Source organism: Azospirillum endophyticum (genome assembly GCF_016595245.1).
Taxonomy (GTDB): Bacteria; Pseudomonadota; Alphaproteobacteria; order Azospirillales; family Azospirillaceae; genus Azospirillum; species Azospirillum endophyticum.
In genome coordinates, this window is the sequence record NZ_JAENHM010000059.1 from 56,076 (window position 1) to 111,374 (window position 55,299).

A 55,299-nucleotide genomic window follows, 5' to 3' on the forward strand; every position below is an offset into this window, starting at 1 on the left:
AGAACGGCGGTCGCGGTCAAGAACCCCGTGGGCATCAAGGATGGTTAAGAATTTCAGGCACCTCGCCAAGCGCGACCGCCACCGCGTCGGCGATGGCGAGGCAGGAGGTCAGGCCCGGCGATTCGATCCCGAACAGGTTGACCAGACCATCCACTCCGTGGATTTCCCGCCCCTGGATCAGGAAGTCGGCCTGCGGCTGCCCCGCCTCGCTCAGCTTCGGCCGCACGCCGGAATAGGCCGGCACCAGCGCGCCGTCCGGCAGTCCCGGCCAATAGGCGCGCACCGCGCCATAGAAGGATTCGGCACGGGCGGGATCGACGGCGTAGTCGATGGGATCGTCCCTATCGCCCAGCCATTCCACGTCGGGACCGAAGCGGGCCTGGCCGGCGAGGTCCAGCGTCAGGTGGACACCCAGCCCGCCTTCGACCGGCACCGGGTAGACCAGCCGCGAGAAGGGGGAGCGGCCCGCGGCCAGCGCATAGTAATTGCCCTTCGCCAGCACGCGCGGCGGCACATGCGCGGCATCCAGCCCCTCCAGGCCGCGGGCGACGGCCCAGGCACCCAGCCCGGCGGCGTTGACCAGGGTGGAGCAGGCGATCCGCATCGGTTCCTTCCCGCCGACCTCCAGTTCGAATCCCTCCGTGCCGCGGTGGGAGCGGAGCAGCGGGCTCAGCAGCGCCAGCATCGCGCCGGCATCCTCGGCATCGCCCAGCAGGGCCAGCATCAGCCCATGGCTGTCGACGATGCCGGTGGACGGCGACAGCAGGGCGCCGACGCTGCGCAGGTTGGGTTCCCAGGCCCGCGCGGTGGCGGCGTCGATCTCCGTCAGGTCGGTGACGCCGTTGGCGGCGGCCTGGGCGCGGATCGCCGCCAGCTTCGGCAGCTGGGCCTCCGCGGTTGCGACGATCAGCTTGCCGATGCGGCGATGTTCGACGCCATGGGAGGCGCAATACTCATAGAGTGCGTCGCGGCCGGGCACGCACAGCCGGGCGCGCAGGCTGCCGGCGGGGTAGTAGATGCCGGCATGGATGACTTCCGAGTTGCGCGAGCTGGTGCCGGTGCCGATGGCGTCCGCCGCCTCCAGCACGATCACCTCGCGCCCGGCCCGCGCCAGACGGCGCGCCACCGCCAGGCCGACCACGCCTGCCCCGACGACCACGCATTCCACCCGTTCCATCGCCTTCGCCCTGCCTTGCCGCCGCGGTGCCCGGGAAGGGGAGCGCAAAAGGGCCGGTCGGCGCAAGGGGTTCCGATCATGCCGGAGAGTCCGAAGCGTCGTGCTTGACTCGGGCGCGCCAATGGGTATTGTGCGCGCCTTCACCTCCTGGGAAAGCGGGCGCGCGCAATCTTTGACGCCCCGTCCGTCGCCTGAACAGGGCGGACGGAACTACCGGGACAACATCAACTCGTGTCCAACGAGGCGTGAGAGTCATGAGCAAGCGTCAAGAGTCCAAGTACAAGATCGACCGCCGCCTTGGCGTCAACCTGTGGGGCCGTGCCAAGAGCCCGCTGAACAAGCGCGAATACGGCCCGGGCCAGCATGGTCAGCGCCGCAAGAAGCCGTCGGACTACGGTCTGCAGCTGATGGCCAAGCAGAAGCTGAAGGGCTACTACGGCAACATCGGCGAGAAGCAGTTCCGCCGCATCTATGCCGAGGCCGTCCGTCGCAAGGGCGACACCGGCGAGAACCTGATCGGCCTGCTGGAGCGCCGTCTGGACGCCGTGGTCTACCGCATGAAGTTCGCGCCGACCCCGTTCGCCGCCCGCCAGCTGGTCAACCATGGCCACATCCTGGTCAACGGCCGCCGCCTGAACGTCTCTTCGGCCCGCATCAAGGACAACGACACCGTCGAGGTGCGTTCCAGGTCCAAGCAGATGGCGCTGATCCTGGAAGCCTCCGCTTCCGGCGAGCGTGACATCCCCGACTATCTGGAAGTCGACAGCGGCGCGCTGAAGGGCCGTTTCGTCCGTGCCCCGCTGCTGGCCGACGTTCCGTACCCGGTCCAGATGGAACCGAACCTGGTCATCGAGTTCTACTCGCGCTGATCGGTCGGCTCCTGCCGAATGCGAAAGGCCGCTCCCCCCGGGAGCGGCCTTTTTGCTATCCGCGGCCTCACCTCAGCCGTGTCAGCAGCAGCGCCGTCAGGTCGTCGTCGATGGGGCCCGTCGCCGCCAGATCGCCGAGCAGGCCGGACAGCAGGGCTGCATCGTCCGGGTCTTGCAGGCGGCGGGCGAAGAGGGTGGCGAGACCGTATTCATCCAAAACTTCGTGGCCGTTCCCATCGCCGGTCGGGATTTCGATGGCGGCGTCGGAATAGAGGAACAGCCGGGCACCGGGCGGCATCGGCAGCAGGCGGCTGTCGTAAACCGCTGACGGCAGCAGACCGAGCGGCAGACCGCTGCCGTCGCCCAGCCGCGGCGCCTCGTCGCCGGGATGCCACATCATCGGCGCCGTCGATCCGGCGGAGGCATAGTGGAACACCCCCGCCACCGGGTCGATCAGTCCGGTCAGCATCGTGGCGAACTGGCCGGTGGGCAGCAGCCCGCACAGCCGGCGGTTCACGGCAGCCAGGAAGTCCGCCGGGGTCAGGGCCGCGCTGCCGATCTGGCGGCAGATGGCGTCGAGCCGGAAGGTGTTCAGCGCGGCACCGACGCCATGGCCGGAGAAGTCGACCAGATAGACGGTCACCCGGCCGTCCGGCAGCCGCTCGATCCCCCAGAAATCGCCGCCCAGCTCGGACGAGGGCGCGAAATGGGCGTGGACGGCGATGCCGGTCGCCGCCTCCAGCTCGGCCAGCCGGGCCGGGCCGGGCAGCATCCGCGCCTGCATCGCGCGCGCCATTTCCAGCTCGGTCTCCGCACGGCCGTGAAACCGTTCCAAGTCGCGCAGCATGGCGTGCTTGCGGAGATGGATGCGCACGCGGGCCAGCAGTTCCTCCGCGTTGATCGGCTTGGCGATATAGTCGGTCGCCCCGGCGGCGAAGGCACGGGCACGGTCCTCCGCCCGGTCCAGGCTGGACTGCACCAGCACCGGCAGCGATCGCCAGCGCGGGTCGGCGCGCAGGTGCCGGCACAGTTCGAATCCGTCCATCTGCGGCATCATCAGGTCGAGCAGCACGAGATCGGGCTTGAAGCGCTCCATCCGGGCCAGCGCGTCCTGCCCATCCTCCGCCTGCTCGACCAGGGTGATGCCGCCGCGCTCCAGCAGGGCCAGCAGCAGGTGGCGGTTGAACCGGTTGTCGTCGACGATCAGGATGCGGGCACCGGTCAGCCAGTCGGCGAACCGGTCGGGGGCGTCTTGCGTCCCGGTGGCGGCCGAGCCCGGGGAAAGCGGGTCCCGGCCTGGCGGCGGGACGGTCGTCATGCCGCCTCCCGCTCGATCCACAGCAGGGTGTGGTCTTCGCCGCCGACCCGGCCCAGCGCCGAACCCAACGAGCGGACCACGGCGTCGAAGCCATCGCCCTCGTCCACCGCCCGGGCGATCATCCAGCAGAGCCCGATTCCGGTCCCACCGGCGTCCGGCGCCTTCGGCACCGCGACGGAATGAAGCGCCAGCACGCCGCCGCGCGGCAGTTCCATCACGTCGCAGCGATAGCGGGTGCCGGAGGCGATGCCGATTGCCATGCCGGTGGCTGTGCCGAGCGTCGGTCCGCCCCCATTTCCGCCGTCGCCGCTCAATATCATCGGCGGCGCTCCGTCGGCCGACGCATGGATGAAGCGTCCGGTTTCGCCGTCCAGCACGCCGTAGGTCATGGTCGCCCTTTCTCCCGACGCCAGCAGGTCTGCGGCACGGTCGTTCAGCGCGGTCAGCAGGGCGGCGGCATCCTCGCCATGGACGGGACCAAGCTCCTGCAGAAGGGCGTGCAGACGGACGGCGTTCAGGGCCGCCGAAACGCCATGGCCGGCGACGTTCAGCAGATAGATGCCGAAGCGAAGCCCGCCGAGCGGCAGCAGCCCCCACAGGTCGCCGCCGAGATGGCGGGAGATCACGCTGTGGGCGCGCAAGCGGCAGCCGGCCGCCTTCATCACCGTGGCGTACTGCTCCGGGGTCGGCAGCAGGTGCTCCTGCATCGACCGGGCGACGGACAGCTCCGCCTCCACCCGCGCGCGATAGGCCTGGAGACGGCGGATCAGCACCCGGTCTTCCAGATGGATGCGCACACGGGCCAGCAGTTCCATGCGTTCCAGCGGTTTCGTCACGAGGTCGGTGGTGCCGGCGGCGAAGGCCCGATTGCGGTCCTCGCCCGACGACAGCGCGGTCTGGACCAGGATGGGCAGATCCGCGGTCTCCGGTTTGGCACGCAAGCGGCGGCAAACCTCGAATCCGTCCATTCCCGGCATCATGATGTCCAGGATCAGCAGGTCGGGGACGGCGGCGTCGATCATCGCAAGCGCCTCCCCTCCGTCGGCGGCGAAGGAGATCCTGCGGAAGCCGGCCTCGGTCAGGAGGGCGCCGATCAGGCTGCGGTTCCAGGCGGTGTCGTCGACGACCAGGATCCGGCAGTCCAGGATTGCGGGATCGGGATCGCGGCGGCCGCCGATCCCGCCCTCCGGGTCATGTCGATTCGCCATGGTCACAGCCGGAACCCCAGGCGGATGCGGCGGCCGCCATCCTCGATCTCCAGCCCGTCGGCGATTTCGCCGATCAGGCCGAGCCCACGGCCCGACGCTCCGGAGCTGCTGCGCGGACCTGGGCTGAAGCCGGTTCCCTCGTCGGTGATCTCCACCGTCACCAGTGGCCGCCCATTCTCCGCCGGGTCGATCCTCAGCGCGATGACGACGCGCCGGGCCGCCAGGACCGGGTCGGCCAAACGATCGTTCAGATCTCTGGAAAAACGGTCCAATTCCCGCGCGTTCAACTCCTTCATGGCAGTGACGCCCAGATTGCCGTGGACCAGCGCATTGCTGACCGCCTCGTGCAGGGCCAGTTCGACATCGTCACGACGATCCCCTTCCAGCGCCCACCCCGGCGCAAGACGGGCGCTCAAAGCGGCCAGCAGCCGCCTACCGGGCTGGAGGCCATGTGCGGTCGCGGTGGTCAGGTTGAGGTAGAGGTCGTTGCCGGCCGCATCGGCCAGCAGACGGGCCAGCCCCGACGCATCGGTGCGGGAGGGCGGTTCGATCCAGGCGGCGACGGGCGGCAGCCACAGCGCGTCGGCATCCATGAGGCCGGCGCCGTTCCGCTCGCTGCCGGTCACAAGGGCGGCCAGCGGCTCGCTGCCGGCCGGATCGGTGGCCGGAGCCAGCCCCAATTCCCATGCCAGGCGATCCAGCCGGTCGGCGGGCAGTCCCGGTGCCAGAAGACGGGTGAAACGGGCGCGGTATGCGGTGGCCTGGCTGGTTTCCTGGGTCGTCCCGCCGATCACCGGGATCAGTCCTCGATCGGAACGATCTTGGCGATCTGCGCCACCGTCAACACCCGCTTCACCTGCCCGGCGGCGCCGCGCAGGACGAATTGCTTGCTTGCCCGCTCCATTTCCTCTCGCGCGATCAGCAGCATGCCGATGCCGGCGGAGTCGACGAATTCGAGCGACGAAAGGTCGAGCACCTGACGCCTGAGCTTGTTCTGCCCCATTTCGCCGATCAGGGCCCGCAACTTTGCATGGTCGTTGAATGTCAGGCGGCCGCGCAGACGGATAACCGCCTCCTGATCGCGCACTTCTATGCCGTAATCCATAGGACCGTCTTTCCGGAAAGATAGCTTACTGTACAGATGGCGGGCACACTGCGCTAGAAGAGTTCAATATCACCCCCGGCGCCGCTTCCTCCTGCGACATCGAGGTCGAGCACGCCGTTTTCGTCCAGTGCGGTGCCTTCCAGCAGCAGCCTGCGGACGAAGCGTTCGCGCATCTCGCTCAGCGTGAAACGGCCCATCAGTTGGTTCAGCCATTCCTGCGGCTCCCGCGCGCCGATGGCGGGAGGGACCTGGGAGCGGATCCTGGATTCAAGGTCTCCCAGCCCGGCGCTCATGATGGCGAGGCTGTCGTTGATCGCCTCGATCCGCTGCTTGGTCAGATCCTGGAACTGCATGCCGGTGATGACATGGGCGATGGTGGCGGACATGTCGGACGATACCGAGGCGGCGGTTTCCAGCACCGATTGGAAATGGCTGGTCTGCGCCACCAGGTTGTCCATCGTCTTGTCGACGCGCTCCTTGGCCAGCATCTGCGGCGACATGTCGGTGTTGGCGATCTGGCGCAGGATGTCGTGGCCGTTGCGCACGCCCTTCACCACGGCGGTGACCGTGCCGCGCATCCGGTCCGCCAGTTCGCCGGTGGAGCGGGAGAGGTGCCGCACCTCCTGCGCGACCACGGCGAAGGTGCGCCCGGCCTCGCCGGCACGGCTGGCCTCGATGGTGGCGTTCAGGGCCAGGAAGTTGGTCTGCCGGTTGATGCCGTCGATGTCGCCGATCGATTTTTCCAGCTCGGCCACGTCCTTCTGCACATCGTCGAGCAGATAGACCATGGTCATGGCGTGGCGCGACAGGGTGACGATGTTGGTCACCATGTCGGTGATGATGTCCTGCATGCCGACGACCAGCGTGTCGAGCGGCACCCGTTCGCCGTCGACGTCGACCGAACCGGCCATGGCGACGATCTGGGCCACCCGCTCCGATTGTTCCAGCGCCTTCTGGGCCAGTTCGCGGAAGCGTTCCGACAGGTCGAGGGTGGAGGTCTCCACATGGTCCGACGTGCGGGTCAGTTCGCTCTGCACGATGTCGAGCGTACGGCGCTGCACGTCGGCGAAGCCGAGCCAGGTCGACAGAAGCTCCGCGGTGACCGCGACCTTGGCGCCGCCATCCAGGACGCTGTCCGGGAGCGTGGCCGCGGCATCGGAAGCACCATTCCTGTGGGCATCGTGGGCGGCGGGGATAGACATGCTGGTGCTCCTTGGAAACTCGGCCCGGATGCCCGGTCAGATCAGAGGGGGCGGTTGCGCTCGCCGGCGGCGTCGAAGGCGCGCAGCATTTCGGCGGGAATCTGGGAAAGCGGCAGTTCGGCCGAAACCGCGCCGGCCTCCTTGGCGGCGCGCGGCATTCCGTAGACGACGCAGCTCGATTCCTGCTCGCCGATGGTGAAGGCGCTGGCGTCATGCATCGCCTTCATGCCGATGGCGCCGTCCCGGCCCATGCCGGACAGGATGACGCCGACGGCATTGCCGCCGGCCGCCTTGGCGACGGAGGCGAACAGCACGTCGACCGATGGGCGGTGGCCGCTGACCGCGGGGGTGTCCTGGATGTGGCAGACGAAGCCGGCGGTGTCGCGGACGATGGCGAGATGGCGGTCGCCGGGGGCGATCAGCACCAGCCCCTGCGCCGGCCGGTCGCCATGGGCAGCCACCCGCACCGCCGGCGCCGACAGACGGTCGAGCCGGCCGGCGAAGCTGGGCACGTAGCTGGGCCCCATATGCTGGGTGATGACGATGGGCGGGCAATCGACCGGCATGGCGGCCAGCACGTCGCGGATGCGCTCCACCCCGCCGGTCGAGGCGCCGATGGCGATCAGCCGCTTGCCCGAGCCGGCACGCCGCGGCGCCGGCAGGACGCCGTGGGCGGCGGCCGGACGGCGCATGGTCGGACGCGCGGTGGCGGCGACGCGGATCTTGGAGGCCAGTTCCGTCGCCATCGCCTCGAACCCGAGTCCGTCGGACCCGACGGGCTTGGCGATGCAATCGACCGCGCCCAGTTCCAACGCGCGGATGGCGGCGTCGGATCCTTCACGGGTCAGGGAGGAGACCATGATGACCGGTGTAGGCCGCAGCGTCATGATCTTCTCGAGGAAGGACAGGCCGTCCATCTTCGGCATCTCGACGTCCAGGGTGATGACGTCGGGGTTGGTGGCCTTGATGACCTCGCGGGCCTCGAAGGCGTCGCGGGCGATGCCGGCGACCTCCATCCCCGGCTCGCGGGTCAGGATATCCTTCAGCATCTCGCGCATCAGGGCGCTGTCGTCGACGATGACGACACGGATCGGTCTGGGCATCGGTCAGCTCCCTCCCGGATCGGCGGGTGCGAACAATTCGACGTCACCCTCGTCCGGGGGGCGGCCCGGATGGGTGATGAACCGCCGTTCGCGGGTGACGGTGTCGACCGCCGCCTCCGGCCGCAACAGGCGGCGCAGTGCGCGGCCGCTGTGCGGGAAATAATGCAGGCGCCGGGCGGAGCCGCCGCCAAGATCGTGGCCGGCCAAAACCAGCCCCTCCGCCCGCACATACTCGAGCGCGAAGCGGCTGTTCAGCCCGCCGATGTCGTAGCTCGACTCGATGACCCGGCCGCCGCCGAACAGCTTGACCTGCAAGTGCCGGCGCTCCGCCCCCGCCGCCAGCAGCGCGTTGATCAGCCGCTCCATCGCGACCGAGCCGTAGCGCGCGGCCAGCCCTGCCCCCTCCAGTTCGCTCGCCGGCAGGTCGGGCAGCATGAAATGGTTCATGCCGCCGATGCCCCGCACCGGGTCGTGGATGCAGGCGGCCACGCAGGATCCCAGCGTCGTGGCGATCATCAGGTCGGGGCGGTCGCTGACCGCCTGCTGGCCGAGCGCGATCTTGACGGTGTCGACCTTGAATTCCTGGTTGAAGTAGCGCCCGCTTCCCATGCGGCGGGACGTCGCGACCGGGCCGGGGACATGGGGGCCGGAGTCCTGAATCTCGGATTCTCGGCCGGGGACGGGGGAGGCGATCATCGCTCAGCCCCTCCGGTAGATCGTTGGACCGGCTTGGCGGAACAGGTTCGACACGCCGTACAGGCTCTCCGAATGACCGAGGAACAGATGGCCGCCGGGGCGGAGCATCCGGGCAAAATTCTCGATCACCTGCATCCGGCCGGGCCGGTCGAAATAGATCAGGACATTGCGGCAGAAGATCGCGTCGAACGGGCCGGACATCGGCCAATGTTCCAGCAGGTTCAAGGGCTTGACGGTCACGAGCCGTTTCAGCTCGTCGCCCATCGCCACCGCCGGCTCGCCATCCAGCCGGATATCGGCGGTGAAGCGCTGGCGGATGGCGGGCGGGATGCCGGTGGTGCCGGACAGCGGGTAGATGCCGCGCCGGGCGGTGTCCACCATATGGGTGTCGATGTCGGTGGCGAGGATGCGGGCGTCCCAGCGGCGGAGATCCGCTCCCATCGTCGCGACCAGCACCATCGCCATGCTGTAGGGCTCCGGTCCGGAGGAGCAGCCGGCCGACCACAGCCGCAGCCGCGGCTTCGGCCGCCCGGCATTCAGCGCCCGCACCTCCGGCAGGACGGTGGAGGCCAGGAAGTCGAAATGGTGCGATTCGCGATAGAAGCTGGTCAGGTTGGTGGTCAACGCATTGACCAGGAAGCCGATCTCGTCCGGATTGTCCTCTCCCTGCAGCAGGGCGCAATAGGCGTCGAAATCGGGCAGCCGCAGTTCGCGCAGGCGGCGCGCCAGCCGGGCATAGACCATTTCCGCCTTGTGCGGGGCCAGCGCGATGCCGGCCAGCTGGTAGAGCAGTCCGGCGATCAGCTCGAAATGATGCCGTTCGAAATGGAATTCGCGCGCGCACCCATACGCCTCGGCCGCGCTGTGCCGCGGCACCGCCGAATCGGTCGACAGGGCTGATGGGCGCTCGGTCATCGCGGCACCGGGGACATCGTCAGGCACTCTGGGCGGCGCATCGAACCTTGCGGTCCGGCATCTTGCGATCGAGGGTGAAGGCGGTCGTCCGACGGCGCAGCCGTTCGGCGACCCGCATGGCGCTCGGGACGCTGCCCGCTTGGGCGGTCGTGCCGTCGGTGGACATCGGTGACGCTCCCTCCGCTTCCTGCTTCTTGCCGGGGCTCGCCCGCCCGGGCACCCGGACCGGCCGAGGTCAGGTCGGTTCCAGCATTGCGCGGGGGACGGCGTCCTGGTCGACATGCTCGCCCGCGAACAGCTTGCCGACGTTCAGCAGGGTCACCATGCGGTTTTCGGCGGTGTAGAGACCGCTGAGATACTCGGCGTCGACCAGACCGCTGTCGATGTCGGGCGGCGGCTTGATCGCCTCATGCCCGATGGCGAGGATGTCGGAAATGGCGTCGACCAGGATGCCGCGCGTGCGCTCGCCCACCTGCATCACCACCACGACATGGCGCTTCGTCACCTGGGTCGGTCCACCGCCGAAGCGGGCGCGCAGGTCGAAGATCGGGATGATGATGCCGCGCAGGTTGACGACGCCGCGGACATAGTCGGGCAGGTTCGGCAGGCGGCTTTCCGGCGTCCAGCCGCGGATTTCACGCACGGCCAGGATGTTGACGCCGTATTCCTCGCTGCCGACCGTGAAGGTGACGTACTGCTCCTCCGACCCGTTGGCGATGCCGCCGGCGGGCTGGAGGTCGGTGCGCGAGGTGACGGGGGCGATTGCGGTGGAACTGCTCATCGCTGGGCCTCAAACCGTTTGGCGTTGACGCTGGCCGCCCCGGTCCGCCGGGGCGGCCAGGGACGGGATGGTGGGGGCGGACGCGCCGCCGCTGTTTGCGGAGCCGTGGCGGCTCATTTCGCGCAAGCCCGCCACGTCGAGGATCAGGGCGACCCGGCCGTCGCCGAGGATGGTCGCGGCGGCGACGCCGTCCAGCCGGCGGAAGTTGGCTTCCAGGCTCTTGATGACGACCTGCTGCTGGCCCAGCACCTCGTCGACGACAAGGCCGAGGCGGGAGCCGTCCTCCGTCTCCACCAGGACGACCAACCCCTTGGTGGCATCGTCGATGGCCTTGGGGATGCCGAACAGCCGGTGCAGATGCACCAGCCGCACATATTCGCCGCGCGCCATGATGACGTCGCACTTGTTGACCAGCCCGTGCAGGTCGGCGGGCTTCGGCCGCAGGCTCTCCACGATGTTGGTCAGCGGCAGGACGAAGCGCTCGTCGCCCACCGAGATCACCATGCCGTCCAGCACCGCCAGCGTCAGCGGCAGCGACAGGACGAAGCGCGAGCCTTCGCCCGGCGCCGAATAGACGCCGATGCGGCCGCCCAGGCTGGAGATGTTGCGCCGCACCACGTCCATGCCGACGCCGCGGCCGGACAGGTTCGACACCTGGTCGACGGTGGAGAAGCCGGGCAGGAAGATCAGGTTGTCGATCTCCTCGTCCGACAGGGCGGATCCCGGCTGGACAAGCCCCTTCTCGATCGCCTTGGACAGGACCTTGGCGCGGTTGATGCCGCGGCCGTCGTCGGTCACCTCGATGACGATGCGGCCGGACCGGTGGGCGGCCGACAGATGCACGGTGCCGGCGCGCGGCTTGCCGACGCGCTCGCGCTCCTCCGGGCCTTCCAGCCCGTGGTCGATGGAGTTGCGGATCATGTGGGTCAGCGGGTCGACGAGGTTCTCCACCACCGTCTTGTCGACCTCCGTCGTTTCGCCCGACGTGACCAGCATCACCTCCTTGCCGGTCATGGCGGCGCATTCGCGCACCAGCCGCGGCATGCGCGAGAAGACGCTGGAGACCGGCTGCGCGCGGATCGACATCACGTTCTCGCGCAGCTCGCGGGTGTGCTGGGCGAGACCTTCCAGCCCCTCCAGAAGTTCCTGGAACTGGCCCGGCGGCAGGTCGCGCAGATGTTCCGCGATCATCGCCTGGGTGATGACCATCTCGCCGACCATGTTCACCAGACGGTCGATCTTGTCGAGGTCGACACGGATGGTGTGGGTGGTCGGCCCGGCATGGTCGCCCCCCGTGCCGCCGCCATTCGCACGCTTGGCGCCGTCGCCGGGCTTCGCCGAGCCGGAGGTGGCGACCGGCGCCGGCGGGGCGACCGGCGGGGGAGGGGGAACGACCGGTTCCGGCAGATTGGCGGCCGGCTGGACGGAAGGCGGCCGGACGGGAGCCGGCTGCGCAGCAGGCGCGGGCTCGGCCGGCGGAATGATCGCGGGCGGCAGGGCTTCGGCGCTGATGCGGATGTCGCAGTCGTCGGCGACGAATTCGAACACGTCGTCGATCTGGGCGCGGCCGACCCGCGGATCCGCCAGCAGGGTCACCGTCCAGGACAAATACAGCAATTCGGCATCGAGGTCGCGCAGGGAGGGCAGCCGGTCCAGATGGCAGACCACCTCGGCATCGCCCAGCCGGCGCAGGGCGCGCAGCATGTAGGTCGGCTCGTTGCCGGACAGCAGCAGTTCGGCTTTCGGACGGAAGACGATGGTCCAGCGGACCTTGTCCCCGGGACTCTTGCCGCCGGGAACCGGGCCGGCGACGGGCGGCGGCTGGTCGTCGCGGGCGGCCTGGATGGCGGCCAGCGCATCGCCGAAGATGCCGGCCTCGTCATCCTCGTCGTCGGCATGGACCGTGGCGGGCGGCGGGGCCGGGGTCTCTTCCGCCGCCCCGGTCTTGCCCAGGAAACGGCGCAACGCCGCGATGGTGTCATCCGTCGTCCCGGCCGGGGGTTCCGTCCCGTCGTCGGCATGGGCCAGCAGGCGGGAGAGCACGTCGTTGGCACGGATCAGCGTGTCGACCAATTCGGTGCTGACCGGAATTTCGGCGTTGCGCACGCCGTCCATCACCGTTTCGAATTCATGGGCGAAGGCGACGAGGTCGCTGAAGCCGAAGGCGCCGCCGCCGCCCTTGATCGAATGGACGGCGCGGAAGATCGCATTCACCTCGTCCATGTCGATCTCGCCGGGGGCGAGGCGCAGCAATCCGGCCTCGGCAACCGCCAGGAGTTCGGCGCTTTCGTCGAAGTAGGTCTGCTTGAAGCGGCTGAGATCGTCCACGGCTGTCCCCCTCCCTTGCGCTGACGGCTTGCGGTCAGCCGCAGACCTTCTGCACCACCGACACCAGCTTGTCGGGGTTGAAGGGCTTCACGATCCAGCCGGTGGCTCCGGCGGCGCGGCCTTCGGCCTTCTTGCCGTCATCCGCTTCGGTGGTCAGCATCAGGATCGGCAGGGTGCGGTGGGCCGGGATGGCGCGCAGCCTGCGGATCAGGGTCAGCCCGTCCATCACCGGCATGTTCAGGTCGGTGATGACCAGATCGACCTTGGTCGTGGCGATGGCGCTCATCGCCTGCTGGCCGTCGGCGGCCTCGACCACCTCGTAGCCGGCACCCCGCAGGGTGAAGGACACCATGTCGCGCATGGTGCGCGAGTCATCCACCGTCATCACTGTCTTCTTCACGCTTGGCTCCATTGCTTCAGCCAGGCGGCGAGCCCCAGATCCTCGCAGGCTTCGGCGAGGATCTCGGACGGGGTGGCGACGGCGAAGGCGGCACCGCGTCCGGCCGCATCTCGGGCGGCGACGACCAGTGCCTGGATGCAGGCGGCGCTGATGCGTTCCACCCCCTCCGCCTGGACGGTGACGTCCGCCGACGCCCTGACGGCAGCGCGCAGACTGTCGAGCAGGGGTTGCGCCATCGGCAAATCGAGGTCGCTCGGCAGGCCCAGGCGAATGCCCCCGTCATCCTCCTCCGTCCACTTGATCAGCGACACGCTACCCCTCCGTCCAAAGCCGGCCCGCTCCTGCGCATTCCGGTTGCAGGAGCGACGTTGCCAGAAGGCGTCTCAAGGATTCGTTAAGCCCAAAGGCTTGGAGGACAAGGGAAGCGTTGGTAAGCCGGGGATAACCGCAGCCAAAATTGGGACATGGGTGCCGAGATGCTCCAGGGGGCGCTCCAGGAGGCGCTCCGGGAACGGCGCCGGAGCATGCGCCTCAGCCCGTCAGCCGGGCGATCAGCGGCCGGAACTCCGCCAGGACCGACTCGTAGACCGGCCGCTTGAAGGCGACGATCAGGCCTGGCAGCTCTTCCGCGTCGATCCATTTCCAGGCGTCGAATTCCGGATGGTCGGTGTCGAGCCGGATGTCGGTCTCGTCGCCGGTGAAGCGGGCCAGCATCCACATCTGTTCCTGCCCGCGCCAGCGGCCCTTCCAGACCTTGCCCAGCAGATCGTCGGGCAGGTCGTAGCGATGGGGGGCGGCGGTCATGGCGATGAACTCCGCCTTCGCGGTGCCGATCTCCTCCTCCAGTTCCCGGAAGGCGGCGCCGCGGGCGTCCTCGCCGTCGTCGACGCCGCCCTGCGGCATCTGCCAGTCGGCTTCCGACCCGCAGCGCTTGGCGACGAACACCTTGCCGCGGTCGTTCAGCAGCATGATGCCGACGCAGGGGCGGTAGGGCAGGGCGTTGCGGTCGATGGTGGGGGGCATGCCGGAGGGCTCCGTTCGGATCAGGCTTTGGTGACGAAGAAATAGACGGTCATCGCCCCGCCCACCAGGATCACCAGCTTGCGCAGGACCGGCGGCGGGATGCGGCGGGCGACCGAGGCGCCGGCATAGCCGCCGGCCATGGCGGCGACCAGCATGATCAGCGCTTCCGTCCAGTAGACGGCACCCCCGGCGACGAAGGCAGCCACCGCCACCGCGTTCAGGCAGCCGGAGACCAGCGACTTCAGCCCGTTCATCGCATGCAGGTCGGTCAGGCCGAAGACGCCGAGCGTCGCCAGGATCAGGATGCCGATGCCGCCGCCGAAATAGCCGCCATAGACGGCGATCAGGAACTGCACCGCCAGCACCGTGCCGTGGCCGATGGTGAAATTTCGGCGAACCCAGGCCGACGCCGTCGGGCCGATGGCGAACAGCAGCGTGGCGAACAGCAGGAGCCAGGGCACGATGGTCTCGAAGATCCGCTGCGGCGTCCACAGCAGAAGCAGGGCGCCCAACAGCCCGCCGACCAGACTGATGCCGAGGAAGGAGGGCAGGTGGATGTCGCGGATGCGGCCCAACTCCCGCCGATAGCCGAAGGCGCTGGCCAGCGCGCCCGGCGACACCGCGACGGTGCTGGTGGCGTTGGCGTTCAGCGGCGGCACGCCGGCCAGGATCAGCGCCGGGAAGGTCAGGAAGCTGCCGCCTCCGGCCACGGCGTTCAGCACGCCGGCGAAAAAGGCGGAGACGATCAGCAGCAGCGTCAGCATGTCACCTTACCTGAAACCATGTCCCGGACCTGAAGCCATGCCCCGGCGATGCGGGCCCGCCTTGCGTTTTGCACGCGTCCGCCCGTACCGCAACGCCGAAGTCCCACACCCACGCGGCTTTCGCAATCCCGAACAATTCGTTAAGGTCGTCGTCCCTTCAACGGATAGAGTGTCCGGAGACCTCCATGTCCGCCCTGCTCGACACCACAGACGCCCTGCACGACCAGATGATCGCCCTTGGCCGCGCCGCCCGCGCCGCCGCGGCCGCGCTGGCGACCGTGCCAGGACCGTCGAAGGACCGGGCGTTGCGGGCGGCGGCGGCGGCCATCCGCGCCCGCGCCGCCGAGATCAAGGCGGCCAACGCCGAGGACATGGCGAGTGCCCGCGACCTGTCCGGCCCCATGCGCGAACGGCTGATGCTGGACGACAAGCGCATCGAGGCGATGGCCAAGGGCCTTGAGGACATCGCCGACTTCCCCGACCCCATCGGCGGCGTGCTGGCGGAGTGGACGCGGCCCAACGGCCTGCACATCCAGCGCGTCCGCGTGCCGCTGGGCGTCGTCGGCATCATCTATGAAAGCCGGCCCAACGTGACGGCGGACGCCGGCGGCATCTGCCTGAAGTCGGGCAACGCCGCCATCCTGCGCGGCGGGTCGGAGAGCATCCGCTCGTCCCGTGCCATCGCCGCCTGTCTGGCCCAGGGCCTGCGCGAGGCCGGGCTGCCGGAGGCGGCGATCCAGCTGGTGCCGACCACCGACCGCGCCGCCGTCGGCCATATGCTGACGATGCGCGATTACATCGACGTCATCATCCCGCGCGGCGGCAAGTCGCTGATCCAGCGCATCGCCGACGAGAGCCGGGTCCCGGTCATCAAGCATCTCGACGGCAACTGCCACGTCTATGTCGATGCCGCCGCCGACCTGGAGAAGGCGCGCAAGGTGGTGCTGAACGCCAAGATGCGGCGGACTTCGATCTGCGGCGCTGCCGAGACCCTGCTGGTCGACCGCGCCATCGCCGACACGGCCCTGCCGGCTCTGGTGAAGGACCTGCTGGACGCCGGCTGCGCGGTGCGCGGCGATTCGGCGGCCCAGGCGGTCGATCCGCGCGTGACGGCGGTGGCGCCGGAGGATTGGGACACCGAGTATCTCGACGCCATCATCGCCTGCGGCGTGGTGGATGGGGTGGATGGCGCCATCGACCACATCGACGCCCACAGCTCCCACCACACCGAATCGATCCTGACCGAGGATCCGGCGGTGGCCGAGCGCTTCCTGTCCCGCGTGGACAGCGGCATCGTGCTGTGGAACGCCTCGACCCAGTTCGCCGATGGCGGCGAGTTCGGCATGGGGGCCGAGATCGGCATCTCCACCGACAAGTTCCACGCCCGCGGCCCGGTGGGTGCGGAGCAACTGACCAGCTACAAGTATGTCGTGCGCGGCGATGGCCAGACGCGGCCTTAAGGTGAGTGCCCTCTCCCGTCCCGGGAGAGGGAGGGGACCCGCCGAAGGCGGGGAGGGTGAGGGGCGATCCGAACATGGATCCCCTGATCCTCGCATCACCCCTCACCCTTCCCATGCTTCGCATGGGCCCCTTCCCTCTCCCGGGACGGGAGAGGGAGCCCGTTCGGGGCTGACGGATCGCGCGCCCCACCTCTATTCCGGTCCGCTCTACGCCGGTCTCACCGTCGGCATCCTCGGCGGGTCGTTCAACCCGGCCCATGCCGGGCACCGGCACATCAGCCTGTTCGCATTGAAGGCGCTCGGGCTCGACCGCGTCTGGTGGATGGTCAGTCCGCAGAACCCGCTGAAGTCCGCCGCCGGCATGGCCTCGCTGCCCGAGCGGCTGGCGGAGGCGCGGGCGGTTGCCGCCCATCCGCGGATCGAGGTGACGGCGATCGAAACCGCGCTCGGCACCCGCTTCACCGCCGACACGCTGGCCAAGCTTCAGCGCCGCTTCCCGAAAACCCGCTTCGTCTGGCTGATGGGGGCGGACAATTTGCGGCAAATTCCGCGCTGGAAGCACTGGATTCGAATCTTCGACTCGGTGGCCGTTGCGGTTTTCGCCCGTCCAACCTATTCTCTTGGTGCGTTGAGCGGCAAGGCCGCCCAGCGCTACACCCGTCGGCGGGTGTCGGTGTCGGGGGTTAAGGGGCTGGCGCGCCGCAGGCGGCCGGCCTGGGCGTTCTTACGCAACCCCTTGCACCCGGCCTCGGCGACGGCGATCCGGCAGGCACGGGCCGCCGGGTCGTGAAACCGTTGCAAGAGGTTGGAGCCATCACCACGCACACCGAAACGGCCGCGACCGCTCCGCGGCCAGCCGCCGTTCCCCAGATCCTGGAGCCTCAGGAGCTGAAGGCGCTCATCCAGGCGTCGCTCGACGCCGACCAGGCGGATGACGTGACCGTCATCGATCTCGCCGGGAAAACCACCTTCGCCGATTACATGGTCGTGGCGTCGGGCCGCAACACGCGGCACATCGCCGCCATGGCCGTGAAGCTGGCCGAAAAGCTGAAGCAGGCCGGCGTCCGCGGCGTCGAGATGGAAGGCATGGCCCAGTGCGACTGGGTGCTGGTCGATGCCGGCGACGTGATCGTCCACCTGTTCAAGCCGGAAGTCCGGACCTTCTACAACATCGAAAAGATGTGGGGTCTGGAACTGCCGACGCCGTCGGGCACGGCGCGGCTGAGCGCCTGACGGGCCAAGGGCGGAAACGAGAGCGAAACGAGGGCGGAGGGCCGCACCATGCGTCTGTGGCTCGCCGCCGTCGGGCGGTCGCGGGGTGGACCGACCCGCGACCTGTTCGACGAGTATGTCGGACGGCTCGGCTGGCCCCTTACCCTGAAGGAGGTCGAGGTGAAGAAACGCCTCTCCTCCGACGAATTGAAACGGCAGGAGGCCGAGCTGCTGCTCGCCGCCGTGCCGTCCGGCGCCATCGTCGTGGCGCTGGATGAACGCGGCAAGGCGCTGCCCAGCGAGACCTTCGCCGCCAAGATCGGCGACTGGCGCGACCGTGGCGCCGGCGATCTCGCCTTCCTGATCGGCGGTGCCGACGGGCATGGCGACGCGGTGCGCGCACGGGCCGACTTCCTGCTCGCCTTCGGGCCGATGACCTGGCCCCACATGCTGGTGCGCGGCATGCTTGCGGAGCAACTCTATCGCGCTCAACAAATTCTTGCCGGTCACCCCTATCACAGGTCCTGATTCCAAGCGTCGCATCCGGCGCGCGGAAAAGCGCCGGAGCTGAAAAACACGAAACTCCGAGACCACAACCTTTCGAGAAAGGTAAGCGCGATGACCGAGACCAACCGACCCCGCCCTGTCGTCCTCTGCATTCTGGACGGCTGGGGCTATCGCGAGGAGCGGTCGGACAACGCGATCGCGCTGGGCGACACCCCGAATTGGGATCGCCTGTGGTCGGCCGGACCGACGGCCTTCCTCGACGCCAGCGAGGAGGAGGTCGGCTTGCCCAAGGGCCAGATGGGCAACTCCGAGGTCGGCCACATGAATCTCGGCGCCGGCCGGGTCGTCATGCAGGATCTCGTGATGATCGACCATGCCATCGTCGAGGGCGATCTGGAGCGCAACGCCGCGCTGAACGATCTGGTCAAGACGATGCACAAGACCGGCGGGCGCGTCCATCTGATGGGCCTGATGTCGCCGGGCGGCGTCCACTCGCATCAGGACCACATCGCGGCCCTGGCCGGCGTGCTGTCGCGCGAGGGCGTGCCGGTGGCCGTCCATGCCTTCACCGATGGCCGCGACGTTCCGCCGCAGAGCGCCAAGGACCAGGTCGCCGAGTTCATGGCCGACGTCTTCGAACTGCCGGGCGTCGAGGTGGCGACCGTCATCGGCCGCTACTACGCGATGGACCGCGACAAGCGCTGGGACCGCGTCGCCAAGGCCTATGCCGCGATGACCAGGGCGGAGGGCGAGCGCGCCGCCGACCCGATCCAGGCGATCGAACAGAGCTATGCCGCCGACAAGCATGACGAGTTCATCCTGCCGACGGTGATCGGCGACTATGCCGGCATGAAGGACGGCGACGCCATCCTGATGGCGAATTACCGCGCCGACCGCGCCCGCGAGATCCTCGCCGCCTATGTCGAGACGGAGTTCGACGGCTTCCCGGTCGACGGGGCGCCGAAGCTGGCCGCCGTGGTCGGGATGGTCGAATACTCCTCGGCGCTGGCGAAGCTGATGACCACCATCTTTCCGCCGAAAATCCTGACCAAGGTGCTTGGCGAGGTGGTTTCCGAGGCCGGAATGAAGCAGCTGCGCATCGCCGAGACCGAAAAGTACCCGCACGTCACCTTCTTCTTCAACGGCGGCGAGGAGCGGGTCTATGAGGGCGAGGACCGCATCCTGGTGCCGTCGCCGAAGGTCGCCACCTACGACCTCCAGCCGGAGATGTCGGCGTCGGACGTGACCGACAAGCTGGTCGGCGCCATCGAGTCGGGCAAGTACGACCTGATCGTCGTCAACTTCGCCAATCCCGACATGGTCGGCCACAGCGGCATGCTCGACGCCGCCATCAAGGCGGTGCAGGCGGTCGACGTCAGCGTCGGCAAGGTCGAGGCCGCGGTGCGCCGTGCCGGCGGCACCATGCTGGTCACCGCCGACCATGGCAACTGCGAGCTGATGAAGGATCCGGAGACCGGCGGACCGCACACCGCCCACACGCTGGACAAGGTGCCGCTGATCCTGATCAACGGCCCGGCCGGCGCGCGGATCGACAGCGGCCGTCTGGCCGACATCGCCCCTACGCTGCTCGACCTGCTGGGCCTGCCCAAGCCGGCCGAGATGACCGGCCGCAACCTGCTGGTCCGCACCGCCGCCCGCGCGGCGGCGGAATAACGGATGGCGCCCGTCCCCCTCACCCTAAATGCCCCCTCTCCCCCCCGGGGAGAGGGTCGGGGTGAGGGGGGCGCGTGGCGTGGAGTCGTGGGAAGCCCGACGCTTCAATTTACATCCCGTGATGGATCCCCCTCACCCAGCCCTCTCCCCGCTATCAGCGGACCTTCGGTCCGCCTGTCGCGTCAGCGCAAACTTCGTTTGCGCGTGAGCGGGGGGGAGAGGGTATCCGTGGGGGGAAGGGTGTCCGGGGCGGGAGAGGGTATTCTCGCCGGCTTCGTCGTCATCGCCGGCCTGATCCTCGCCCAGCCGGCGAATGCTCAAAATGGTGTTCCGGCCGAAGCGCCTAAGGACACGCTGAAGCGGGTCGAGCAGCAGCTCCAGACCGGCAAGCAGCGCCAGCAGCAGCTTGAACGCCAGTCCCAGGCGCTTCAGACCGAACTCGACGACCTGCGCGGCCGGCTGATCGCGCTGGCCGATCAGGCGCGCGGGCAGGAGCAGTCGCTCGACCAGTTGGAAGACTCGCTCACTGCGCTGGAGGCGGAGGAGCGCGATCGCTCCGCCGGGCTCGACGCCGAGCGCCAGCAGATCGCCACTCTGCTGGCCGCCCTCCAGCGGCTGGCGCGCATCCCGCCGGAGGCGGCGCTGGCCCGGCCGGAAAGCCCGGTCGATACCCTGCGCTCCGCCCTGCTGCTGCGCGACGCCGTGCCGGCCCTGCGGGCGCGGGCCGATGCGCTGGCCAAGGCGTTGACCGCGCTGGCCGACACCCGCGGCAAGCTGGTGGACCAGCGGTCGAAGGCGCTGGCGGCGCGGGTGGCGCTGAGCGAGAAGCAGGACGAGATGAACCGCCTGATCGCCCGGCGCGAGGAGTTGTCGCGCCAGACCGAGGAGGAGCGCGTCCAGGTCGGCCAGCGCATGGCGGATCTGTCGGGTCAGGCCACCGACCTGCGCCAGCTGATGGAGCGGATCGAGGCCGAGCGCCGTGCCGCCATCGAGGCCGCCGCCCGCCGCGAAGCCGAACGGCGCGAGGCGGAGCGCAGGGAAGCCGCCAAGCGCGAAGCGGAAAAGCGCGAGGCCGAACGCCGCCTCGCCGCCCAGAAGGAAGCCGAGCGCAAGGACGCCGAACGCAAGCTGGCCGACTTGCGCGCCGCTGAGCAGAGGATCGCCGAACAGAAGGCCGCCGAAGAAAAGCGGGCGAAGGACGAGGCTGCCAGGGAGGCGGCGCGCGAGCGCGAGCTGGCCGCGAAGTCTCCCGATGGCCCTCCGGCGGTCGCCGGCATGGTGCTGCCGGCCGCCGGCAAGCTGACCACCCGCTTCGGCGAGGCCGACCGCTATGGCGCCACCAGCCGCGGCGTGACCGTCCAGACCCGCGCCGGGGCCGCCGTGGTGGCGCCGCGCGGCGGCACGATCGTGTTCGCCGGCCCGTTCAAGGGCTATGGCCTCATCTTGATCGTGGAACACGGCAACGGATATCATAGTTTGATTGCGGGTTTGGGCCGGATCGAAACGGCCGTCGGGCGTAAGGTGGCCAGCGGGGAACCGCTGGCGGTCATGCCGCCGGACGGCAATCCGGATCTCTATTTCGAGCTGCGACGAAACGGCCAGCCGATCAATCCGCAACGCGGGTTCGGCGCCCCGGAGGGGAAAGGACAAGGGTAGATGAGGATGTTCAAGCGCGCCGCAACGGCGGCAGCTCTGGTGTTTCTGGGCGCCGGCGTCGCCACCGTCACTGCTCAGTCCAGCAATTCGTCGGACACCTACCGGCAGCTGAACCTGTTCGGCGACGTCTTCGAGCGCGTCCGCGCCGAGTATGTCGAGCCGGTGACCGACGAACAGCTGATCGAATCGGCGATCAACGGGATGCTGACCTCCCTCGACCCGCATTCCAGCTATCTGAACAAGAAAAGCTTCCAGGACATGCAGGTCCAGACCCGCGGTGAGTTCGGCGGGCTGGGCATCGAGGTGACGATGGAGAACGGCCTGGTGAAGGTCGTGTCGCCCATCGACGACACCCCGGCCTTCCGCGCCGGCCTGCAGCCGGGCGACCTGATCGTCCAGCTGAACGGCGAGGCGGTGATGGGCCTCAGCCTGAACGAGGCGGTGGAGAAGATGCGCGGCCCGGTGGGCAGCGAGCTGAAGGTCACCGTCCGCCGCGGCGAGGCGGGGGAACCCTTCACCGTGTCGCTGACCCGCGCCGTCATCAAGGTGCAGTCGGTCCGCTTCCGCACGGAAGGCGACATCGGCTACGTCCGCGTCACCAGCTTCAACGAGCAGACGCAGAGCGGGCTGGAGAAGGCGATCTCCTCCATCCAACAGCAGCTGGGCGACAAGCTGAAGGGGTTCGTGCTCGACCTGCGCAACAATCCGGGCGGCCTGCTCGACCAGGCGGTGTCGGTGTCCGATACCTTCCTGGAGAAGGGCGAGATCGTATCGACCCGTGGCCGCCGGGCGGAGGAGGGCACCCGCTTCAACGCCAAGCCGGGCGACCTGATCAAGGGCTTGCCGCTGGTGGTGCTGATCAACGGCGGGTCGGCCTCGGCCTCCGAAATCGTCGCCGGCGCCCTGCAGGACCACAAGCGCGCGATCATCATGGGCACCCAGAGCTTCGGCAAGGGATCGGTGCAGACCATCATTCCGCTGCCCGGCCATGGCGCCATGCGGCTGACCACGGCGCGCTACTACACGCCGTCGGGCCGCTCGATCCAGCAGCTCGGCATCACCCCGGACATCGAGGTGCATGTCGCCAAGGTGGAGGATCTGGACAGGAACATCGTCCGTCGCCGCGAAGCCGATCTGAAGGGCGCGCTGGTCAACCCGGATGCCGCCAACAAGGCACCGCGTCCGGCCACCACCAATCCGGCGGCTCCCGGCACTCCGGCCGCTCCGAATCCGGCAGCGCCCGCTCCGGGTCCGGGTGCCGGTGCCGCTCCGGCCGCTCCCGGGGGCGCCCCTGGGACCGCTCCCGGCACGCTGCCCGCTCCGGGTGCAGCGCCGGCGGATGGGGCTGCGGCGGAAGGGGCGGAACCGCCCTTCGACTTCCAGCTCGCCCGCGCGCTGGATCTGCTGCGTGGCGTCGCCCTGTTCCAGCAGCGCTCCGCGGCGCGCTGACCGGGACGACGGACGGTGAAAGCTCCCGCCCTGCTCGGTCGTCTGCGGTTCGATGTCCGGGGCCTCCGCCCCGGGCTCGGCTGGCTGCGCCGCGTCCGCCGCGATGGCGGCGGTTCGGCGGGACGACCGCGCAAACCGCTGTCCAAGGCCCTGCTTGGGGCGGTCGCCCTGGTGGCGGTCGCCGGCGGCGGCCTGGCCGGCTGGCTGGCGCTGAACGGCGCGGCGACGCGGCAATCCTGGCAGGCGTCGATTCCCTCGGCGACGGTGGCGGTCGCACCGCTGCCGCCACCGACCCCCGAGCCCAAGGTCGCGGCACCGGCGGTACCGCCGCCCCTGCCGACCGATGCCGCCCCGTTGCCGCTGCCCGGTGCCCCCGCGGCGGCGGTGACGCTGGTCCCGGCGCCGGTGCCGGGGCTGGTGGAGGACAGCCGCAACGGTCCGCTGCCGCGCATCGCCCAGGACGGTCGCAAGCCTTGGCAGGTCTATGCCCGGCCCTTCCCGGCCACCGACAAGCGGCCGCGGATCGCCATCGTGATGTCCGACCTCGGGCTCAGCGGCGTCACCACCGGCAACGCGCTGGCGAAGCTGCCGCCCGGCATCACGCTCGCTTTCCTGCCTTATGCCGAACGGCTGGACGATTGGGTCGAGCGTGCCCGCACCAAGGGGCACGAGGTGATGCTGTCGGTGCCGATGGAGCCGCTGAACTACCCGCGCGACGATCCCGGTCCGAACGCGCTGCTGACCATGCTTGGCTCCGACCGCAACATGGAGCGGCTGGAATGGTCGCTGGGCAAGGCGGTCGGCTATGTCGGCATCACCAGCACCACCGGCAGCAAGTTCACCGCCAGCCCGGCGGCGATGCAGCCGGTGGTCGATGCGCTGAAGGCGCGGGGCCTGCTTCTGGTCGATGCCCGCGTCAATCCCAAGAGCGTGGCGGGGCCGCTCGCCAATCTGGCCGGGGTGCCGCGGGCGCTGGGCGACCGTGTCATCGACCGCGACCTGTCGCGCGGCGCCATCGACGACCAGCTGCGCGAATTGGAGGAGATCGCCAAGACCAACGGTGCCGCCGTCGGCTTCGCCTCTCCCTATCCGACGACGATCGAGCGGCTCAATCTGTGGCTGACGTCGCTGGCCGACCGCGGGATCGCGCTAGCCCCGGCGTCGGCGGTGGTCAACATCCAGAAATAGCGGTTCGAGTCGGGGGACGCGGGCGGCAGTCCGCCTCACCCGCAAAGCGCATCCCAATCCAGCGCCCCCGGATCCTCGACCAGATGATCGACGGTGTCGAACACCACGGCGGGATGCTGGGGCCAGGCGATGGTCAGCATGCCGGCCGCCTTGGCGCTGCGGGCGCCGGTGGGGCTGTCCTCGATCACGGCGCAGGCCTCCGGCGGCAGACCCAGCATCTTCGCCGCCAGCAGATAGGGCTCCGGATGGGGCTTGCCGTTGGCGACGTCCTCCCGGGCGATGCTGAAGCGGAAATGCGGAATCGCCATGGCGCGCATGTTGGCATCGACGATCATGCGCCCGCCGTTCGACACGCAGGCCTGGGCCAGTCCGCGGGCGGCGAAGGCCTCCACCAGGGCGAAGGCGCCCTCGCGCGGGCGCACCCGGTCGACGTTGGCGACATACTGCGCGTTGATCTCGTCGGCCCAGCGGTGCAGCTCGATGGGGAAGGGCCGGCGCGCGTGCAGGGCGGCATAGATCTCGCGGAAGGCGACGCCGTGCATCGCCCGGCAATCCTCCTCGCTCAGCTCATGGCCGTAGCCGCGGCAGACCTCGACGGTGATCTGCTGGTGCCAGGGCTCGCTGTCCATCAGCGTGCCGTCGATGTCCCACAGGATGGCGCGGATCGGGCTGCGCGACAGGGCGGTCACCGCACCACCAGATCGTCGCGGTGGATCATCTCGTCGCGCCCCTGATAGCCCAGGATCTCCGGGATCTCCGTGCTCTTGTGGCGCAGGATCTTGCGGGCGTCGTCGGCGCTGTAGGCGACGAGACCGCGCGCGACCTCGCGTCCCTCCTGGGTGCGGACGATCACCACGTCGCCGCGGTCGAAGTCGCCCTGTACGGCGGCGACCCCGGCCGGCAGCAGGCTGGCGCCGTGGGACAGGGCGCGCGTGGCGCCGTCATCGACCACCAGCACGCCGGTGGCATTCACATGGCCGGCGATCCACGCCTTGCGGGCGCTGGTCGGCTCGGCCGACGGCAGGAACCAGGTGCAGGGCGCGCCGCCGTCCTCCGGCCGCCGTTCCAGCGCCGCCAGCGGGTTCATGCGCTTGCCCTTGGCGATGACCATGCGGCAACCGGCCGACAGGGCGACCCGCGCCGCGGCGATCTTGGTCACCATGCCGCCGCTGCTGTAGCCGGGGGGCGGCTCGCCGGCCATGCCCTCGATCTCCGGCGTCAGCTCGCGCACGGTGGGGATGTGGCGGGCGTCGGGGTCCTTGCGCGGATCGGCGGTGTAGAGGCCGTCGATGTCCGACAGCAGCACCAGCGTGTCGGCGCTGACCATCTGCGCCACCCGGGCGGCCAGCCGGTCATTGTCGCCGAAGCGGATCTCGGCAGTGGCGACGGTGTCGTTCTCGTTGATGACCGGGACGGCGCCCAGCTTCAGCAGGGTGTCGATGGTGTTGCGGGCGTTCAGGTGGCGCCGCCGCTCCTCCGTGTCCTCCAGCGTCACCAGCACCTGGGCGACGGTGACGTCGTGGCGGGCCAGCGTCTCCTGGTAGGCGTGGGCTAGGCGGATCTGGCCGGTGGCCGCCGCCGCCTGCTTCTCTTCCAGCTTCAGCGCGCGGCCGACGAGGCCGAGATGCTCCCGCCCGCAGGCGACGGCGCCGGAGGTGACGATCACCACCTCCTGGCCGCGCCTGCGGCAGGCGGCGACGTCGTCGGCCAGCGCGTCGAGCCAATCCCGGCGGATTTGCCGGGTTTCCCCATCGACCAGAAGGGCCGAGCCGATCTTTACGACCAGCCGGCGGGACTCGAGAAGGGTAGGGGCGTCAAGCGCCATGGCGGGGGGTTCCGTCCGTATCGTCGTCCGAACCGTCCTCTTCGCCCTCCGGCCCATCCTCGTCAAGGGCCTCGTCCTCTTCGCCGCCCTCCAGCTCCTCCCCCTCTTCGAGAGCGCCCTCTTCGAGGTCGTCCTCTTCGAAATCCTCATCCTCGCCGCCGACCCATTCGCCGGTTTCGTCGTCCCACCGCATCTCGCCATCGTCCGGCAACTTCTGGCCGACCGGCGGGCGTGGGATGGACCGGGTGGCGGGGGCGTGGATGACCTCGGGCTCTTCCGCCTTCGACTCCTTGATGACCGTCAGCAGACGGTACAGCACCTTCTGCACGCCCTGGCCGGTGGCGCCCGACAGCACCATGACTTCGGCGCCGGACGCCTCTTCCAGCGCCGCCTTCTTCTCGTCGATCTCCTCGTCGAGCAGGGCGTCGGCCTTGTTCAGCCCGATCACCTCCAGCTTGTCGGCGAGGTTGCCGCCATAGGCCGCCAACTCGTTGCGGATCGTCCGGTAGGAGGCGACGACGTCGTCCGCGGTGCCGTCGATCAGGTGCAGCAGGATGCGCGAGCGTTCGACATGGCCGAGGAAACGGTCGCCCAGCCCATGTCCCTCGTGCGCGCCCTCGATCAGGCCGGGGATGTCGGCGATGACGAATTCCTCGTCACCGGCACGGACGACGCCCAGGTTGGGGGCCAGCGTGGTGAAGGGATAGTCGGCGATCTTCGGCTTGGCCGCGGTGGTCGCCGCCAGGAAGGTCGACTTGCCGGCATTGGGCAAGCCCAGCAGGCCGGCATCGGCGATCAGCTTCAGCCGCAGCCACACCCACTGCTCCTGGCCCGGCCAGCCGGGATGGAACTTGCGGGGCGCGCGGTTGGTCGGCGTCTTGAAATGAGCGTTGCCGTGGCCGCCGTCGCCGCCGCGCAGGAAGACGCGGCGCTGGCCGGCCTCGGTCAGGTCGCACAGCACGGTTTCCTGGTCCTCGTCGAGGATCTGGGTGCCCACCGGCACGCGTAGGACGACATCCTCGCCGCGCGCGCCGTTGCGGTTGCTGCCCATGCCGTGGTGGCCGCGCTGCGCCTTGAAATGCTGCTTGTAGCGATAGTCAATCAGCGTGTTCAGGCCATCCGCCGCCTCGATCACCACATCGCCGCCCCGGCCGCCGTCGCCGCCGTCGGGACCGCCGAACTCGATGTATTTCTCGCGCCGGAAGGCGACGGCACCGGGGCCGCCGTCACCGCTCTTCAAGAACACTTTGGCCTGATCGAGAAACTTCATCGGGGAACCCTGCCCGTAAACGGAAGGAAAACCGGCAGCGGGACAGCACCGGAATCAAAACGAAAATCGGGGGCCGGTCGCCCGGCCCCCCGACTTTATCCCACAAGCGTGCAGGCCTGACACACAGGCCGCGCAACGACCCGACAGGTTACTCGGCAGCGACGGCCGGAACCTGGTCGTTGGCCGGAACGACGTTCACGAAGGTGCGGCCGTTCGAGCTGTGCTTGAAGTAGACCTGACCGTCGGCCATCGCGAAGATGGTGTGGTCGCGGCCGAGCCCGACATTCTCGCCCGGGTGGAACTTGGTGCCACGCTGACGGACGATGATGTTGCCGGAGACGACGTTCTCGCCGCCGAAACGCTTCACGCCGAGACGGCGACCGGCGGAGTCACGGCCGTTGCGGGACGAGCCGCCTGCCTTTTTGTGTGCCATGGGGTGTTGCTCCTAAAACTGAAGGGACGCCGAATAGCCAGCCCGGAGACCCGGATCAGGCCGCGCCGTTGATGCCGGTGATGCGCAGGACGGTCAGGTCCTGGCGGTGGCCGTTCTTGCGGCGGTAGTTCTGGCGGCGCTTCTTCTTGAAGACGATGATCTTCGGGCCGCGATCCTGGGCGACGACCTCGGCGACGACCGAGGCGCCGGCCACGGTCGGGGTGCCGATGGTGGTGTTGCCTGCGTCGCCGACCATCAGCACGTCATCGAGCGTGATGGAGGCGCCAGCATCGGCCTCGAGCTTCTCAACACGGATCACGTCGCCATTGGCGACCTTGTACTGCTTGCCGCCGGTGCGGATCACTGCAAACATTGTCGTCACTGCCTATGTCAAAACAAACGGCGGGCTTCTCGCCCACCGTTCGATGCGCAAGCCCGTTCATGGGAGCGACGATCTATACTCAGGAGGGCCCCGGAGTCAACAGGGATGCGGGCCAAAAGCTCCGCATTTTTCTGCAAAAAGGGCTTGCACGGCCGAAGGCGTTTATATAGGTTCCGCCCACCCCGCTAAACGGGGCAGCGGATGGGTGGCAGAGCGGTTGAATGCACCGCACTCGAAATGCGGCATACCTTCACGGGTATCGGGAGTTCGAATCTCCCCCCATCCGCCAGTCTCTCTCTTCTGAGAGAGAAATGACAGCAGGAAGCGCCAGCCGGATCGGCTAGGCGCTTTTTTCATGTCCGGGTTTTGGCCGCCTCCGATCGGCCGGCCGGGCTTCCCCTTTTTCTCCGCACGGTCGCGATAGCCGTTCCCCCGGCTGGTTTGTTGGTCATATCAACGCCAACACCCAGATCCCTTTCATGCGGTCCGCCAAGGGTGCGATCCGCCTGGGGTTCGACCGGAGGGGTGCCGCCATGAACACGCTCAGCCGCCAGGACGGATGCCTGCGATTCTCCTATGTGGCCGAGGGTGGTCTGCGGGTGGAGGGCACGCACGACCCGGCCGAGCAGGTGCTGATCCTGAAGGTCACCGCACCGCAGGGGCGGGTGATCCATATGGATGCGCTTCCCTGCGACGATCCCCGCGTCATCCTGGCCGCGCTCCGTGAATGGGGCGAGCCACCCGAAGAGGTGCGCGACGCGCTGCCGGCGCTGGGCGGCAACGCCATCCTGCTGGAGACGCGGCTCGGCGACTCGGTTCGGGCCTCGGTTCGCCGTCATGGGATGAAGGTGGAGGTCGTCTTCATCGATGCCGACGGCCGGCGGGTGGCGGAATTGCGCGCCGGCAGTCTGGAAGCCCTCGACGCCAAGACCGGCGGGCTGCTTCGCCTGTCGCAGCGGACTCGTGCGGTGCTCAGCGTCTGGCTGTCGGCGGAGCCGCTGTGGCTCGCGGCCCTTCTGCTGGGCGGGCCGTTCCTGGGCGCTCTGCTGATCGGATTGGGGGCGCAGGTGCCGCCGGAGCAGGTCCTGGTCACCGCCTATGCCGGGGCGGCCGGGCTGGTCGCGGCCTATGAACTGCTGCGCGCCGGCTACGCGGAGTGGGTGGTGGCACCGCCGGACGGCTTTCCGCGGCGATAGCGGTCTTTCAAAGCGTTTCCGGCGATCCACTCAAGCACGCAGGCTGGTAAAAAGCATTTGATTGGTATTGCGGATCTTCCGTTTGACGGAAAAACAAGGCCCGACGCTGTGGCGTCGGCTTCGGGAGTCCGACCATCGCCCCGCCCATAGACGGGCCAAACGATGGGAGGACATCACATGACGCAGACCAAGGATTGGATCATCGGCTGTGCCATATCCATTCTTTGCGCCGGCACGGCATGCATGGCGGCGGCCGATCCGGCGCTGGAGGGGACGGTGCGCAAGGCGGTCAGCCAGCAGGCCCAGCCCTGGCTTTCCGATCCGGCGGTCGTCGCGGCGGTGAAAGCGCAGAATGCCAAGCATGCCGGCATCGCCCAGTCCAAGATCGACGAGATGGACAATCAGTGGAAGGCGGCGGCGAAGGCCGGCGGCGCCAACCCCGCCTTCGATGCGATCGCGGCGAATGCGGTGTCCAAACAGCTGAAGCAGGTGGTCGACGGCAGCGGCGGCCGGATCGTCGAAGTCCTTCTCATGGACGATCATGGATTGAACGTCGGCCAGACCGCCGGGACCTCGGACTTCTGGCAGGGCGACGAACCGAAATGGCAGAAGGTCTTCACCGGCACTGCCGACCTCTACATGACCGACCCGGAAAAGGACGACAAGAGCGGAGCCATGCTGACTGAAGCCAGCGTCCCGGTGCTCGATCCGGCGGGAAAGCAGAAGATCGGCGTGGCGATGATCGTGCTGGACACGGCGAAGCTGGGCCAGTAGGCGCCACGAAACACCCGGACATCGACGAAAGATGCGGCGCCCCGGAGGACCCGGGGCGCCGTTCTCATATCAGGGTCATTGATGGACGGACCCTGTCAACCGTCAGGCCGCCCGCTGGCTGAGGGCGGGAGCCGGAGCAGGCGACTCGACCTCCACCGTGGCACTGCCGACGGCGGAAGCGATCGGAATGCTCCGCGGCTTCATCGCTTCGGGTACCTCGCGCGCCAGCTCGATGTGCAGAAGGCCATTCTGAAGAGACGCGTTGGTCACCTTGATGAAATCGGCCAGCTGAAAGCGGCGCTCGAACGCGCGGCCGGCGATACCCCGGTAGAGGAATTGGCCGGTCGGCTCGTCCTTCTTAGCTTTACCAGTGACGGTCAACGAGTTCTGGTGAGCGGTGATGTTGAGGTCATCGATACCGAAGCCGGCGACGGCCATGGTGATCCGGTACGAATCCTCGCTCAGCTTTTCGATGTTGTAGGGCGGATAGGATGCCGCCTCGTCACCGGTGGTCGCGGTCTCCAGCAGACGCGACAGGCGGTCGAAACCGACGGTGGAACGGAACAGCGGCGAAAGGTCGTAGCTACGCATGACATATCCTCCGAAAGAGCGATACGGCCGTCGAGGACCACGGATTCGGTCGGTCCTTTCGGGCGGGGTTGGTGGCGGACCCCGTATGGGCATCCGCCGGACGAGCGAGAGATAATCGACGCTTTTCGTCGTTCAAGAGGGTGGTCCCACGAAGCGCGGCCGACTCCCGCCTGGGGTTGCCGGGTGCCGCCCAGTCACCAATTTTTAATCAGTTGCGGCAAGGCTCACGCTAGGGCCGTAAGTCCGCCGGAGGGGGCCGACGACCATGACTTCGCACACCTTCTTCTTCAACGGTCCCTACGACGAGACCATGGCCCTCTTGATCGAGGCGCGGAATTACATCGCCTATCATGATGCGGCCGAACACCGGAAACTGCCGCCGCAGGTCCGCCTGCAGATCTCCTACGAATCGATGCGGGTGACCAGCCGCCTGACCCAGGTGATGGCGTGGCTGCTGGCGCAGAAGGCCGTGCATGCCGGCGAGATGACGAAGGAGCAGGCGGCGAGCGAGGATTACGCGCTGTCGGGTGGAGAGATCTGTTCCGACCCCAGCGGTCCCGACAACGAGGAACTGCCGTCCGGCCTGCGCAGCCTGCTGGAGCGCAGCCATAGCCTCTACATGCGCGTCCACCGGCTCGACCATATGGTTCGGGCCGATGTCGAGCGGGAGGCCGCGGCGGCAGCGGTGGGGTGATGCGGGCTTGCCGGATGCCCAGACTGGCTGGGCGTCCGGATTAAGAAAGCGCGCAAACGAAAAGGGCGTCCGAACCAGTCGGACGCCCTTTTCGCATCGGCAGGATAGAAGCGCGGAAACGCTTACTTCTTGAGGCCGAAGTTCGCGAAGCGCTTGTTGAACTTGGCGATCTGCCCGCCGGTGTCCAGCAGCTTCTGCACACCGGTCCAGGCCGGGTGCGACTTCGGGTCGATGTCGAGGCGCAGCGTGTCGCCCGGCTTGCCCATGGTGGAGCGGGTCGTGAACGAGCTGCCGTCGGTCATGACCACGGTGATCTCGTGATAGTCGGGGTGGATGTCAGTCTTCATGGCCGGGGTTCCTGCAAAGCGAGCGGCGTCTATACCAAAAGGCCCCGGCTGGCGCAACCCCGGAATCGAGCCCTGATCGAGACGTCCGCAGCGGCTTCGCCGGCCATTTTCCGGACGGTTTCGCCGGACCGTCGCCTTGTTGGCGTCCGCGGATCACGCTATATGCCAGCGATCCGCACCAATAACCCCAACTGACAAGCGGGAACAGCGTGGCTCGCCAACCCTCCCCTGACATGATCGCCGCCGCCGCCCGCGGCGAGGCGGATGCCCGCCGCCGCGACCTCGGACCGCTGCGCCGGCTGGTGCCGTTCCTGCTTCCCTACAAATGGCACATCCTCGGCGCCATGGTGGCGCTCACCGTGGCCGCCGGCACCGTGCTCGGGATGGGGCAGGGGATGCGGGTGCTGATCGACCAGGGCTTCGCCGGCGGCGACACCTCGCTGCTCGACCGGGCGCTGCTGGTGCTGCTGGGGGTGATCGCGCTGATGGCGGCCTCCACCTATGGCCGCTTCTATCTGGTCAGCTGGATCGGCGAGCGGGTGGTCGCCGACATCCGGCGCGCCGTCTACGATCATGTGCTGACCCTGTCGCCGGGCTTCTTCGAGACGACCAAGACCGGCGAGATCCTATCGCGCCTGACCACCGACACCACGCTGCTGCAGGTGGTGGTCGGATCCTCCGCCTCGATCGCGCTGCGCAATGCCCTGCTGTTCCTGGGCGGTACCGGCATGCTGCTGATCACCTCGCCCAAGCTCACCGGGCTGGTGGCGCTGGTGGTGCCGCTGGTGGTGGCGCCCATCGTGTTCTTCGGCCGGCGGGTTCGCAAGCTGTCGCGCGACAGCCAGGACCGCATCGCCGACATCGGCTCCTTCGTCGAGGAGACGCTGGCCGCCATCCGTACGGTGCAGGCCTTCACCCACGAGGCCATCGACCGGACCCTGTTCGGCCGGCGGGTGGAGGAGGCGTTCGACGTCGCCATCCGCCGGGTGCGGGTGCGGGCGGTGATGACGGTGATCGTCATCGTCCTGGTGTTCGGCGCCGTCGGCATCATCCTGTGGATCGGCGGCCATGACGTGGTGGCGGGGCGGATCACGCCGGGCCAGCTGTCGGCCTTCGTCATCTATTCGGTGGTGGTCGCCGGATCGGTCGGCGCCATCAGCGAGGTGATCGGCGACCTGCAGCGCGCCTCCGGCGCGACCGAGCGGCTGTTCAGCCTGCTGGCCGTCGAGTCGGAGATCCGCGCTCCGGCCGCACCGAAGCCGTTGCCCAGCCCGCCGGCGGGGGCGCTGTCCTTCGACTCCGTCCGTTTCCATTATCCGTCGCGTCCCGACTGGGCGGCGCTGGAGGGCTTCTCGCTGACCGTGAAGCCGGGCGAGCGGGTGGCCCTGGTCGGGCCCTCGGGCGCCGGCAAATCGACGGTGTTCCAGCTTCTGCTGCGCTATTACGACCCGCAGGCCGGTTCGGTGCGGCTTGACGGCGTGGATGTGCGCGATGCCGACCCGGTGGAGGTCCGCCGCCGCCTGGGGCTCGTCGCCCAGGACCCGGTCGTCTTTTCTGCCGACGCCTGGGAGAACATCCGCTATGGCCGGCCGGACGCTTCGGATGCCGAGGTGCGGGCCGCGGCAGCGGCCGCCCATGCGCTGGACTTCCTCGATGCGCTGCCGGAAGGCTTCGGCACCTTCCTGGGCGAGAAGGGCGTCCGGCTGTCCGGGGGGCAGCGCCAGCGCCTCGCCATCGCCCGCGCCATCCTGCGCGACCCGCCGGTGCTGCTGCTGGACGAGGCGACCAGCGCGCTGGACGCGGAGAGCGAGCGCATGGTGCAGGACGCGCTCGACCGGCTGATGCATGGCCGTACGACGCTGATCGTCGCCCACCGGCTGGCGACGGTGCTGAACGCCGACCGCATCGTGGTGATGGACAAGGGCCGTGTGGTGGAGACCGGCACCCATGGCGAACTGGTGGCGCAGGGTGGGCTCTATGCGAGGCTGGCGGCGCTGCAGTTCGACCGCGCGGATCTGGCGCTGTAGGCCCTGCAGAGGGGGCGTCGGCTGGCGATGATGCCCGCCCGAAGAACGCCCCATCGCCCTGAACCTCCTGTTGCGCTACGCTCCTCGCCGCTCCCAACCGGCGAGGCAGGGCAATGGCGCGGATATCGGCAGGCCGCCTGATGGCGGTGATGGTGAAGGAGTTCATCCAGATGCGGCGCGACCGGCTGACCTTCGCCATGATGGTGGGGGTGCCGATCCTGCAGCTGATCCTGTTCGGCTTCGCCATCAACTCCGATCCCAAGGCGCTGCCGACGGCGGTTCTGGTCGCCGATTCCAGTCCCTTCGCCCGGACGCTGGTCGCGGCGATGGAGAACTCCCGCTATTTCGCCGTCACCCGCAGCGCGACCTCCGAAGCCGAGATCGACCGGCTGCTGGCGGAAGGACAGGTGCAGTTCGCCGTCACGATTCCCACTGGCTTCGCCCGCGACCTGCAACGCGGCACCCGTCCTGTCCTGCTGGTGGAAGCCGATGCGACCGACCCGGCGGCGACCAGCAACGCGCTGTCGGCGCTGACCGCCATCGCCCGGCAGGCGCTGAACCCCGATCTGACCGGGCCGCTGGCGGCCTTGCGTGCCGGTCCCGATCCGGTCGAACTGCGCGTCCACCGCCGCTACAACCCCGAGGGCATCACCCAGTACAATGTGGTGCCGGGCCTGATGGGGGTGGTGCTGACCATGACCATGGTGATGATGACGGCCCTCGCCGTCACCCGCGAGCGGGAGCGCGGCACCATGGAGAACCTGCTGGCGATGCCGGTGCGCCCGTTCGAGGTGATGCTGGGCAAGATCGTGCCCTTCGTCGTCGTCGGCTATGTCCAGGTGCTGCTGATCGTGGTGGCGGCGCGGCTGCTGTTCGACGTGCCGATCATGGGGAGCCTGGGGTTGCTGTCCGCCGTGCTGATCCTGTTCATCGCCGCCAACCTCGCCGTCGGCTTCACCTTCTCCACGTTGGCGCGCAACCAGCTGCAGGCGATGCAGATGTCCTTCTTCTTCTTCCTGCCGTCGATGCTGCTGTCCGGCTTCATGTTCCCCTTCCGTGGCATGCCGGGCTGGGCGCAGGCGGTGGGCGAGCTTCTGCCGCTGACCCATTTCCTGCGCATCGTCCGCGGCATCCTGCTGAAGGGGAACGGGTTCGCCGAGATCGCGGCCGAGGTGCTGGCGCTGGCGGTGTTCCTGACGGTGGTGACCGTGGTGGCGCTGAAACGCTACCGCCAGACGCTGGACTGACCGTCGTCAGGCTGCCGACAGATATTGGAACACCGCGCGCCGGCTGTCATAGGCCGTGCCCTTGTCGATGACGAGGTCGAGGCCGCCGCCCTGGAACCGCCGGTTGGGATCGACGAAAGCGGAAACCAGGAATTTCTTCGGCACTGTCAGGTTGAATTGCGCGATGCCGTGCTTGGACGCCGGATATTGGTCGGCCGGTCCCATCGCTTGGTCGTGGCCGATCACCGGGACGATCTTGGCCAGGCGGCGCTCTCCCGTCGCCGGGATGTCGCCGGCGATCTTCCGAGCAAGGCCGTTCACCCCAACGGCCCCGAGCCTCTGCTCCAGCGAACCCTGCACCGTCGGCCGCGCCGCTTCAATGGCGGGGTCGTTGCTGGGGAGGCCGTATTTGCCGCCGGACAGATGGGTATAGCCGAGAAATTGGAACTCCCCGGCGGACATTGGTTCCTTCAACAGCAGCAGGTAATAGCCACGACTGAGGCGACCGCGATGGAAACCGATCAGATCTTCCAAATAAACTGGATCGCGATTTATGATATCGATCAGCCTTGTCAAGCAACCGCGGACGCTGACGATATCGCCAATACGGAAACTCATTGTCGGTGGCATTTTATCGAATTCCATATTGAAGATGCTCTGACGTTTCCATTGCTAACAACGGGCTGTCAATATTCGCTCCGGCTAGTCCGCTCAGCCAGAAGGGAGTGTCGGCGGGTGGCGATGGGAACCGTCCCGGAACCATCTGGCGCACCCCGGATGGATCGGATCGGCGCCTGACCGTCCGGTTGTGCGGCTCGGATGCATCCTCCATCATTCCTTAACCACGGCCCCCCTATACCGGTATCGGTGGCGTTGCCGGGGACGGCGGGGGACGGCGGGGGACGGATATGGGGAACAGCGCTTTCGGTAGGCGTGCCTTCAGGCTGATCGCCTGTGTCGGCATGGCGGTCTCCCTGTTGGCGGCGGGCGAGGCCGACGCCAAATCGCGGAAGAAGAGGCCCGCACCGATTCCGGCCTATGCCACCAGCGTCGCCTGGGGGGCGGTGGGCGGCCCCTCGCTGGGAGCGGCGAAATCCATCGGCAGCTATGCTGCCGGCTGCATCACCGGCGCCCGCGCCCTGCCGCCGGAAGGCGTCGGCTATCAGGTGATCCGCCTGTCGCGCCAGCGCAACTACGGCCATCCGGTGCTGACCGAGATGCTCCGCGACTTCGGCCAACGGGTGGCGCAGGCCGGCCTGGGCACCGCGCTGATCGGCGATATGGGACAGGCGCGCGGTGGCCCCATGCCGTCGGGCCATGCCAGCCACCAGATCGGGCTGGATGCCGACGTCTGGCTGCGGCTGGACCTGCCGCCGATGGGCCGCGCCGGGCGCGAGGGGCTGGATGAGATCAAGTATGTCGATTACGACCTTATGCGCGTCACCGCCGGCTGGTCGGAGCGGCAGGCCAAGCTGATCCAGATCGCCGCCAGCGACGCCCGCGTCGCCCGGATCTTCGTCAACCCGGCGATCAAGCTGGCGATGTGCCAGCGCAATTGGCCCGACCGCGGCTTCCTGAACAAGCTACGGCCCTGGCACGGCCATGACGGCCACATGCATATCCGTCTGAATTGCCCGGCCGGAAGCCCGCTGTGCGAGCAGCAGGACGCGCAACCCGAGGGCGACGGCTGCGGGGACGAGCTGATGTCGTGGCTGGACAGCGCCTCCCCCGCGATCGAGCATCCGCCGGGCCACAAACCCGAACCGCGGGTGGTCCGCAAGATGCCGGCAGCCTGCGCCCCGGTGCTGAATGCGGCGGGCACGCGCATGGCCTCGCTGCCCGAATTGGGTGCGACGCCGGCCAAGGCCACGCGCTGACCGGCCTGTTTCCACGGTGAAACTTTTCCGCTTGCATGCAATTAGCGTCCGTCTAACCTAACCTCGGACGGGTTCTTGCAAATGGTGTTCTTGGATCGCGTGGGACAACCTTGAGGACGCTGCGCCGTACGGTGTCGTCTGGAGGATGTCGGCGTTAGGGTCGATCGGCGGATGGGGTGAAGACGGCGATGGCGGACAAGGACGAAACGTCCGGGCATGGACCGAGCCTGAAGACGCGCCTTTATGCGTGGTGGGAAGGCTACGACCTGTCCGGTGTGAAGGCGAAGAAGGACGGCGAGCAGTCGCATCGGTCGGAAACACCGAAGCCTGCCGGTTCCGATTCCGCGCCCGGTCCCGGCATGAACCGCTGGGGCAAGCCGCTGTGGAGCGCCACCCGCATCGAGGTGGCGGAAAAGATGTGGGGCGAGGGGTTCAACACTCCCGGCGGCGCCGACCATATTCCCTACCTGGTCAAGCCGCTGGGCCTGAACCCGGCGATGAGCGTGCTCGACCTTGCGGCCGGGCTGGGCGGCACCAGCCGCACCATGGCCGGGAAATACGGCTGCTGGGTCACCGGGCTGGAGGCGTCGGAGTTGCTGGCGAAGGAGGGCATGGTCCGATCCTTCAAGCTCGGGCTGGAGAAGAAGGCGCCGATCGAGACCTTCGATCCCGAGCGTTTCGGCTATCCCAAGCGCGTCGACGCCATCGTCTACAAGGAAGGACTGTTCTTCGTCCGCGACAAGGAGCAGATGTTCGATGGGATGGAACTGGCGCTGAAGCCGCGCGGCCATCTGCTGATCACCGACTACATCGCCGAAGCGGACATGATGGGCGCCAAGGCGATCCAGACCTGGTGCGACAAGGAACCGCTGACGCCGAATCTGTGGCCCAAGGACCGCATGGCGAACGCCTTCGCCCAACGGAACCTCGACCTTCGCATCGCCGAGGACATCACCGATACCCACCGCGGCCTGATCCTGTCCGCCATCCAGGGGCTGGTCGACCATCTGGAGAAATTCCAGCTCGACACCCCTACCAAGCTGGCGGTGATGGAGGAGGTGGAAATGTGGGCCCGCCGGGTCGCCGCCATCGAGGCCGGCATGCGGGTCTATCGCTTCTATGCGATCAAGCCGGCGGAGTAGGGCAGCGAATTTGCGATGGCGCCGGCTGCGGACGTCCCCTTACGGCCTCTCCCGACCCGTGCTCCGAAAAAAACTTTTGCGCGGACGCATTTTTCCCCTTGAGCGCAGCGCCCGGTCTGGGTACATAGAGCGCCCCGCGTGACCCCAAGTAACGCGGACGCGCTTGTGGCGGAACTGGTAGACGCGCTAGGTTCAGGTCCTAGTGGCTGAAAGGCCGTGGGGGTTCGACTCCCTCCAAGCGCACCAACACCCTAAGTGTTGGTGGAGAAGTGAAGAAGTATAGTGGGGCCATAGCTCAGCTGGGAGAGCGCTACAATGGCATTGTAGAGGTCAGGAGTTCGATCCTCCTTGGCTCCACCATTTCTTCCCGCCTGTCGGGGCGGACAAACCCCGACCAATCCGGATATTTATCGGTACAGCTACTGTGGCTTTCTGGCATCAGGAAGGCGCAGTCGCGGTGTTACTACCTTGGGGCGCATGGCCGAACGGGTGCCGCGCACGGATAATCGCGTTTGTCGAAGCCCGGCTCGACCTGCCGGCTTCGATCCATACGCACAATATCCGCACGCCATTCCGATTTTTCCGGAGCGCCCGCCATGTCCACACGGATGGAGCATGGGTTGAGGATTTTTGTCCTCGCCCTTTACGATGAAGCTGCACTGACGGCGGCTGCCAAGGGCCTGACCGGGCTGTTGGCCGAACGGGCGGCCTTGTGCGAGGCGGCGAGCCTCGCCTCCGTTCAGGCCCGTCGTGCGGTGTCCGAGGAAGAGGTGCTGCGCGTCGTGCTGTCGGCGCGCCGGATCCAGCGCCTGGGCGGCACGCGCGACGACGGGCCGGTGCTGATCCCCGGCCTGACGGCGGTATCGCCGGTGCAACAGGTGGCCGCCGCCATGAAGCCGCGCCGTGGCCGTCTGGCTCTATGGGCGGTCCGTTCGCTCTCACGACATCCCTCGGCGCCCCTCATCTGATGCGCGGCGACTGAGTCTTTCTCGGCCAAGAAGCGGGTCGCTGCCGCCAATCGCCGCAGCGATCCGCCTTTTCCGGCAGTCGATCAGGCGGCACGGTCAATCGGGGGCAACCCTCGTTCGGAGCCATTTCGCCGCTTTCCGGCGGGGGGGAGCTATCGCCGATGCGCGCTGGCGCGATGCGGCGGAGCGGGCTACATACAGCAAGGCTGTGCTTGCGTCGCAGCGATTGCGTCGCGAGCCTTCGCGCCTGCGTCGGATTGGCCTCTCCGGAGTTGACCGTTGATCAGTGGACAGTTGACCAGCCTGCCGCCCGTCACCTTTTCCATGCCCCGGCCCTTCGCCGTGGCTCGTGGCCCGGTTTCCCAAGCTCCCCGGCACTGACGGTCGGGGATCGGAACGGGCATGCGCAGGACGACGATGAAACCGCGGGCCGACTGGCGCCCGGGTCTCCGCAAATATCCCTATGGTGTGCGCGCCATGTCGGCCGGGGCCGCGTGGCGGGAGGACACCGTCTACGAGTTCACCGCCTCGCAGATCGACCTGATCGAAAGCGTGGCGGACGAACTGCACAGCATGGTCGCCGTCGCGGTCCGTCATGTGATGGAGCGCAAGCTGTTCGGCTCGCTCCGCATCCGTGGCGAACTGGCGCGCATGCTCGAGGCCTCCTGGGCCGATTACTGGGCCGGCGGGCGGCGCAACGAGCGGGCGGGTGGGCTCGCCGGACGGCTGACGCTGGCCTATGACGGGCGCGACAGCATCAAGTTGCTGGGATGCAACTACGACACCTGCGAAGGGTTGTTCGCAGCCTCGCTGATCCAGCGCAATTGGCGCGAGGCCATGGCCCCCGATGCCAACCAGTTCAACGGCCTGCACGAGGCGCTGGTGGAGCGGTGGGAGGAACTGGCGACGGGCGTCGCCGGCCGTGGCCGCATGCATGCGACCTGCGCCACCCCCGACCCGGTGCGCGAGGGCGAACTGGTCTATCTGGCCGCCACCGCGGCGGAGGCCGGCATCGACACCCGTCTGCTGCCGCTGCATTCCATCGCCTGGGATGGCCGCCGTTTCCTCGATGACGAGGGGCAGCCGATCTCCTGGTTGGCGAAGCTCTATCCGTGGGACGGGCTGGCCGACGACGGATTCCTTCAGCGCCTGCGCAGCAGCGGCATGAGCGTGCTGTCTCCGCTGTGGTGCTGGCTATGGTCGAACCACGGGCTGCTGGCGGTGCTGTCCCATCTCTATCCGCGCCACCCGAACCTGTGCCGCGCGGCACTGGACCCCGGCGGGCTGGCGGGAGCCGACATGGTGACCGTCCGCGCCCTTCACGGTCTGGATGGCGCGCCGACGCGCATGGTGGAGCATGGGGCGGTGATCGCCGACGACGGCCCGGACATCGGCGAGGACGTCGCGGCCCACGGCGCGGTCTGGCTGGAAACGCCGTCCTGCTTCCGCGAAGAGGACACGCGCGCCGTCCTGCACGCCTGGATCGTCGGCGACAAGTGCCTGGGCATGGGGGTGCGGGAATCCGTCGATCCGCGCCTGGGGTCCGGCGTCGGTCCGGATTCGGCGATGGTCCCGCACCTGTTCAGGGGCTGATCGCGACCTTTACGGGGCGAAGGGGTTCTTCAGCGCCGGGCCGAAGGTCGCCTTGCGGGCTGCCCGCCAGATGCTTTCGGCCGCCAGGTCGTTGCCGCGGTCGGCGATGGCCATGCCGGCCACGCCCGGCTGGTGGCTGAGCCAGTCGCGCAGCAGGTTTTCGAAACGCGCGACCTCCCGCGGATCGTCGCTGGCCATCGTGATCGAAACGGTGAGTTCGGTGGTCATGGTCGGTTCCCTCCTGACGGTTGGACGGACCGGTCAATCCGGGAGAACGGCCGGACCGGTTCCGTGGACGAGAAGGTGCCCCCTATGCACGGACCGAAGCCTGCGCGCCCCTTCCGGCAGGCGCAATGAAAAAGGCGGGGTATGCCCCCGCCTTCCTTGCCGCCCGTCCGCCGGGAACCTTTTCCGCCGATCCGTCCGGCTGTCCCCTGCGCCGCCGTTATGCCGCCGTTATTTCGTGTCCGACTTGCCGCCGGGGCTGGCGATGGTGGCGATCTGCTTCTGCAATTCGTCGATCTGCTTCTGCAACTCGTCGAAGGTGGCGCCGGCCATGCCGGCTGGCGTCGCGGCGGGGGCCGGGCCGGGCTGGCCGGGCTGGCGTTGTCCGCCGGGCGCCTCGTCCGGACCGCCGGCGGCGCCGAAGGGCGTGAACATGCGCATGGCGCGCTCGAACATCGCCATGTTCTGCTTGCTCACCTCGTCCAGCCGCCCGAACGGGAACATGCCGCCCAGCGTGTTCTGGAAATAGTCGCGCATCTGCTCCTGGTTGCGGGAGAAGGCCTGCATCGAATATTCCAGATAGCGCGGTACCACCGACTGCATGTTGTCGCCGTAGAAGCCGATCAGCTGGCGCAGGAAGCTGATCGGCAGCAGGTTCTGACCCTTGCTCTCCTCTTCCACGATGATCTGGGTCAGGACGGAACGGGTGATATCCTCCCCGGTCTTCGCGTCATAGACCACGAAATCCAGCCCGTCCTTCACCATCTGGCAGAGATGGTCCAGCGTGACGTAGCTGCTGGTCGCGGTATTGTAGAGCCGCCGGTTGGCGTACTTCTTGATCGTGATCGGAGCGGACTTCTGGTCTTCCTTGTCGGCCATCGCGGACTCTTTCAAGAAGGGACATGTTCCAGGCCATGCTGTTCCGGAACACGCAGGACTGGCGGCGGAAATTGTTCCGTCATTAGAACTACTCGAAGGGATAGCAATTTGTCCAGCGTTGCGCCGCGGCATAGCGCCGCGGTTGCGCTGGACTTTCCAACGCGGATGGAGGAGCGGAGCCTGCATGGGGGACTCCTGTCGATACCCGGAAGGTCGGGTGGGGAGCCATGCCGGACTGGTCAATCCGGTCCCGTCGCCCCTATAATCCGGCCATGGCCGACCCGTCGAAACCAGACCGATCCTCCGATCCGTCTTCCGCCGATCCGCCGTCCTACGAGTCGTTGGCGCGCCGCTATCTGGACCTGTGGCAGGACCAATGGACGGCCTGCGCCGCCGATCCGGAAGCGGCGGACATGATGACCCGCCTGTTCCAGATGATGGGACAGGGGGCGATGCCGTTCGGGTTGGGACAGGCGGGATTCGGGGCGGCGGGATTTGGCGGCTTCGGCGGCGGCTCGATGGCCGGCACCGGCTGGGATCCCCGTCCGGCGCCTTTTCCGAACACCGGCTTCCCCCAATACGGACGGCCTTCCGATGAGCGAGCGTCTGGTGGACGACAGGCAGGCGGGCGGGATCCCGCCCCGCCCGGGGATGCGGCAGGGACCGCGTCCGCTGGCCCTTCATCTGACGGCGGCGCTGGGCAGCTTGCTGAGCTCCTCGGCCGCATTGCCGTTCTTGAGGAACGGCTCGCTGCCCTGGAATCCGGCCCTGCGGGAGCGGGCGGCGACCCTGCGGGACGAGATGTCGCGGGCCGACCGGCTGCATCGGAGCAGGGAGCGAAGCGAGGAGCCGGTCGGAGCGGCAGGCGCCGACCGCCTGACCCGGGAAGTTGACCGCGAGATCCGCCGCCGCATCGACACCGTCCTGACCGGGATCGAACGGTACCGTCACCATCCCTACCGCCGCGACCTGCCCGACCCACCGGTGGTCTGGACGGAAGGCGGGTCGCGCCTGCTGGATTACGGGGAGGGGGCTGCCGGACGACCGGTTCTGTTCGTGCCGTCCCTGGTCAACCGCGGCTATATCCTCGACCTGTCGCGCGACAGGAGCCTGATGCGCTGGCTGGCGGGTCGCGGCTTCCGGCCGTTCCTGCTGGATTGGGGCATGCCGGGGCCGCTGGAGCGCCGCTTCACCCTGACCGACTACATCGCCGGCCGGCTGGAGCGCGCGTTGGATTTCGTCGTGGAGGCGGTGGGCCGGCCGGTGCCGGTGGTCGGCTATTGCATGGGCGGGCTGCTCGCCGCGGCGCTGGCGCAACGCCGGCCGCGTTCGCTCTCAGGGCTGGGATTGATGGCCACGCCCTGGGATTTCCATGCGGAGGATGCGGCGACCGCGCGCCGGGTGGCCAGCTTCGTCCAGCCCTGGGGTCCGCTGTTGGACCGGTGGGGCGAACTGCCGACCGATTCACTGCAGGCGCTGTTCGCCCAGCTCGATCCGCTGCTGGCGCTGAAGAAGTTCGGCAGCTTCGCCCGAATGGCGCCGGACTCGCGTGCGGCCACCGCCTTCGTGGCGCTGGAAGACTGGCTGAACGACGGGGTGCCGCTGGTGGCCGGGGTGGCGCGCGATGCCCTGGCCGGCTGGTACGGACGCAACGACACGGTGGCGGGGGCCTGGATGGTCGCCGGCCTGCCGGTCGATCCCGGCGCCATCCGCGTGCCGACCCTGGCCCTGATCCCGGAGCGCGACCGCATCGTCCCCCCGGCCTCCGCGCTGGCATTGGCCGCCGCGATTCCCGGTGCCCGCATGCTGCGTCCGCCGCTCGGCCATATCGGAATGGTGGTGAGTGCCGGCGCCGAGACCGGAGTGTGGAATCCGCTCACCGATTGGCTTGCTGCGACAGGTTAGCGCCGCGACCTTCGGCCAGCTTGCACCCGTCCGGCTACACGCCGTAAGGTAAGAAACACTCCGAGCGTCCCACCAGCGCTATAATAAAACTGTCCTAATACGAGGAGCGTCCAATGACCGAGGTTGTCATCGCCGGTGCCGCCCGTACGCCCATCGGCAGCTTCAACGGTGCGCTCAGCGCCGTTCCCGCCCATGTTCTGGGCGAGATCGCGATCCGCGAAGCGCTGGCCCGCGCCAAGACCGATGCGGCGGAAGTGGACGAGGTCATCTTTGGCCAGATCCTGACCGCCGGCCAGGGCCAGAACCCGGCCCGCCAGGCCGCCGTCAACGCCGGCATCCCGGTCGAGGCGACCGCCATCGGCGTCAACCAGCTCTGCGGTTCCGGCCTGCGCACGGTCGCGCTCGGCTATCAGGCGATCAAGAGCGGCGACGCCGACGTTCTGGTCGTCGGCGGCCAGGAGAGCATGAGCATGGCGCCGCACGTCATGCACCTGCGCAACGGCACCAAGATGGGCACCGCGGAACTGCTGGACACCATGCTGCGCGACGGCCTGACCGACGCCTTCCATGGCTATCACATGGGCACCACCGCGGAGAACGTCGCCCAGAAGTGGCAGCTGACCCGCGAGGAGCAGGACGCCTTCGCCGCCGCCAGCCAGCAGAAGGCCGAGGCCGCCCAGAAGTCCGGCCGCTTCAAGGACGAGATCGTTCCGGTCACCATCAAGGGCCGCAAGGGCGACGTCGTCGTGTCGGACGACGAGTATCCCAAGCACGGCACCACGGCGGAATCGCTGGCGAAGCTGCGCCCGGCCTTCTCGAAGGACGGCACGGTGACCGCCGGCAACGCGTCGGGCATCAACGACGGCGCCGCCGCCCTGGTGCTGATGACGGCGGAGAACGCGGCCAAGCGCGGCGTCACCCCCCTGGCCCGCATCGTCTCCTGGGCCACCGCCGGCGTCGATCCGGCGATCATGGGCACCGGCCCGATCCCGGCCTCGCGCAAGGCGCTGGAGAAGGCCGGCTGGACCGTCGACGATCTCGACCTGATCGAAGCCAACGAGGCCTTTGCCGCCCAGGCGCTGTCGGTCAACAAGGATCTCGGCTGGGACACCAGCAAGGTCAACGTCAACGGCGGCGCCATCGCGCTCGGCCATCCGGTCGGCGCCTCGGGTGCCCGCGTGCTGACGACGCTGCTGTTCGAGATGCAGAAGCGCGACGCGAAGAAGGGTCTCGCCACCCTGTGCATCGGCGGCGGCATGGGCATCGCCCTCTGCGTCCAGCGCGACTGAGGACCGGGCGGGCCGCTTCAAAAACCGAAGCGGCCCGCTTCGCTCAAGGCACGGGATTTCCGCCGGACCTGCGGAGGAAATCCCGTGCCCAACAATAAGAATTCAAGAAACCAACCAACCATCACTAAATCTGGGGAGAAGAACTATGGCTCGTGTTGCAGTCGTCACTGGTGGCACCCGCGGCATCGGCGAGGCGGTTGCCGTCGCCCTGAAGAATGCCGGTTACAAGGTCGCCGCCAACTATGCCGGCAACGACCAGGCGGCCGAGGAATTCACCGCCCGCACCGGCATCCCGACCTACAAGTTCGACGTCGCGGACTTCGACGCCTGCAAGAAGGGCATCGCCGCGATCGAGGGTGACCTCGGTCCGGTCGACGTGCTGATCAACAACGCCGGCATCACCCGTGACGGCGTGATGCACCGCATGACCTACGAGCAGTGGGAGAAGGTGATCCACACCAACCTGTCCTCCTGCTTCAACATGTGCCGCAACGTCATCGACGGCATGCGCGAGCGTGGTTTCGGCCGCATCGTCAACATCGGCTCGGTCAACGGCCAGGCCGGCCAGTACGGCCAGGTGAACTACGCTGCGGCGAAGTCCGGCATCCATGGCTTCACCAAGGCGCTGGCGCAGGAGAGCGCCGCCAAGGGCGTCACGGTCAACGCCATCGCCCCCGGCTACATCGATACCGACATGGTTCGCGCGGTGCCGGCCAACGTGCTGGAGAAGATCGTCGCCCGCATCCCGGTCGGCCGTCTCGGCCGCGCCTCGGAGATCGCCAAGGCGGTGCTGTACCTCGTCGACGACGAAAACGGCTTCATGACCGGCTCGACCCTGTCGGTCAACGGCGGCCAGCACATGTACTGATCCGCGACCGGGTCTCGCATCCCGATTCGTGACCCACGACGAAGCCCCTTTCCCGTGCCTGGCTGGATTTACGATCCACCGGGGATGGGAAAGGGGCTTTGTTTTGGGCGGGTGAGTTCCCGGTCTTGATGGCGGTGCTACCCAGTAGTACCCTCTGGCGCGGGAGGTGGCCGATGACCGTGAAGACCTCGATTTCCCTGACTGACGAGCAGGAAGCTTACGCGCGCAGCCTTGTCGAAGCCGGGCACTATCCGAGCCTCAGCGCCGTCATTCAGCGTGGTCTCGAGATGCTGCGTCATGAGACGGAAACCCGTGACTTGGAGCTTGAGGCTCTCCGGCTGCTGATCGATCAGCGCCTTGCCGGTCCCTTCGTCGATCTTGAGGAGGGTATCGCGGATATCCACGCGATGCTGGAGCGCAAGAGGAAAGCCCGTGCCGCGCTATAAGCTGCGGTACGCGCCGATCGTCACTCGAGACTTCGACTTGATCGAAGGCTATCTGGTTCAGGCCTATCAGGACTTGGGAGACGATGCGGAGAGAGCGACCGAAAGGGCCGCGCGTCGTATCGTCGCGGCGGCGGATTACCTTCGGTCCTTTGCAACCTATCCCCATCGTGGCACGGAGCATCCGGAAATCCGTCCGGGCATCCGGACGGTGACGAGCAATAGGTTCACTTTCTATTTCAGCATTGACGATTCGCTGGCCGAAGTATTGATCGTCGCCGTGTTTTTCGGCGGCGTCGATCACCGGCGGCAGATCGTCGACCGGCTTGGAAGCCGCTGACCCGTGGGCAATTCTCCACACATCGGCCTCCGCCGCACTTGACGGACCGGCCGCCGAGTTGAAGGTTATCGTCCGCCTTGGACGTACCACCACATTGGACACCCCGCGATGCCTTACACCTCGTTGCGCGACTTCATCGACCGGCTGGAGAAGGCGGGGCGGCTGGTGGTGGTGAAGGAGCCGGTGTCGACCGCGCTGGAGATGACCGAGATCCAGACCCGCCTGCTGGCCGAAAACGGCCCGGCGGTGCTGTTCGAGAATGTCATCAAAGCCGACGGCACGCGGTCTGAGATGCCGGTGCTGGTCAACCTGTTCGGCACGGTGGAGCGGGTCGCCTGGGGCATGGACCGCGAGCCGCACCAGCTGCGTGCCGTCGGCGAGACGCTGGCCTTCCTCAAGCAGCCGGAGCCGCCGGGCGGCTTCCGCGAGGCGCTGGAGTTGATCCCGCTGGCCAAGACCGTGCTGTCGATGAAGCCGAAGACCGTCGGTTCGGCGCCCTGCCAGGAGGTGGTGCTGACCGGCGACGACATCGATCTCGGCCGCCTGCCGGTGCAGGGCTGCTGGCCGGGCGAACCGGCGCCGCTGATCACCTGGCCGCTGGTGGTGACCAAGGGGCCTACGGGCAAGCGCGAGGACGACTTCAACCTCGGCATCTACCGCATGCAGGTGCTGGGGAAGAACAAGACCATCATGCGCTGGCTGAAGCACCGTGGCGGCGCCCAGCACCATCACCGCTGGGCCGCGAGTGGGAAGCGCGAGCCGCTGCCCTGCGCCGTCGTGCTGGGAGCCGACCCCGGCACCATCCTGGCCGCGGTGACGCCGGTGCCCGACACCCTGTCGGAATATCAGTTCGCCGGCCTGCTGCGCGGCAAGAAGGTGGAACTGGTGGAGTGCAAGACGGTGCCGCTGAAGGTGCCGGCCCAGGCGGAGATCGTCCTGGAAGGCCATGTCAGCCTGGACGAATACGCCGACGAGGGGCCCTACGGCGACCATACCGGCTATTACAACTCGGTCGAGCCCTTCCCGGTCTTCACCGTCACCGCCATGACGATGCGGCGCAAGCCGATCTACCTGTCGACCTTCACCGGCCGCCCGCCCGACGAGCCGTCGGTGCTGGGCGAGGCGCTGAACGAGGTGTTCATCCCGCTGCTGGTCCAGCAGTTCCCGGAGATCGTCGATTTCTGGCTGCCGCCGGAGGGTTGCTCCTACCGCATTGCGGTGGTCAGCATGAAGAAGGCCTATCCCGGCCACGCCAAGCGGGTGATGATGGGCGTCTGGTCCTTCCTGCGCCAGTTCATGTACACGAAATGGGTGATCGTCGTGGACGACGACATCGACGCGCGGAACTGGAAGGACGTGATGTGGGCGATCTCGACCCGCATGGATCCGGCGCGCGACATCACGGTGATCGAGGGGACGCCGATCGACTATCTCGACTTCGCCAGCCCGGACTCAGGGCTGGGCGGCAAGGTCGGCCTGGATGCGACCAACAAATGGCCGCCGGAAACCAAGCGCGAATGGGGCGAGAAGCTCCACATGACCGACGAGGTGGTGGAGACGGTCAGCCGGAAATGGGATCTGTACGGCCTGCCGGGCAGCGGGAAACCGATTTGGAAGTGAGGGGGACGGTCCCTCTCCCGAAGAGGGGGAGGGACCGTCCCGGACGTTACCGCCGCGGATCGCGGCTCAGGCCCTTGGCCTGCAGTTCTTCGAGATATTCGGCCCACAGGCTCTCCTGCTCGGTGCCGATCTCGTAGAGGTATTTCCAGCTGTAGATGCCGCTGTCATGCAGGTCGTCGAAGACGATGCGGATGGCATAGTTGCCGACCGGCTCCAGCCGCATGATGCCGACATGGCGGCGGCCGCCGACCGTCTGCTTCTGGCTGGGGTTGTGTCCCTGCACCTCGGCGGACGGGCTGACGACGCGCAGGAACTCCGCCGGGTAGGAGAAGGTCCGGCCGTCGTCGAAATCGACCTCCAGCCGTTTCTCTTCCTTCTTCAGGCGGATTTCGGTCGGCCAATGGACGGTGCCGAAGCCGTCGCCCGTGCCCTCGCCGGGGCTCATCGCTGCGACCCCGCCTTGTCCAGGCTGCGGGCCTCGTCGATCAGCATGATCGGGATGCCGTCGCGGATCGGATAAGCCAGACCGGCGCGCTCGCTGACCAGCTCGCCGCGCTCGGCGTCGTAGCGCAATGGGCCCTTGGTCAGCGGGCAGACCAGGATTTCCAGCAGCTTCGGGTCGACGCGGGGGTTGGTTTTCGCTTCGCTGCTCTTGTCCTCGGGCGTCGCCATGTCGTGTCTCGCGGTTATTGGAAGAACGTCAATGCCTGGGCGGCGGACCGTCCCCGTCATGGTTGTCGAGAATGGCCATCTCGACCAGCCCGATCAAGAGCTTCCCGCGCTCCGCCAAGGTCGGCGCTTCCAGCAGCGCCTGCTTCTCGCCGGGCGTGAAGGGACAGATCATCGCCAACGAGTTGACCAGCCGCTCGTCCAGCGTCGATTCGATGGATTTCCAATCGACCGACAGGCCCTGGACCCGGAAATAGCTTTTCAGCGCGCCAAGCAGCCGGTTGCGGTCGACGTCGCCGCAGGGCTCATGTTCCAGGTCGGCGCGGAACGGGCGCCAATCCGGAACCACCCGGCGATAGCCGCGCGCACCCTCCACTTCCCGCCCGATCTCGAAACGGGCGATGCCGGTCAGGGTGATCAGGAAACGGCCGTCCTCGGCTTCGGTGAAGCTGGTGATGCGGCCGGCACAGCCGCAGGGATAGACGGCCGGCTCACGCGCCCGCTGGGTCGGGTCGAGCGGCTGGATCATGCCGATCATGCGGCCGCTGCCCAGCGCATCCTCGACCATGGCGAGATAGCGCGGCTCGAAGATGTTCAGCGGCAGCCGTGTCCGCGGCAGCAGCAGAACGCCGGCCAGCGGGAAGATCGGCAGCATCTCCGGCAACTTGCCGAATTCGGCGTCGAAGGGGTTTCTGGTCATGCCAATCAGATAGAACCCCTTCGCCGATGGAACAGCCGTCCCCGTTCCGGAAAAGCGTCAGCTGAACATCATCGTCGACAGGCGGCGGCGGGTCTTCACCGTCAGCGGGTCGGTCTGGCCGAAGGCTTCGAAGAACTTCACCAGCTGCTTGCGGGCGCCGTCGTCGTTCCAGGTCCGGTCGCGCTTGAAGATCTCCAGCAGTTCGTCCACCGCGGCTTCGCGCTTGCCGGCAGCGAACAGCGCCATGGCGAGGTCGAAGCGCGAGGCATGGTCGTCGGCGTCATGGGCGACCTTTTCCATCAGCTCCGGGATCGGGCCGGCGTTGGACGCCTGCTCCGCCACGTCGAGCGCGGCGCGGACATTGGCCAGTTCCTTGTCCTTGGCGATGGCTTCCGGGGCCTGGGCAAGCATCTGCTTGGCGTTCTCCAGGTCGCCGGCGGCGATCAGGCAGCGGATGATGCCGGCATAGGCCTGGGCGTTTTCCGGTTCGGCCTGCAGGATCTGGCTGTAGAGGTCGAGCGCGCCCTGCAGGTCGCCGGCCTCCAGCATCTCCTTGGCCTGGGCGAATGCCTCCTCCAGCATCTCGTCGGCACCGCCGCCGACACCGGCCTGCTTGGCCAGCGCCACCAGCTTGTCGACGAAGGCCTTCACCTGCGATTCGGGGACGGCGCCCATGAAGCCGTCGACCGGACGCCCCTGGAAGAAGGCATAGACCGCCGGGATCGACTGCACGCGCAGCTGCGAGGCGATCATCGGGTTGGCGTCGGTGTCGATCTTCACCAAGCGGACGGCACCCTTGGCGGCGCGCACCACCTTTTCGATGATCGGGCCCAGCTGCTTGCAGGGGCCGCACCAGGGCGCCCAGAAATCGACGATCACCGGTACGTCGCGCGAGGCTTCGATCACGTCGGCCATGAAGGCGCGGTCGGTGGTGTCCTTGACGACGTCGGCAGCACCGGCGGCGGCGGGAGCGGCGGGCTTGGACCCGTTGGCGGGGGGCATGGAGAACATGGCGTGTTTCGGTCCCGTTGGTGATGCCTGGCCCATTAGGACATCCCGGTGGGCCATGAAGTTGCCGATCCGGCCATCAGCGGCGCGGATCCATTCGTTGCCGACATATGTGAGCGCGCAAGGCGGCTCAAGCAAGCGTTGCGTGGACGTGCCGGCCGGCTTGGCTTCCGCTCGTCAGGCCTCCATCCGGCCGAACTCGGCGATGGCCGGCTCGTGCCCGCAAGCACGGATGAAGCGCAGCAGGTCGTCGGGCCGGATCGCCGTCGTGCGGTCGTTCAGCAGCGGATGATAGTTCAGCAGATCATGCTCCATCATCGCGGTCTGCAGGACCACGCGCACCTTGAGGTCGGGATCGTTGACCAGTGCGAAGGGCGTGACCGAGCCCGGCCGGATGCCGAGGAGGCGCCACAGCCGATCCGCCGAGGCGAAGGACAGCCGTGCCGACCCGATCGTCTTGTCCAGCCGGTTCAGGTCGACCCGCGCATCCTCCAGTGCCACCACCAGCCAATGCTGGTCCTTCTTGTCCTTCAGGAACAGGTTCTTGCAATGGCCGCCGGGCAGGGCGCCGCGCAGGGCCTTGCTCTCCTCCACCGTGTGCAGCGGCGGATGGCTGTGGGTGGTGGCGTGGATGCCCAGGGCGTCGAGCCGCGCCAGCAGTTGCTCAGGCGAGGTCGGCAGCGGCGCGTCCCGATCTGGAAGCGAAGGTGATGCGGTGTCCATGGCTTCCCTTGTACCGGGCGCGCGGAAAATCGTCCAGCCGGTGAAAAAAACTGAAACAAGGCGCTTGCAATGCGTCGGCCGATCAGTATAGTCCGCCGCACACCGCCGGACGGTACCTACAACGGACTGGACGACGGCACGGAGCGCGGGCGTAGCTCAGGGGTAGAGCACAACCTTGCCAAGGTTGGGGTCGAGGGTTCGAATCCCTTCGCCCGCTCCAGTTTTCCAGCGCCGACGCTGGATCATGCGATTTCAAAAGGCCGGACCTTCGGGTGCCGGCCTTTCGCATTTCAGCCTTCAGGCATCCGTGGCGCTTGTTGGTCATGCCGCCCGGTACGGAACCTGCCGGCTTCCTGCAAACAGCCCCAACGATTGCCGTTCCGGCTTGCATGTCCAGCAAGGCGACGTGCCCCATCATGCCATTGCAGTCGGCGATTCCGGTGGTTCGGCGGGTCTGGCCGTCGACGGCTCCGTCCGCGACCTGATCCCGGGCGATGAGGACGGCGTGGTGGTGGTGCCGCCGGCTTTTGCAAAAGCCGCCCTGGTCCGGAGCCCGGCCCCGCCGGAGCGCCCAGCGCCAGCGGGCCGGGCCGATCGAAGCCGGTGCCGCCCTGGTGGATGTGCTGGGCATTCCGCCGCCGGAGTTCCTTCCCGCCGCATGAGGGAAACGGTGTAAAGGAAAGCCCCCGCACCGCCGGCTCCCGCCGACCCCGCTCCCGAGGTGCCGCGTCCATGTCGCTGATTTTCCAGATCGTCCTGCCGATGTTCGGCTTGATCGCCCTTGGCTATTGGGCGGCGCGCTACCGCGGGTTCAACACGGCGATGGTCCAAGGGCTTTCCCGGTTCGTCGGCATCTACGCGCTGCCGGCACTGCTGTTCTCCAACATGGCGAGCACGGAGATTCCGGATCCGCTGGAATGGGCGGTGGTGGGGTCTTTCTACATCGCGGCGGTCGCGGTCTTCCTGGTGGGCGGGCTGTGGATGCGCATGGCGGGCCGGCGGGAGCAGATCGCACCCATCGGTCTTGCCAGCTCCTTTTCCAACATTGCGCTGCTGGGCTCCCCGATCATCATGGAGGCCTATGGGCCGACCGTGGCGGTGCCGGTGATGCTGCTGATCGTCTTCCAGTCGCCGCTGCTGTTCACCTCCGCCACCATGCTGGCGGAGACCCAGGGCTCCGCGCAAGGCGGCCGGTCCACGCGTCCGGTGCAGGCGACGCTGGGGGCGGCCCGGGCGACGCTGACCAGCCCGTTGGTGGTGTCGATCATCCTGGGGCTGGCCGCCAACCTGATCCATCTGACGATTCCGCCCATGGTGATGAAGAGCTTCACCATGATGGCGCAGACCGTGCTTCCCTGCGCCTGCTTCACGCTCGGCGCATCGCTGGCGCTCAGCCCCGCCTCGGGAGCGGTGCTGCCGGCCGCGGTGGTGGCCTTGTTGAAGACCGGGCTGCATCCGTTGCTCACATGGTTGCTGGCCACCCAGGTCTTCGCCCTGCCACCGCTATGGGTCGCTCCGGCCGTCACCGCCGCGGCCCTGCCCATCGGCATCAACGCCTATGTCTTCGCGGAACGTTACCATGCCGGGCGCGAAGTGGTGTCGATGGCGCTGCTGATCTCCACCCTGTTGTCGCCGGTGTCGATCTCCGTTGCCTTTATGGTGTCCTCCGCAAGCTGAAGGCCGGGCAGGAACACCACCAAGGGTCTGTCGCGCAGCTTCAACCGGCTCGACCACGAAATCGAGGCCTTCATCACCCGCATCACTGCGGCGTGACGGCCAAGTTTTACGTGATGATGCATCCCGCAGTGCCGGGCGGAGGATGGGACCAATGCTTGTTCGGAACAGGATTCTTTCGGAAGGCGGCGGCAGTCTCTCCCCCCGCCGCCTTTCAGTCCACCAGCACACCCTGCCTTGCATCCGCCCACTCCCGCGCCGTGGTCGGCCGGCCGTCGGCATCGATCAGGCCACGGGTGAACAGCTCCTCGGCATGGCGGATGAAGAAGGTGGCGGTGCTCGGCCGTTCCCAATGCTCCATCCAGTTCTGCTCCAGGAAAGCCAGGATCGCCGGCTGGTCCAGCTCCGCCTCCCACAGCACGCCGAGCAGGGAGGTCTGCTGCTCCTCATGCATGCAGTCCTCGAAACACAGGCGCTTGTCGGCGCGCGCTTCCTTGCGCGCGGTGGTCTCCGGTCCGGGACCCAGGCCGTAATCTATCAGCGTCCGCCGTTCCGGCGCGGCGCACAGCCAGTGCGCCACCTCATGCACGATCACCGTCGCCTCGACATCGGTGCGGATCACTTTGCCGTCCCACATGAAGGACCGGCTGGGCGGCTCATCCAGCGTGTCGATGCCGTGGGCATGGGCCAGTCGGACGGCTTCCGCCCGATGGGCCGGCGTGTCGACACCGCCGCCGGGCTCGTCGTCCGGCCTCACGGGCCAGGTCGCTGCGATCCGGCGGAAGGCGGCCTGCGCTTGGGCATGGCCCTCCAGATGGGCATCGAAGGCTGCGACGGCCTTCGGCATGTCGTCGATGGCGATGGGGGTCAGGATCATGGGGCCTATGTGCCCAAGGGGGCGTCCGGGCGCAAGGAGAATGTAGCCGCGCCAAGGAGCAGGGCCGCCCGGCACAGGAAGCGCGCCGGCAGGACCCACTCCGTTCGGGCCCGGCCAAGGCCATGACTGTCAAGTTTACTCCGAGAACGGGTGCCGTTTCTTACGCGGCGCGCATATCGGTCAGGAAGCGCGACACGAAGCCGCGCAGGTCCGTCGCCTCGTGGTTCAGCCCGTCGGCGGCGGTCAGCACCTCGCGCGAGGCATCGCCGGTGGAGGTCGCGGCTTCCGACACGCCGGCGATGTTGCCCGAGACCTGCTGGGTGCCGCGTGCCGCCTGCTGGACGTTGCGGCTGATTTCCTTGGTGGCGGCGCCCTGTTCCTCGACCGCGGCGGCTATGGTGGTGGAGATGTGGTTGATCTCCGCGATCACCCGGCTGATCTCGGCGATGGCGCCGGCGGCCTGCCGGCTGATCTCCTGGATTCCGGCGATCTGGCTGCCGATCTCCTCCGTCGCCTTGGCGGTCTGGCTGGCGAGGCTCTTGACCTCCGACGCCACGACGGCGAACCCCTTGCCGGCCTCGCCGGCACGCGCCGCCTCGATGGTCGCGTTCAGCGCCAGCAGGTTGGTTTGGCTGGCGATGTCGGTGATCAGCTGCACCACCTCGCCGATGCGATGCGCGGCGTCGACCAGGCCGCGGACGGTGCCGTCGGTCTTCTCGGCGGTGGCGACCGCCTGACCGGCGATGCGGGTGCTTTCCGCCACCTGCCGGCCGATCTCGCCGATCGAGGCGGTCAGTTCCTCGGTCGCGGCAGCCACCGTCTCGACATTGCCGGTCGCCAAGTGGGAGGCGCTGGCGACCGCGTCCGCCTGCCGGGTGGTCTGCTCCGCGGTGGCCGACATGGTTTGCGCGGTGGTCTGCAGCTGGGTCGCCGCCGCAGACACCCGGCCCAGCGCCTGCAGCACCAGCCGGTCGAACTCCTGGGTCAAGCGGTCGATACGCTCGCCGCGGCTGCGCTGTGCCTCATGGCCGGCACGCTGGGTTTCGGCCAGCCGGTCGCTTTCGATCAGGCTGTCCTTGAACACCTGCAGGGACTTCGCCATGCCGCCGATCTCGTCGGCCCGCTCCAGGCCGGGGATGTCGACGCTGCGGTCGCCGCCGGCCAGCCTGGTCATGCGGTCGGTCATCGCCACCACCGGCCGCGACAGGCCGCGGCCGATCAGCAGCGCAGTCGCCAATCCCAGGGCCACCGCGACCAGCGACGCGATCACCATTCCGCCGCGCGCCTTGTCGATGAAGGCGCCGGCTTCCATGCCGAGGGTCATTTGCTTGGCGACGCTGGCTTCCGTCAGTTGCTCCGCCTCCTTGGCGATGGAATCGCCGACGGGGATCAGCACCTCTTTGACCAGGCGGTCGCGTTCGGTCGTCGCCTTGACCACGGCGTTGAAGCCGGTGATGTAGACGCGCAGCGTGGCGGTGTAGGACATCGCCATCTTGCGGCGGTCGAAGTCGGCCAGCTTCGCCATCATCGTACCGCCGCGGCTGGCGGCGTCGGCGAATTGCGATCGGGTCTGGTTGGCCAGTTCCGGCGAGCCGTCGACATTGTAGCGCGTCGCCGAGATGCGGGCTGACAGCATGTGGCGCAGCGCCATGCCCGCCAGATAAGCGGCATCGGTATCGCCTGCGGCGCCGGCGCTGTC

57 protein-coding genes, 4 tRNA genes and 1 pseudogene (1 of these 62 cut by a window edge) are annotated in these 55,299 nt (G+C 68.0%); 29 read left to right on the forward strand and 33 right to left on the reverse strand.

The window, feature by feature from the left end:
* Positions 1–34: 34 nt before the first annotated feature.
* Positions 35–1,177, reverse strand: a complete 1,143-nt coding sequence (locus JHL17_RS20840; RefSeq protein ID WP_200196037.1) for an NAD(P)/FAD-dependent oxidoreductase — start codon at positions 1,175–1,177, stop codon at positions 35–37.
* Positions 1,178–1,431: 254 nt separating this feature from the next.
* On the opposite strand from JHL17_RS20840, the gene rpsD reads away from it, so the two are divergent.
* Positions 1,432–2,046, forward strand: coding sequence for a 30S ribosomal protein S4 (gene rpsD, locus JHL17_RS20845; protein ID WP_200196039.1), 615 nt, complete (start codon positions 1,432–1,434; stop codon positions 2,044–2,046).
* Between the two features lie 67 nt (positions 2,047–2,113).
* Here the strand turns inward: rpsD and JHL17_RS20850 are convergent, their stop codons facing one another.
* From JHL17_RS20850 to JHL17_RS20920, 15 genes and pseudogenes are all read right to left on the reverse strand, one after another.
* Positions 2,114–3,364 (reverse strand): PP2C family protein-serine/threonine phosphatase, encoded by a 1,251-nt coding sequence (locus tag JHL17_RS20850; protein WP_200196041.1) that lies wholly within the window; start codon positions 3,362–3,364, stop codon positions 2,114–2,116.
* On the reverse strand, positions 3,361–4,572 hold the full coding sequence (locus JHL17_RS37715) for a fused response regulator/phosphatase (protein WP_200196042.1): 1,212 nt from the start codon (positions 4,570–4,572) through the stop codon (positions 3,361–3,363). The genes JHL17_RS20850 and JHL17_RS37715 overlap by 4 nt, the downstream gene beginning before the upstream one ends.
* A gap of 2 nt (positions 4,573–4,574) precedes the next feature.
* A complete protein-coding gene (locus JHL17_RS20860) occupies positions 4,575–5,366 on the reverse strand; it encodes an ATP-binding protein (protein WP_200196044.1) in 792 nt (263 codons plus the stop codon).
* A 5-nt stretch (positions 5,367–5,371) separates the two neighbouring features.
* Positions 5,372–5,677, reverse strand: a complete 306-nt coding sequence (locus JHL17_RS20865) for an STAS domain-containing protein (protein ID WP_200196046.1) — start codon at positions 5,675–5,677, stop codon at positions 5,372–5,374.
* A 53-nt stretch (positions 5,678–5,730) separates the two neighbouring features.
* A pseudogene (locus JHL17_RS38005) lies at positions 5,731–6,411 on the reverse strand (methyl-accepting chemotaxis protein); the annotation flags it as partial.
* A 509-nt stretch (positions 6,412–6,920) separates the two neighbouring features.
* Positions 6,921–7,982 carry a protein-glutamate methylesterase/protein-glutamine glutaminase gene (locus JHL17_RS20875; RefSeq protein ID WP_200196049.1) on the reverse strand — a complete coding sequence of 354 codons (1,062 nt, stop codon included), beginning with the start codon at positions 7,980–7,982 and terminating at the stop codon, positions 6,921–6,923.
* A 3-nt stretch (positions 7,983–7,985) separates the two neighbouring features.
* On the reverse strand, positions 7,986–8,678 hold the full coding sequence (locus JHL17_RS20880; protein WP_200196051.1) for a chemotaxis protein: 693 nt from the start codon (positions 8,676–8,678) through the stop codon (positions 7,986–7,988).
* A gap of 3 nt (positions 8,679–8,681) precedes the next feature.
* Complete coding sequence (locus JHL17_RS20885) at positions 8,682–9,593, reverse strand: CheR family methyltransferase (protein ID WP_200196053.1); 912 nt, start codon at positions 9,591–9,593, stop codon at positions 8,682–8,684.
* Positions 9,594–9,612: 19 nt separating this feature from the next.
* Positions 9,613–9,759, reverse strand: a complete 147-nt coding sequence (locus JHL17_RS20890) for a hypothetical protein (RefSeq protein ID WP_200196055.1) — start codon at positions 9,757–9,759, stop codon at positions 9,613–9,615.
* Between the two features lie 69 nt (positions 9,760–9,828).
* Positions 9,829–10,374 (reverse strand): chemotaxis protein CheW, encoded by a 546-nt coding sequence (locus tag JHL17_RS20895; RefSeq protein WP_200196057.1) that lies wholly within the window; start codon positions 10,372–10,374, stop codon positions 9,829–9,831.
* A 9-nt stretch (positions 10,375–10,383) separates the two neighbouring features.
* Positions 10,384–12,702, reverse strand: coding sequence for a chemotaxis protein CheW (locus JHL17_RS37190; protein WP_200196059.1), 2,319 nt, complete (start codon positions 12,700–12,702; stop codon positions 10,384–10,386).
* 34 nt (positions 12,703–12,736) lie between these two features.
* The gene (locus JHL17_RS20905) at positions 12,737–13,114 is read right to left on the reverse strand and encodes a response regulator (RefSeq protein ID WP_200196061.1); all 378 of its coding nucleotides are present in this window, start codon (positions 13,112–13,114) and stop codon (positions 12,737–12,739) included.
* Positions 13,099–13,413 (reverse strand): STAS domain-containing protein, encoded by a 315-nt coding sequence (locus JHL17_RS20910; RefSeq protein ID WP_200196064.1) that lies wholly within the window; start codon positions 13,411–13,413, stop codon positions 13,099–13,101. Before JHL17_RS20910 ends, JHL17_RS20905 begins: the two co-directional genes overlap by 16 nt.
* 220 nt (positions 13,414–13,633) lie before the next feature.
* A complete protein-coding gene (locus JHL17_RS20915) occupies positions 13,634–14,125 on the reverse strand; it encodes an RNA pyrophosphohydrolase (protein ID WP_200196066.1) in 492 nt (163 codons plus the stop codon).
* A 20-nt stretch (positions 14,126–14,145) separates the two neighbouring features.
* Complete coding sequence (locus JHL17_RS20920; RefSeq protein WP_200196068.1) at positions 14,146–14,889, reverse strand: sulfite exporter TauE/SafE family protein; 744 nt, start codon at positions 14,887–14,889, stop codon at positions 14,146–14,148.
* A 185-nt stretch (positions 14,890–15,074) separates the two neighbouring features.
* Between JHL17_RS20920 and JHL17_RS20925 the strand changes: the two genes are divergently transcribed.
* From JHL17_RS20925 to JHL17_RS20960, 8 genes are all read left to right on the forward strand, one after another.
* Positions 15,075–16,349: a glutamate-5-semialdehyde dehydrogenase gene (locus JHL17_RS20925; RefSeq protein ID WP_200196070.1), complete on the forward strand. Its 1,275-nt coding sequence runs from the start codon at positions 15,075–15,077 to the stop codon at positions 16,347–16,349.
* Positions 16,350–16,518: 169 nt separating this feature from the next.
* Positions 16,519–17,139 carry a nicotinate-nucleotide adenylyltransferase gene (locus JHL17_RS20930; RefSeq protein ID WP_200196199.1) on the forward strand — a complete coding sequence of 207 codons (621 nt, stop codon included), beginning with the start codon at positions 16,519–16,521 and terminating at the stop codon, positions 17,137–17,139.
* Entirely contained in the window at positions 17,136–17,582 is a 447-nt protein-coding gene (gene rsfS, locus JHL17_RS20935) for a ribosome silencing factor (RefSeq protein ID WP_200196072.1), read from the forward strand. Before JHL17_RS20930 ends, rsfS begins: the two co-directional genes overlap by 4 nt.
* 48 nt (positions 17,583–17,630) lie before the next feature.
* On the forward strand, positions 17,631–18,089 hold the full coding sequence (rlmH, locus tag JHL17_RS20940; protein ID WP_200196075.1) for a 23S rRNA (pseudouridine(1915)-N(3))-methyltransferase RlmH: 459 nt from the start codon (positions 17,631–17,633) through the stop codon (positions 18,087–18,089).
* A 90-nt stretch (positions 18,090–18,179) separates the two neighbouring features.
* The gene (gene gpmI / locus JHL17_RS20945) at positions 18,180–19,742 is read left to right on the forward strand and encodes a 2,3-bisphosphoglycerate-independent phosphoglycerate mutase (protein ID WP_200196077.1); all 1,563 of its coding nucleotides are present in this window, start codon (positions 18,180–18,182) and stop codon (positions 19,740–19,742) included.
* 228 nt (positions 19,743–19,970) lie between these two features.
* Complete coding sequence (locus tag JHL17_RS20950; protein WP_345773850.1) at positions 19,971–21,398, forward strand: murein hydrolase activator EnvC family protein; 1,428 nt, start codon at positions 19,971–19,973, stop codon at positions 21,396–21,398.
* Positions 21,399–22,847, forward strand: a complete 1,449-nt coding sequence (locus JHL17_RS20955) for a S41 family peptidase (RefSeq protein WP_200196079.1) — start codon at positions 21,399–21,401, stop codon at positions 22,845–22,847.
* Between the two features lie 15 nt (positions 22,848–22,862).
* Positions 22,863–24,035 (forward strand): divergent polysaccharide deacetylase family protein, encoded by a 1,173-nt coding sequence (locus JHL17_RS20960; RefSeq protein WP_200196081.1) that lies wholly within the window; start codon positions 22,863–22,865, stop codon positions 24,033–24,035.
* Between the two features lie 35 nt (positions 24,036–24,070).
* On the opposite strand, the gene JHL17_RS20965 is transcribed toward JHL17_RS20960, so the two are convergent.
* From JHL17_RS20965 to rplU, 5 genes are all read right to left on the reverse strand, one after another.
* Complete coding sequence (locus JHL17_RS20965; protein ID WP_200196083.1) at positions 24,071–24,724, reverse strand: HAD-IA family hydrolase; 654 nt, start codon at positions 24,722–24,724, stop codon at positions 24,071–24,073.
* Complete coding sequence (proB, locus tag JHL17_RS20970; RefSeq protein ID WP_200196085.1) at positions 24,721–25,860, reverse strand: glutamate 5-kinase; 1,140 nt, start codon at positions 25,858–25,860, stop codon at positions 24,721–24,723. The genes JHL17_RS20965 and proB overlap by 4 nt, the downstream gene beginning before the upstream one ends.
* The gene (gene obgE, locus JHL17_RS20975; protein WP_200196087.1) at positions 25,850–27,130 is read right to left on the reverse strand and encodes a GTPase ObgE; all 1,281 of its coding nucleotides are present in this window, start codon (positions 27,128–27,130) and stop codon (positions 25,850–25,852) included. Before obgE ends, proB begins: the two co-directional genes overlap by 11 nt.
* Positions 27,131–27,278: 148 nt before the next feature.
* A complete protein-coding gene (gene rpmA, locus JHL17_RS20980; protein ID WP_200196089.1) occupies positions 27,279–27,563 on the reverse strand; it encodes a 50S ribosomal protein L27 in 285 nt (94 codons plus the stop codon).
* A gap of 55 nt (positions 27,564–27,618) precedes the next feature.
* A complete protein-coding gene (gene rplU, locus JHL17_RS20985) occupies positions 27,619–27,936 on the reverse strand; it encodes a 50S ribosomal protein L21 (protein WP_012974890.1) in 318 nt (105 codons plus the stop codon).
* Between the two features lie 208 nt (positions 27,937–28,144).
* Between rplU and JHL17_RS20990 the strand changes: the two genes are divergently transcribed.
* The 3 genes from JHL17_RS20990 (at position 28,145) to JHL17_RS21000 (ending at position 29,915) form a co-directional block, all read left to right on the forward strand.
* Positions 28,145–28,234 (forward strand) — tRNA-Ser (locus tag JHL17_RS20990).
* A gap of 190 nt (positions 28,235–28,424) precedes the next feature.
* A complete protein-coding gene (locus JHL17_RS20995; protein ID WP_200196091.1) occupies positions 28,425–29,141 on the forward strand; it encodes a hypothetical protein in 717 nt (238 codons plus the stop codon).
* Between the two features lie 177 nt (positions 29,142–29,318).
* The gene (locus JHL17_RS21000; protein ID WP_200196093.1) at positions 29,319–29,915 is read left to right on the forward strand and encodes a PDC sensor domain-containing protein; all 597 of its coding nucleotides are present in this window, start codon (positions 29,319–29,321) and stop codon (positions 29,913–29,915) included.
* Between the two features lie 102 nt (positions 29,916–30,017).
* Here the strand turns inward: JHL17_RS21000 and JHL17_RS21005 are convergent, their stop codons facing one another.
* Positions 30,018–30,506: an Hsp20 family protein gene (locus tag JHL17_RS21005; RefSeq protein ID WP_200196096.1), complete on the reverse strand. Its 489-nt coding sequence runs from the start codon at positions 30,504–30,506 to the stop codon at positions 30,018–30,020.
* 265 nt (positions 30,507–30,771) lie between these two features.
* Between JHL17_RS21005 and JHL17_RS21010 the strand changes: the two genes are divergently transcribed.
* Positions 30,772–31,200, forward strand: coding sequence for a DUF1465 family protein (locus JHL17_RS21010; protein ID WP_200196098.1), 429 nt, complete (start codon positions 30,772–30,774; stop codon positions 31,198–31,200).
* A 122-nt stretch (positions 31,201–31,322) separates the two neighbouring features.
* Here JHL17_RS21010 and rpmE read toward each other — a convergent pair whose 3' ends face one another.
* The gene (rpmE, locus tag JHL17_RS21015) at positions 31,323–31,547 is read right to left on the reverse strand and encodes a 50S ribosomal protein L31 (protein WP_012974887.1); all 225 of its coding nucleotides are present in this window, start codon (positions 31,545–31,547) and stop codon (positions 31,323–31,325) included.
* A 233-nt stretch (positions 31,548–31,780) separates the two neighbouring features.
* On the opposite strand from rpmE, the gene JHL17_RS21020 reads away from it, so the two are divergent.
* Both JHL17_RS21020 and JHL17_RS21025 read left to right on the forward strand, forming a co-directional pair.
* A complete protein-coding gene (locus JHL17_RS21020; protein ID WP_200196202.1) occupies positions 31,781–33,574 on the forward strand; it encodes an ABC transporter transmembrane domain-containing protein in 1,794 nt (597 codons plus the stop codon).
* Between the two features lie 113 nt (positions 33,575–33,687).
* Positions 33,688–34,821 carry an ABC transporter permease gene (locus tag JHL17_RS21025; protein ID WP_200196100.1) on the forward strand — a complete coding sequence of 378 codons (1,134 nt, stop codon included), beginning with the start codon at positions 33,688–33,690 and terminating at the stop codon, positions 34,819–34,821.
* A 6-nt stretch (positions 34,822–34,827) separates the two neighbouring features.
* Here the strand turns inward: JHL17_RS21025 and JHL17_RS21030 are convergent, their stop codons facing one another.
* Positions 34,828–35,445 (reverse strand): hypothetical protein, encoded by a 618-nt coding sequence (locus tag JHL17_RS21030; RefSeq protein WP_200196102.1) that lies wholly within the window; start codon positions 35,443–35,445, stop codon positions 34,828–34,830.
* A 263-nt stretch (positions 35,446–35,708) separates the two neighbouring features.
* On the opposite strand from JHL17_RS21030, the gene mepA reads away from it, so the two are divergent.
* From mepA to JHL17_RS21060, 6 genes are all read left to right on the forward strand, one after another.
* The gene (gene mepA, locus JHL17_RS21035; RefSeq protein WP_200196104.1) at positions 35,709–36,677 is read left to right on the forward strand and encodes a penicillin-insensitive murein endopeptidase; all 969 of its coding nucleotides are present in this window, start codon (positions 35,709–35,711) and stop codon (positions 36,675–36,677) included.
* 188 nt (positions 36,678–36,865) lie between these two features.
* Positions 36,866–37,819: an SAM-dependent methyltransferase gene (locus tag JHL17_RS21040; protein WP_200196106.1), complete on the forward strand. Its 954-nt coding sequence runs from the start codon at positions 36,866–36,868 to the stop codon at positions 37,817–37,819.
* 159 nt (positions 37,820–37,978) lie between these two features.
* Positions 37,979–38,065, forward strand: a tRNA-Leu gene (locus tag JHL17_RS21045).
* A gap of 38 nt (positions 38,066–38,103) precedes the next feature.
* Positions 38,104–38,179 (forward strand) — tRNA-Ala (locus tag JHL17_RS21050).
* Positions 38,180–38,415: 236 nt separating this feature from the next.
* Positions 38,416–38,787, forward strand: coding sequence for a hypothetical protein (locus tag JHL17_RS21055; protein WP_200196108.1), 372 nt, complete (start codon positions 38,416–38,418; stop codon positions 38,785–38,787).
* A 402-nt stretch (positions 38,788–39,189) separates the two neighbouring features.
* Entirely contained in the window at positions 39,190–40,380 is a 1,191-nt protein-coding gene (locus JHL17_RS21060; protein WP_200196110.1) for a glutathionylspermidine synthase family protein, read from the forward strand.
* Positions 40,381–40,389: 9 nt separating this feature from the next.
* Here JHL17_RS21060 and JHL17_RS21065 read toward each other — a convergent pair whose 3' ends face one another.
* A complete protein-coding gene (locus JHL17_RS21065) occupies positions 40,390–40,608 on the reverse strand; it encodes a hypothetical protein (RefSeq protein WP_200196112.1) in 219 nt (72 codons plus the stop codon).
* Between the two features lie 228 nt (positions 40,609–40,836).
* Positions 40,837–41,484, reverse strand: a complete 648-nt coding sequence (phaR, locus tag JHL17_RS21070) for a polyhydroxyalkanoate synthesis repressor PhaR (RefSeq protein WP_200196114.1) — start codon at positions 41,482–41,484, stop codon at positions 40,837–40,839.
* Positions 41,485–42,078: 594 nt separating this feature from the next.
* Here phaR and JHL17_RS21075 point away from each other — a divergent pair.
* The 6 genes from JHL17_RS21075 to JHL17_RS21100 all read left to right on the forward strand — a co-directional run bounded on the left by JHL17_RS21075 (position 42,079) and on the right by JHL17_RS21100 (position 47,949).
* Positions 42,079–43,389, forward strand: coding sequence for an alpha/beta fold hydrolase (locus JHL17_RS21075; protein WP_247893711.1), 1,311 nt, complete (start codon positions 42,079–42,081; stop codon positions 43,387–43,389).
* A 113-nt stretch (positions 43,390–43,502) separates the two neighbouring features.
* Positions 43,503–44,678, forward strand: coding sequence for an acetyl-CoA C-acetyltransferase (locus JHL17_RS21080; RefSeq protein ID WP_200196115.1), 1,176 nt, complete (start codon positions 43,503–43,505; stop codon positions 44,676–44,678).
* A 145-nt stretch (positions 44,679–44,823) separates the two neighbouring features.
* On the forward strand, positions 44,824–45,546 hold the full coding sequence (phbB, locus tag JHL17_RS21085) for an acetoacetyl-CoA reductase (RefSeq protein WP_200196116.1): 723 nt from the start codon (positions 44,824–44,826) through the stop codon (positions 45,544–45,546).
* A 173-nt stretch (positions 45,547–45,719) separates the two neighbouring features.
* Positions 45,720–45,992: a ribbon-helix-helix domain-containing protein gene (locus JHL17_RS21090; RefSeq protein WP_200196117.1), complete on the forward strand. Its 273-nt coding sequence runs from the start codon at positions 45,720–45,722 to the stop codon at positions 45,990–45,992.
* Positions 45,979–46,329, forward strand: coding sequence for a hypothetical protein (locus tag JHL17_RS21095; RefSeq protein ID WP_200196118.1), 351 nt, complete (start codon positions 45,979–45,981; stop codon positions 46,327–46,329). The genes JHL17_RS21090 and JHL17_RS21095 overlap by 14 nt, the downstream gene beginning before the upstream one ends.
* Before the next feature lie 108 nt (positions 46,330–46,437).
* Complete coding sequence (locus JHL17_RS21100) at positions 46,438–47,949, forward strand: UbiD family decarboxylase (RefSeq protein ID WP_200196119.1); 1,512 nt, start codon at positions 46,438–46,440, stop codon at positions 47,947–47,949.
* A gap of 46 nt (positions 47,950–47,995) precedes the next feature.
* Here the strand turns inward: JHL17_RS21100 and JHL17_RS21105 are convergent, their stop codons facing one another.
* The 5 genes from JHL17_RS21105 to JHL17_RS21125 all read right to left on the reverse strand — a co-directional run bounded on the left by JHL17_RS21105 (position 47,996) and on the right by JHL17_RS21125 (position 51,049).
* Positions 47,996–48,394: a gamma-butyrobetaine hydroxylase family protein gene (locus JHL17_RS21105; RefSeq protein ID WP_200196121.1), complete on the reverse strand. Its 399-nt coding sequence runs from the start codon at positions 48,392–48,394 to the stop codon at positions 47,996–47,998.
* Entirely contained in the window at positions 48,391–48,621 is a 231-nt protein-coding gene (locus tag JHL17_RS21110) for a Trm112 family protein (RefSeq protein ID WP_200196123.1), read from the reverse strand. The genes JHL17_RS21105 and JHL17_RS21110 overlap by 4 nt, the downstream gene beginning before the upstream one ends.
* A 28-nt stretch (positions 48,622–48,649) precedes the next feature.
* Entirely contained in the window at positions 48,650–49,318 is a 669-nt protein-coding gene (locus tag JHL17_RS21115) for an LON peptidase substrate-binding domain-containing protein (RefSeq protein ID WP_200196124.1), read from the reverse strand.
* 57 nt (positions 49,319–49,375) lie between these two features.
* Positions 49,376–50,329 carry a thioredoxin family protein gene (locus JHL17_RS21120; protein ID WP_200196126.1) on the reverse strand — a complete coding sequence of 318 codons (954 nt, stop codon included), beginning with the start codon at positions 50,327–50,329 and terminating at the stop codon, positions 49,376–49,378.
* Positions 50,330–50,503: 174 nt separating this feature from the next.
* Positions 50,504–51,049, reverse strand: coding sequence for a prolyl-tRNA synthetase associated domain-containing protein (locus JHL17_RS21125; protein ID WP_200196128.1), 546 nt, complete (start codon positions 51,047–51,049; stop codon positions 50,504–50,506).
* 145 nt (positions 51,050–51,194) lie between these two features.
* Between JHL17_RS21125 and JHL17_RS21130 the strand changes: the two genes are divergently transcribed.
* Together JHL17_RS21130 and JHL17_RS21135 are read left to right on the forward strand one after the other, a co-directional pair.
* Positions 51,195–51,269: transfer RNA gene (locus JHL17_RS21130), tRNA-Gly, on the forward strand.
* 512 nt (positions 51,270–51,781) lie between these two features.
* Entirely contained in the window at positions 51,782–52,726 is a 945-nt protein-coding gene (locus JHL17_RS21135; RefSeq protein ID WP_200196131.1) for an AEC family transporter, read from the forward strand.
* A 211-nt stretch (positions 52,727–52,937) separates the two neighbouring features.
* Here JHL17_RS21135 and JHL17_RS21140 read toward each other — a convergent pair whose 3' ends face one another.
* Both JHL17_RS21140 and JHL17_RS21145 read right to left on the reverse strand, forming a co-directional pair.
* Positions 52,938–53,600 carry an elongation factor P hydroxylase gene (locus JHL17_RS21140; RefSeq protein ID WP_200196133.1) on the reverse strand — a complete coding sequence of 221 codons (663 nt, stop codon included), beginning with the start codon at positions 53,598–53,600 and terminating at the stop codon, positions 52,938–52,940.
* 160 nt (positions 53,601–53,760) lie between these two features.
* Positions 53,761–55,299 carry the 3' portion of a methyl-accepting chemotaxis protein gene (locus JHL17_RS21145; protein ID WP_200196136.1) on the reverse strand. It continues 471 nt past the right edge of the window, so the window shows 1,539 of its 2,010 coding nt (coding positions 472–2,010); the start codon falls outside the window, past its right edge; it ends in the stop codon at positions 53,761–53,763.

Coding starts and splice junctions, on each gene's coding strand:
- JHL17_RS20955 (WP_200196079.1), top strand. CDS start 21,399: ATGAGGATGTTCAAGCGCGCCGCAACGGCGGCAGCTCTGGTGTTTCTG.
- JHL17_RS20895 (WP_200196057.1), bottom strand. CDS start 10,374: ATGAGCAGTTCCACCGCAATCGCCCCCGTCACCTCGCGCACCGACCTC.
- JHL17_RS21100 (WP_200196119.1), top strand. CDS start 46,438: ATGCCTTACACCTCGTTGCGCGACTTCATCGACCGGCTGGAGAAGGCG.
- JHL17_RS20915 (WP_200196066.1), bottom strand. CDS start 14,125: ATGCCCCCCACCATCGACCGCAACGCCCTGCCCTACCGCCCCTGCGTC.
- JHL17_RS21020 (WP_200196202.1), top strand. CDS start 31,781: ATGATCGCCGCCGCCGCCCGCGGCGAGGCGGATGCCCGCCGCCGCGAC.
- rplU (WP_012974890.1), bottom strand. CDS start 27,936: ATGTTTGCAGTGATCCGCACCGGCGGCAAGCAGTACAAGGTCGCCAAT.
- JHL17_RS21065 (WP_200196112.1), bottom strand. CDS start 40,608: ATGACCACCGAACTCACCGTTTCGATCACGATGGCCAGCGACGATCCG.
- JHL17_RS20905 (WP_200196061.1), bottom strand. CDS start 13,114: ATGGAGCCAAGCGTGAAGAAGACAGTGATGACGGTGGATGACTCGCGC.
- rpmA (WP_200196089.1), bottom strand. CDS start 27,563: ATGGCACACAAAAAGGCAGGCGGCTCGTCCCGCAACGGCCGTGACTCC.
- JHL17_RS20840 (WP_200196037.1), bottom strand. CDS start 1,177: ATGGAACGGGTGGAATGCGTGGTCGTCGGGGCAGGCGTGGTCGGCCTG.
- JHL17_RS21075 (WP_247893711.1), top strand. CDS start 42,079: ATGAGCGAGCGTCTGGTGGACGACAGGCAGGCGGGCGGGATCCCGCCC.
- JHL17_RS21125 (WP_200196128.1), bottom strand. CDS start 51,049: ATGGACACCGCATCACCTTCGCTTCCAGATCGGGACGCGCCGCTGCCG.
- JHL17_RS21120 (WP_200196126.1), bottom strand. CDS start 50,329: ATGTTCTCCATGCCCCCCGCCAACGGGTCCAAGCCCGCCGCTCCCGCC.
- JHL17_RS20875 (WP_200196049.1), bottom strand. CDS start 7,982: ATGCCCAGACCGATCCGTGTCGTCATCGTCGACGACAGCGCCCTGATG.
- JHL17_RS21135 (WP_200196131.1), top strand. CDS start 51,782: ATGTCGCTGATTTTCCAGATCGTCCTGCCGATGTTCGGCTTGATCGCC.
- JHL17_RS21040 (WP_200196106.1), top strand. CDS start 36,866: ATGGCGGACAAGGACGAAACGTCCGGGCATGGACCGAGCCTGAAGACG.
- JHL17_RS21080 (WP_200196115.1), top strand. CDS start 43,503: ATGACCGAGGTTGTCATCGCCGGTGCCGCCCGTACGCCCATCGGCAGC.
- JHL17_RS20890 (WP_200196055.1), bottom strand. CDS start 9,759: ATGTCCACCGACGGCACGACCGCCCAAGCGGGCAGCGTCCCGAGCGCC.
- gpmI (WP_200196077.1), top strand. CDS start 18,180: ATGACCGAGACCAACCGACCCCGCCCTGTCGTCCTCTGCATTCTGGAC.
- JHL17_RS21105 (WP_200196121.1), bottom strand. CDS start 48,394: ATGAGCCCCGGCGAGGGCACGGGCGACGGCTTCGGCACCGTCCATTGG.
- JHL17_RS20865 (WP_200196046.1), bottom strand. CDS start 5,677: ATGGATTACGGCATAGAAGTGCGCGATCAGGAGGCGGTTATCCGTCTG.
- JHL17_RS21030 (WP_200196102.1), bottom strand. CDS start 35,445: ATGGAATTCGATAAAATGCCACCGACAATGAGTTTCCGTATTGGCGAT.
- phaR (WP_200196114.1), bottom strand. CDS start 41,484: ATGGCCGACAAGGAAGACCAGAAGTCCGCTCCGATCACGATCAAGAAG.
- JHL17_RS20920 (WP_200196068.1), bottom strand. CDS start 14,889: ATGCTGACGCTGCTGCTGATCGTCTCCGCCTTTTTCGCCGGCGTGCTG.
- phbB (WP_200196116.1), top strand. CDS start 44,824: ATGGCTCGTGTTGCAGTCGTCACTGGTGGCACCCGCGGCATCGGCGAG.
- JHL17_RS20995 (WP_200196091.1), top strand. CDS start 28,425: ATGCGGTCCGCCAAGGGTGCGATCCGCCTGGGGTTCGACCGGAGGGGT.
- rpmE (WP_012974887.1), bottom strand. CDS start 31,547: ATGAAGACTGACATCCACCCCGACTATCACGAGATCACCGTGGTCATG.
- JHL17_RS21010 (WP_200196098.1), top strand. CDS start 30,772: ATGACTTCGCACACCTTCTTCTTCAACGGTCCCTACGACGAGACCATG.
- JHL17_RS21115 (WP_200196124.1), bottom strand. CDS start 49,318: ATGACCAGAAACCCCTTCGACGCCGAATTCGGCAAGTTGCCGGAGATG.
- obgE (WP_200196087.1), bottom strand. CDS start 27,130: ATGAAGTTTCTCGATCAGGCCAAAGTGTTCTTGAAGAGCGGTGACGGC.
- JHL17_RS21140 (WP_200196133.1), bottom strand. CDS start 53,600: ATGATCCTGACCCCCATCGCCATCGACGACATGCCGAAGGCCGTCGCA.
- JHL17_RS20925 (WP_200196070.1), top strand. CDS start 15,075: ATGTCCGCCCTGCTCGACACCACAGACGCCCTGCACGACCAGATGATC.
- rpsD (WP_200196039.1), top strand. CDS start 1,432: ATGAGCAAGCGTCAAGAGTCCAAGTACAAGATCGACCGCCGCCTTGGC.
- JHL17_RS21025 (WP_200196100.1), top strand. CDS start 33,688: ATGGCGCGGATATCGGCAGGCCGCCTGATGGCGGTGATGGTGAAGGAG.
- JHL17_RS21055 (WP_200196108.1), top strand. CDS start 38,416: ATGTCCACACGGATGGAGCATGGGTTGAGGATTTTTGTCCTCGCCCTT.
- JHL17_RS37715 (WP_200196042.1), bottom strand. CDS start 4,572: ATGGCGAATCGACATGACCCGGAGGGCGGGATCGGCGGCCGCCGCGAT.
- JHL17_RS20885 (WP_200196053.1), bottom strand. CDS start 9,593: ATGACCGAGCGCCCATCAGCCCTGTCGACCGATTCGGCGGTGCCGCGG.
- JHL17_RS20850 (WP_200196041.1), bottom strand. CDS start 3,364: ATGACGACCGTCCCGCCGCCAGGCCGGGACCCGCTTTCCCCGGGCTCG.
- JHL17_RS21005 (WP_200196096.1), bottom strand. CDS start 30,506: ATGCGTAGCTACGACCTTTCGCCGCTGTTCCGTTCCACCGTCGGTTTC.
- mepA (WP_200196104.1), top strand. CDS start 35,709: ATGGGGAACAGCGCTTTCGGTAGGCGTGCCTTCAGGCTGATCGCCTGT.
- JHL17_RS20880 (WP_200196051.1), bottom strand. CDS start 8,678: ATGATCGCCTCCCCCGTCCCCGGCCGAGAATCCGAGATTCAGGACTCC.
- JHL17_RS21110 (WP_200196123.1), bottom strand. CDS start 48,621: ATGGCGACGCCCGAGGACAAGAGCAGCGAAGCGAAAACCAACCCCCGC.
- JHL17_RS21060 (WP_200196110.1), top strand. CDS start 39,190: ATGCGCAGGACGACGATGAAACCGCGGGCCGACTGGCGCCCGGGTCTC.
- rlmH (WP_200196075.1), top strand. CDS start 17,631: ATGCGTCTGTGGCTCGCCGCCGTCGGGCGGTCGCGGGGTGGACCGACC.
- JHL17_RS21090 (WP_200196117.1), top strand. CDS start 45,720: ATGACCGTGAAGACCTCGATTTCCCTGACTGACGAGCAGGAAGCTTAC.
- proB (WP_200196085.1), bottom strand. CDS start 25,860: ATGGCGCTTGACGCCCCTACCCTTCTCGAGTCCCGCCGGCTGGTCGTA.
- JHL17_RS21000 (WP_200196093.1), top strand. CDS start 29,319: ATGACGCAGACCAAGGATTGGATCATCGGCTGTGCCATATCCATTCTT.